This is a genomic window from Pseudomonas sp. A25(2017) (genome assembly GCF_002001065.1).
In the GTDB taxonomy this organism is placed as follows: Bacteria; Pseudomonadota; Gammaproteobacteria; order Pseudomonadales; family Pseudomonadaceae; genus Aquipseudomonas; species Aquipseudomonas kilonensis.
In genome coordinates, this window is sequence record NZ_MUOA01000046.1 from 173015 (window position 1) to 230685 (window position 57671).

A 57671-nucleotide genomic window follows, 5' to 3' on the forward strand; every position below is an offset into this window, starting at 1 on the left:
TTCCCCTGAACACTGACGGCGGCAACATCGGGCGCGGCCACGCCTCCGGTTGCGATGGGATTTTGCACATTACTGAGTTGTTCCGACAGCTTCGCGGCGAGTCCAACAACCAAGTCAAAGGCGCTCGTATTGGCGTCTCGCAAAACCTGGGCGGTTACGCCGCGCACAACAGTGTCATTGTGCTTTCCAACGATTAAGGAGCCGACCATGTCCCTTTACCCTGAACAGATTCACCGCATGACCACTGCCAGCATGTTGCGCGAATGGCGTGAGCACGGCGGCAAATACCGTCTCGAAGGCAGCCGTTGCCAGGATTGCGACGAGATCTTCTTCCCCCGGCGCACAGTGTGTGGCGCGTGCAATTCGTTGAATGTGGAACCGTATCGCTGCGCACGCACCGGCACGATCCAAGTCAGCGCTCATGCCGAGAATCCGATACTGGCGGCCATGGGCTATGGCGAAACCGTGCCCCGTTTCATGGCGATGGTGCGCCTGGATGATGGCCTGGTGATTGCCTCGGAAATCGTTGATGTCATCGATCCCCGGCAAGTCGTCAGCGGTGCGCCCGTGCGCATGGTTATTCGCAAACATGTCCGGGAAAGCAACTTGGCCTGGCAATATGCCTATAAGTTTGTCTTGGTGAAATAACCAACAAGGCGTCCGCTACACCCCGCTCTTTCGATAACAACAGTCAAGTTTTTGGCCTCCCAGCCCGCTGCTTTGATTCTGTCTTTCAGAGTCCTGCTTTGCAGTCATTGCCTTAAATGTGCTTCTAACTTTATTGGCTTCTAGCCGAGGACTTGTCATGTCTACTCTTTGCAAACCCAGTCTGTTGTTTCCGCAATACAAGATCACCCAGCAACAAATGATCGAGCATCTGGAGCAGTTGCATGATGATCATCCACGAATGGCACTTGCCAAACGAATGATTCAAAACACACAGGTAAACGAACGGCACTTGGTCCTGCCTATCGATGAACTGGCGGTGCATACCGGCTTTACCCATCGCAGCATCGTTTATGAGCGCGAAGCCCGCCGCATGTCGTCCATCGCGGCGCGCCAAGCCATTGAGAATGCCGGGCTGACCACCGACGACATTCGCATGGTCGCGGTGACATCGTGCACCGGCTTCATGATGCCTTCGCTGACGGCCCACCTGATCAATGACCTGGGCCTGCGAACGTCGACCGTACAACTGCCCATCGCTCAATTGGGCTGCGTGGCAGGCGCTGCGGCGATCAATCGAGCCAATGATTTTGCCAGCCGGGCGCCGGACAACCATGTCCTCATCGTCTCCCTGGAGTTCTCATCGCTCTGCTATCAACCCCAGGACACCAAGTTGCACGCGTTCATATCGGCGGCGTTATTCGGCGATGCCGTATCGGCCTGCGTCATGCGCGCCGATGACCAGGCACCTGGTTTCAAGATCGCCAAGACCGGGTCTTACTTCCTGCCTGATAGCGAGCACTACATCAAATACGACGTTAAGGACAGTGGCTTTCACTTTACCTTGGACAAAGCCGTCATGAACTCCATTAAAGATGTCGCACCGATGATGGAGGAATTGAACTACGAGACCTTCAATCAACATTGCGCCCAAAATGACTTTTTCATCTTCCATACCGGCGGACGGAAAATTCTTGATGAACTGGTCCTGCAACTGGACCTGCATCCCGGTCGGGTCGCGCAGTCTCGCGACAGCTTGAGCGAAGCCGGGAACATCGCCAGCGTGGTGGTCTTCGATGTGCTCAAGCGCCAGTTTGACAGCGGGCTTGTCGATGGCGCGACGGGCATGCTGGCGGCCTTCGGCCCCGGTTTCACCGCGGAAATGGCCGTGGGCAAGTGGGTCGCCTGACAGCCCCGTAAAACACCGGCACCCAGCCAGGGGCACACCTGCCCCTGGCTGCAGGCGTATCGATCGCAGGCGTTCACCTTGCTCGAGAGGGCTTCGAAAGCACTAGGGAAAGAAGGGGAAGGAACATGGAGATGAAATATCTGGTCGCTCGACCTTGGGGCGGCTATGAAAGACGCATGATCACGCTTCTGTCGCTGAGCTTCGGGCTGGTAGGACTGGACAGGTTCATTATCATGCCGCTGTTCCCGGTGATCATGCGTGACTTGGCCCTGGACTATCAGGACTTGAGCATGTTGTCGGCTATCCTGGCATTTGCATGGGGAGGCTCTGCCCTGTTCATGGGCGCCGCCATCAGGGTACTGGGCCCCAAGAAGTTGCTGGTGCTGTCGATCACCCTGCTATCGCTCCTGGCCGGTGCGTCTGCATTGATCACCAGCCTGATGGGCCTGGTGCTCTTGCGCGCCTTGATGGGCGTCTGCGAAGGTGCCTTCACTCCAGTCAGTATCATTGTCACCGATGAAGTCTCGCAGCCTTCCCGGCGCGGACTCAATCTAGGGATTCAACAGGCCTTGTTCCCCATCATCGGCCTGTGCCTCGGACCGCTGCTGGCGGGCGTCTTGCTGGAAATATTCGGATCCTGGCGCGCCGTGTTCGCCATCATTTCGTTACCCGGCCTGTTAGTGGCCTGGTACCTCTATAGAACCTACCAACCGACCCAGGCGCCCAGCGCGGTGTCGATTGCACGCACCTCCAAAAGTCAGTGGAGGACGGCCCTGTCCAGCGGGAATGTGCGGCTCAATATTGCCTTGATGCTTTGCATACTGACGTGCCAGTTCGTTCTGTGTGCCCTGCTCCCCAGCTACCTGACAGACATTCTGCACCTGAGCAATTTCTCCATGGCCATGATCATTTCTGCAATTGGCCTGGGTGGTTTTTTTGGCCAGTTGGTCATTCCCGGCTTGTCCGACCAACTGGGTCGCAAGCCCGTGGTTTCCATCTGTTTCATGATCAGCGCGCTGTTGGTGGGTTTATTGATCATCAGCCCACCGTTGCCCTGGCTACTGTTCCTTCAATTATTTTTCTTGTCCTTTATCAACTTCAGCCTGATCTGCATGACGGTCGGTCCACTGACCAGCGAATCAGTGCCGCCCAGTCTATTGGCCACCGCGACGGGCCTGGTGGTGGGCTGCGGAGAGATTCTTGGAGGGGGCGTCGCGCCTGTCGTCGCCGGCTACATCGCCATGACGTGGGGGCTCACCGCGATTCTGTTCCTGGCACTGGCCGGAAGTATCACGGGGGGCTTGCTGTCCTTACGGCTCAAAGAGGCAAACCCGGCGTTCAACGGACTCAAGGACTACGCCCCCCTGTCCGCACGCTTGACCCTGGAGGATAAGTGATGACCCATTATGTAATGTTGCTGGACTCTCCAGTGCCGCGAGGAGGCCTTGGCGTATTTGACTTCAAGTCCGGGCAAAGCCGGGAGGTGCGTCCACCCCAGGGAAATCTGTATGAAGCCCTCGCCCATTGCGCGGATCGGAATATGGACTGGGAGTCCTATCTCAAGGACCTACCGTCCAGACCCTACCCGCTTACGCCTGCGGCGGTGAAATACCGACCACCGCTCAAACCCGATAACAACTTATTGGTCCAGATCAGCGAAATCACCCTCTGTACCGCCAAGACAGAACAAGCCTGGTATTACAAAGGTAACGGCCGACTGCTCAAGACCGACGGCGACCCTTTGCAGGTGCCTTATCATTCGCAAAGCATCAGTAGCGAACCGTGCATTGTCTGCCTTTATTGGGTCGACCCGTTTGGTGCGCTGCGCTTCATTGGTTTTACCCTGGGCAACGATATTCACGATCATGTATTGCACAGTCGTGACGCCATTTCTTCAACGCATGCGCACTTGCGTACCTGTGCGATTGCCCCGGCATTAATCGTGGGGGAACTGCAGGCTGACTTGGCCATCAATGTCCAGATAGAACGCGACGGCCAACCCTTGACGGCAAGTCACCACCGGATGAGTTTGCATCGCTGGCAGAGTTTGCGCCGATACTCAGAGGAGTTCCTGGAGAAACATGAGCAGTTTCTCGAGCCTGGGCTGGTTCATTACGTGTTTCACAGCTTGAGCCATCGCACCGCGAATGTGCCGCTCCAGCACGGTGACTGGCTCAGCATTGACTGCCCCGAGCTGGAATTGGCCATGAGCAATCAAATCGTCGAAGAGGAATTGGTTTCGCTGGTGCCCTTGCCTGCGCGACGCGCTGCTGACCGTGACGGTATCGACCGGCCCCTGCCTGTGCCGAAAAAGTTCTGATCGATCGCTATAAACGAGGGGGGTGGCCCTTGGTTTGAGCCACCCTTGCCTGCTTCTTAAAAATCGACCGTGGCCGACAGCTGCAATGTGCGCGGAGAACCGGGAGAGAACGCCCCATACGAGGCGACACCCGACCAGTATTCGCGATCAAAGACGTTTTGAACCGTGGCTCGGAAAGTCGTAGGCCGACCTTCGATCTTGGTGGCGTAGCGAGCCCCCGCATCAAAGCGAGTCCAGGCATCCAGCTCCTGGGTATTGGCCTGGTTCACGTATTGGCTGCCGGTATAAATCGCACCACTGGTGAGAGTAAAGCCCTCCATCCACGGGGTGTCCCATTCCGCCCACAGGTTGGCTTGTACCTCAGGCACGCCCACCGGTTTATTGCCACGGTTGGCCGCGGTGGCGGAATCCGTCAGTTCGCCGTCGAGCAGTGTGACTCCGCCCATCAGGCGTGTGCCGGGGGCCACTTCGCCGAATACGCTCAGTTCCACGCCACGGTTGCGCTGTTCGGCCTGCACCGAGAAGACATTGTTCGCGTCGATCTCGCCACTGGGCTTCTCGATCTGGAACAGTGCCAGGGTGGTCATGAAGGTGCCGTGCTCGTACTTGACGCCCATCTCGTGTTGCTTGGATACATAAGGTGCGAACATTTGCCCGGAATTGGTCGCGTTAGCTGGCGCAGCGTCACCCTTACTCAGACCCTCGACATAGTTGTAGTAGAGCGATACGTCTTCCCAGGGTTTGACGACGATACCGAACATCGGCGTGGTTTTGCTTTTGTCGTAAGACGGAGTGAAAACGGCGGTGTTGTAATTTTCCGACTTGACGTTCTGCCGACGCAACCCCAGGGTCAGTTGGACACGGTCATCCAATGCCGACAAGGTGTCGGTCAATGCGAAGCCGGACAACTGCGACTCGGATACGCGCAGCACCCTGGGCGCATTGATGGCTGGCTTGGGCGCGTCCACCGGGTGATAAATGTTCGAAGAGACATTCGGCCCGTTGTTGATGCCCCGGGACAGCTCATCCTGATAAGTGGTCGCCATCAGCGTGGTCGTGTGGGTGATAGGACCGGTATCAAATATCCCGCGTACCCCCACGTCGGCTGTCGAGCGATCCACGTTGAATTTGTAATATCCCGGCCTGTTGACGATATCGCCGGCACTGTTGAGTATTCGTGGCACCTGGTCTGACATCCGCTTGACGTCCGACCGGCCGCCACCGGCGTGGGCAAACACCGTGACCGCGTCCGTCAGGTCGTATTCACCACCGAGCAAGGCCGACTGCTCCTTGGTATCCGACCAACCCCATTTTTGCGACGCGTTGGTGCGACCGTCAGGGGCTGACGGAATCTCAACATTGGAGTTGAACGGCCGTGAGGCGCCTTCGAAACTTTCTTTCTGGCTGATGAAATCGAGGTTCAAACGCAAACGCTCGCCGCGATAATCGAAGGCGATCGCGCCGATGTTGAGTTCGCGTTCCTGGTCATCGACGGCCGTGTCGCCGCCCTGGAGGCTGCCGTTGAAGCGCACCCCGAACTGGTTTTCCGAGCCGAATCGACGGCTGACGTCCAGGTGTCCGCCCACGTAGGAATCAGACGCATAACTGCCAGTAAAGCGCGTCAGGTCTTCGTCCAACGGCCGCTTGGGAACGATATTGATCACCCCACCCACCCCGCTGTTCGGCGACATGCCATACATCAGCGCGCCCGGTCCCTTGAGCACTTCGACCCGTTCGGCGTAGTCGGTAAACACCCGGTAGTTGGGCGCCACGCCGTATACGCCATCGTAGGCCAGCTCGCCGAGGTTACCCTCGCCGATTGGAAAACCACGAATGAAAAACGAGTCGACGATGCCGCCCACCTGGCCCGTCGAGCGCACCGAAGGGTCTCGCTGCAAGGCATCGGCCACGGTCACGGTTTGCAGGTCGGCCAGGGTCTTGGCGGTGTAGCTGGTCACGCTGAACGGCGTGTCCATCACGTCCTTGTTGCCCATCATCCCCAAGCGTGCGCCGCGCGCCACTTGACCACCGGCCAACACGGGTGGCAGTGCACCTGGGCTGTTGTCGGTACCGGTGATAGTGGTCGCATCGAGGGTCAAGCCTTGCCCGTTGCCGACCACCGCAGCGTTCGAGATTTTATCGGCGGCGGGCTCCTGCTCGGGGGTTGCCGCCCAGGCGGTGGCGCTTCCTGCGACCAGAACGAAACTCAGCGTGGCGGTACGAATCGCGACGGATAACGCAGACTCACCACAAGGTCGACTTGCAACAGACATGGCTTAAGGATCCTTTCCAACGAGAGAAAATGGTAATCACTCCTATTGCCAGTCGACCTGCGGAAAAGTATCACCTCCCAGGGTTTATTTTTTCAGGCTGCGCCAAAGCACTCACGCATACCGACGCTGCAGCGGTATCGACACCTTGCAACCTCTCGTGCAGCCGGGCATCTTGCCGACCCTGTCATCGCCTGCAGCACACGCTGCCCTACCCGCTTGCTGGCGTTTAACCACCGAGGCTGATCATGTTCCACACAGGTGTCGTCCAGGGTTCGAACGTCAGAGTCCTGATTTATCTTCTGTTCGCGATCCAGCTCATCTCCATGGGCGCGATGGAAATGAGCGGACCATTCTGGCCGGTTCACCTGCGCGGGCTGACGTCCTCGGCGTCGGTTTTCAGCTTCGCCAGCATTGCCGTGTATGTCGGGCCGATGCTGGGCATCATGCTGACCAGTGCCTTCTGGGGCCGTATCGGTGATCGCTACGGCCATAAGTGGATGATGATCCGCGCCCTGGCAGGCTTGTCGCTGACCCAGCTCGGGCTGGCGCTGTGCAGCGATATCTGGGTCATTCTGGTCCTGCGCTTCTTGCAGGGCGCCTTTGCCGGGTACATCGCCCCGGCGCAGGCCTACGGCGTCAGTATCGAAGCCCCATCGCGGCGGGCGCGGCTGTTCGCGATTCTGCAAATATCCACCAATGTCGGCTCATTGCTCGGCGCAGTAGTCGGGGGGCTGATCCTCGACTACGCGACGTTCTTCTGGATCAACCTCACCGCCTCGGCGTTATGCGCAGTGTGCACGGTGGTGGCCGCCGTGACCTTGCCGGATGTGCCGCCCGTGAAGAAAGTCCCGGCCAGCCAGGCCCCGGCCGCGACGAGCCGTACCGACAGCCCCTGGCAAGGATCACCGTTGCGGTCATTGTTGTGCGTCATGGGCATTCTGTTGTTGGCGCGGATGCTGCCGCAAACGTCATTCGCCTTGTATGTGAGCGCGGTATTCGACGTCAGCAACTCGCTCGTCGGCCTGTGCTACGGCTTGCTGGCGCTGGGTTTCATTCTGTCGGCCACGGCCTGGTCGCGTTATTTCGAGCACCGTACCCAACAGCAAACCTTGCAGCGCATCCTCTTCATCGTGCTCGGCTGTATCGCCCTGACCGCCCTCGCGGGGGTCACGCGCAACGCCATCGTATTTGTCATGGCCTACTTCATCTGGGGGGTGCTGCTGGGTGCCACCACGCCAGTGCTGATGGCCCTCATTTCGGAATCCGCCGACAGCTCGCGACAAGGCCACGTGCTGGGCATTGCCCAGGGCACCACGCAATTCGCTTCGATCGCGGGCATTTCGATCGGTGGGTTGCTCAGCCAGGTCTACGGGTTGCAATACACCTACCTGTTCGTTTGCCTGGCCTATGTGCTGGCGCTGATCCCCGTCATTGCATTGCGTTACGGGCCCGCGAGCCGTCCGCGTAGCTGAAACAGGGTTGCTGAATGCCGCTTGCGTCGCGGGCAAGTTGTCCATTAGCATTGGGAATACTTCTCAATTGCAAAAAGCTGCAGCCATGAGCGAAACCCTGCCCGCGAACAACGACAATCATCTGCGCGTGATCGAAGCGCTGTACGCTGGTCATCACGGTTGGCTGTACGCCACGCTGAAGAAAAAGCTGGGCAACGCCATGGATGCGGCGGACCTGGCGCAAGACACCTTCACGCGCATTCTGGCCTCGCAAGTCACCGCCATTGACCAACCCCGGGCCTACCTGAGCTGCGTGGCCAAGGGCATCCTCGTCAACTGGTATCAGCGCAAGGCACTGGAACGTGCCTACCTGGAGGCGCTCGCGCATTTGCCAGCCCAGGAAGTGCCGTCCCCCGAATTGCGTTTCCTCGTGCTGGAAACCCTGCACGACATCGACGCCATGCTCGACACCCTCCCTGCGCCGGTCAAACGGGCATTCCTGCTGTCGCAGATCGGCGGCCTGAAATACGACGACATCGCCCAGCAGTTGAACGTCTCGCTGATCACGGTCAAACGCTACATGAAGCAGGCGTTCGTGCAATGCCTGATGCTGGTGGACTGAATGCTCACCCGTCGCCATGAGCCACCGCTCGACCCCAAGGTCCTCGAAGAGGCCGCCGAGTGGCTGATGCGCTTGAGTGAACGCGAGCTCAGCGACAGCGAGCGAGCCGAATGGGAGTGCTGGCGAGTCAGCAGCCCCGAGCGCGGCCGGGCCTGGTCCCGCGCGCAGATGTTGCAAAACAAGCTCGGCGGTTTGCCACGCTCGTTGGCGATGTCGGCGCTGGATCGCCCAAGCAGCCCCGAACGGCGCACGGCCCTCGGCAAACTGGCGTTGCTGCTGGCAGTCGTTCCCGCCGGTTGGGGCAGCTGGAAACTGGCGCAATCGCAGCAATGGTCCGCCGACTACCGCACCGCTGTTGGTGAGCGTCGTGAGTTGACCCTGGCCGACGGTTCTCACATCACCCTCAATACCGGCACGGCCATCGACGTCCTGTTCGACACCCAGCAGCGGCTCATCCAGGTGCGCGAAGGGGAAATCCTGGTCCAGACCGCACCGGATGCTTCGCCACAGGCCCGCCCCTTCCTGGTCAGTACCCGCGAGGGTCGGATGCATGCCTTGGGCACGCGGTTCACCGTTCGCGAACTGCAATCGCGCACCCATCTGGCGGTACTCGAAGGCGCTGTGCGGATTGAATTGGCCGATGCGCGCCAGGCGGCGCCGATCATCGTCAACGCCGGGCAGCGCACTGACTTCTCGTCCCAGGCCTTTGGCCGGTTGACCCCGACAGATCGTAACGTCGGCGCCTGGACCCAGGGCATGCTGATGGCCGACAAGATGCGCCTGGCGGATTTCGTCGCCGAGCTGGCGCGCTATCGCCGAGGCTTCGTGCGCTGTGACCCGGCCATCGCCGAGCTGCGTGTTTCCGGTGCGTTTCCTATCAGCGACACCCAGCGCACGCTCAACATGCTGGTCCAGACCTACCCGGTTCTCGTCACCGGCCACTTGAGCGGTTACTGGCTGACGCTCACCCCAGCCTGACCCCACAGAAAATAGTTGCTGCGCAGGTGATACTTTTTTTGATCTCGACTGGCAAAGAAAGGAATAACCATTTCATCTCGTCCATAGGGTCATCCATCCATGCTCGTTGCACGGCCCCTGCGTCCGGATCGTCCGTCCAAGCCCGTCATTCGCAGTGTGCTGTTGAGCCTTGCCTTGAACACGCTCATCGGATCGTTCGCCTTGGCCGCCGTGCCTGTGCAACTGGAAGCCGTCGCCCCCCGAACCTATGACATCGCCCCCGGGCCGCTCGGCGCCGCCCTGTCGAGCTTTGCGCTGGCCGCCGGCATTGCCTTGTCGTTCCAGCCGTCGATCACCGAAGGCCTGGTCAGCACGGGACTTTCCGGCACCTACACCGCAGCGCAAGCACTCACGCGCCTGCTGGCCGACAGCGGCGTGGAGATGGTTGCGCGTGACGATGGTAGTTACACACTGGTGCTGCGCCAGGTGTCCTTGCCGACGATCAGCGTCGATGCCGCCGGCAGACGCAATACCGGCCTGCCGCCCACCTACTCCGACGGCCAGGTCGCCCGCGGCGCACGCCTTGGCCTGCTGGGCAACACCGATGTGATGGACGCGCCTTTCAGCGTCAGCAGCTACACCTCGACAATGATCAAGGATCAACAGGCGGTCACCGTGGGCGATTTGCTGGAGCGCGATGCTTCGGTGCGCGCCACTGGCCAGGCGGGCGGCATCGTCGACTCGTTCTTCATCCGCGGTTTTCCGCTGGGGGAAGGTAATCTCGGCGAGTTGGCGTTCGACGGCGTGTATGGCGTGGCGTCCAATTACCGGGTGTTCACCGATTACGCCGAGCGCATCGAACTGGTCAAGGGCCCCGCCGCCCTGCTGTATGGCATGTCGCCCAACAGCGCCGTGGGCGGCGTGATCAACGTGGTCCCCAAGCGCGCCCTCGACGAGGACCTGACCCGATTCACCAGCCGCTATGCCATGGACTCGCAACTGGGCGGCCACCTCGACGTCAGCCGGCGTTTTGGTGAGGAGCGCCGGTTCGGGATCAGGATCAACAGCAGCCTCCAACAGGGTGACACGGCCATCGACAAGCAGTCCCGAGAGGTCGGCACCGGCGCCATCTCCCTGGATTACCAAGGGGATCGTCTGCGCACGAGCCTGGACCTGATCAATCAAAAGGAAGCGTTCGACGCCGCATCACGGCCCTTCAGGATCGCCCCCGGCGTGCAGATTCCATCGGCCGCCAACGGCCGGACCAGTGTCAGCCAGGATTGGGGCCGCTCCCAAGCCCGGGACAAGTCGGCGTTGCTGAGTGGCGAATATGACCTCAGCGACCAACTGACGCTGTTTGCCCACGCCGGTGGCGGAAAATCCGAGGTCGAGCGCATGTCCGACCAGACCCCAACCATCATCAACGCAGCCGGCGACACGTCATCAGATCCCGGCTATTACCAATTCAAGGTCCGGCGCTACACCGTCGACGCCGGCGCGCGCCTGGGCTTCGACACCGGGCCGGTCAGCCACCGCGCGGTGCTGCAAGTCAGCCGTTATCGCGACGAGTTGTCCCGGGGCATTATTTCCGGCCCCGTCATCCTCTCGAACATCTATCACCCGATCGACCGGCCCCGGCCCAACCTCGCCGAACCCAACACACCGAAAGTCTCCGAGAGCCAATTGTCAGGCGTCGCCCTGGCCGACACCCTGTCGGTGCTCGATGAGCGCCTGCAAGTCACCCTCGGGCTGCGCAGGCAGAACGTCCAGTCGGAAAACTTCAACACCACCGTTGCCATCCCGTCCTACGACAAAAGCAAAACCACGCCGCTGTTCGGTATCGTTGCCAAGCCCTGGGAACATGTCGCGCTGTACTACAACTACATCGAAGGCCTGAGCAAGGGCGACATTGCGCCGTCCGCTGCAACCAACGCGGATGAGGTTTTCTCACCCTACATCTCCCGCCAGCAGGAGATCGGAATCAAGCTCGACTACGACCGTTTCATGGCCACGCTGGCGCTGTTCCAGATCAAGAAGCCCAGCGGTGAATTGTCGAACAGGGTGTTTTCGGTCCAGGCCCAGCAACGCAATCGTGGCGTGGAACTGAACCTGTCCGGCGAGGTGGCCCGAGGCACGCGCCTGCTCGGTGGCGTGACGCTGCTCGATGGGGAGCTGACCCGCACCGGCGTGGCCGCCAACCGCGGCAACACACCGGTGGGCGTCCCCAAGGTCCAGGCCAACCTCTGGGCCGAGTGGGACACCCCGGGCATTGAAGGGCTGACGCTGACCAGCGGCGCGATCTACACCGCCAGCCAGTACGTCGACCAGGCCAACACCCAGGCACTGGATGCCTGGACCCGCTTCGATGTCGGCGCCCGCTATGCCACGCGCATCGCCGAGCGGCCCACGACTTTTCGCGCCACGGTGCAGAACGTGTTTGACCGCGCCTACTGGTCAGGGGTCGCCTCCTATGGTGCGTTTTCCCAAGGCGCACCGCGCACGCTGCTGTTGTCCGCCACCGTTGATTTCTGAAACCCGCGGGCCGGGCTGGCGGTTTGCGCCGTTGTCCCGGTCGGCTTCTGTAAAGGCCTGAACCATGGTTACCGTTTTGCGTCATCACACGCTCGCCACCCTGCTGTTCGCCGGGTGGCTCGGCTTGTCGTTGCTTTCCCTGGCGCCACGCAACGCTGTCGCCGCCGAGGCGGATCCAGCCCTGGGCAGCGTGACCGACCTGCTCGGGCGCCAGGTCAAGGTCCACCTCCCGGTCCGGCGGGTGATCCTCGGCGAAGGCCGCCAGCTGTACCTGGTCGCGGCGCTGGACACACAAAACCCCATCGAACGCATCGTCGGTTGGCGCAAGGACCTGATCCAGTCCGATCCGGACACCTACAGCGCCTACCTGCGCGCATTTCCCGCCATCGCCAGGATTCCGACCTTCGGCGGGTTCGAGGACGGCACCTTTGACATCGAGCAGGCGATCTCCCAGCGTCCGGATGTGATCATCCTCAATATCGAAGCCCAGCACGCCACCGAGGATGCGCGCTACATCGAGAAGCTCGACGCCTTGGGCATCCCGGTGGTCTACGTCGACTTTCGCAACAACCCGATGCAGAACACCGAGCCGACCATGCGCCTGTTCGGTCAACTGTTCGGCAAGCAAGCCCGTGCCGAAGCCTTCATCGAGTTTCGCAACCAGCAGATTCGACGTGTCACCGACGTCATTGAAGCGCGCCACCCTGCCCGGCCAAAGGTCTTCATCGAGCGCATCGGCGGTTACACCGATGATTGCTGCCTGAGTTTTGGCAACGAGAACTTCGGCCTGTTCGTCGAAATGGCCGGGGGCGACAACATCGCCAAAGGCATCATCCCCACCACGTTCGGCCAGTTGAATGCCGAGCAAGTGGTGGTCGCCAACCCGGCGCAGGTGGTGATCACCAGTGCCAACTGGGAAGCCTTTGCCCCCGGTGGCCATTGGGTCGGCGTCGGCCCGGGCGCGGACATGGCCCAAGCCAGGAAAAAACTGGCGTGGTACACCCAGCGACCGGCCTACGCCGGCATCAAGGCCCAGGACGACCAGGCTTTCCATGCCATTTGGCACCAGTTCTACAACAGCCCCTATCAGTTCGTGGCCATCCAACAATTGGCCAAATGGTTTCACCCGTCGTTGTTTACCGACCTGGATCCGGATGCCGCGTTCCGCCAATTGCATGAGCAGTTCTTGCCGGTCCCTTATGAGCAGGGCTACGCCGTCAGCCTGCGCCCGGCCGAGGGCAAGCCATGACTTCGCTGAACGAAACCCTGGTGATGCAACGCGACACCTACCGGCGCCTGGTGCTGCGCAAGCGCCTCATCCTCGGTGGGCTCGCGCTGCTGCTGATCTGCAGCGTCCTGCTCGACCTGGCCCTCGGGCCGGCGCGCTACAGCCTCGACGAAGTGCTCGGCGCACTGTTTTCGCCAGCCAGCGCATCGCCCCAGGTGCGTGTGGTGATGTGGGACATCCGCTTGCCCGTGGCGCTGATGGCCGTTGCGGTCGGCGCCGCGTTGTCGCTGGCCGGCGCGCAGATGCAGACGATCCTCAACAACCCGCTGGCCAGCCCGTTCACCCTGGGCATTTCCGCCGCCGCCAGTTTCGGTGCAGCCATGGGACTGGCGTTTGGCGTGGCGTTGTTCCCGCTGGTGGCACAGTACATGGTGCCGGTGAACGCGTTCATCATGGCCATGTTGTCGGCCTTGCTGATCCACTTCCTGAGCCTGCGCCGCGGTGTCAGCGCCGAGACCATCGTCCTGCTCGGCATCGCCCTGGTGTTCACCTTCAACGCGCTGTTGGCACTGGTGCAATTCTTCGCCACCGAACAAGCCGTGGCCGCCGTGGTGTTCTGGACGATGGGCAGCCTGACCAAAGCCACCTGGCCCAAGCTCGGGGTGATCTGCCTGGTGATCCTGGTCACCCTGCCGATTTTCGCCCGGCGCGCCTGGGCCTTGACCGCACTGCGCATGGGGGATGACAAGGCCGCGAGTTTCGGCATCAACGTGCGCAGCCTGCGCTTCCAGACGCTGATCATGGTCAGCCTGCTCGCCTCGTTCCCGGTAGCGTTTGTCGGCACCATCGGCTTCATCGGGCTGGTCGGCCCGCACATCGCGCGCATGCTGATCGGTGAAGACCAACGGTTCTTCCTGCCAGCGTCTTTGTTGACCGGTGCATTGATTCTGTCCGCCAGTTCGGTGATCAGCAAAACCCTGATCCCCGGCGCCATTTTCCCCATCGGCGTGGTCACGTCGCTGATCGGCGTGCCCTTCTTCATATCCTTGATCCTCGGCGGGAAGAAAAACTCATGGTGACGATCCAGCTGGAGAACCTCGGTGCCCGCTACGGCCAGCGCACGATCATTCACGGTGTGACCACGGCAGCCTTTGTCGGCGGTCAGGTGGTGGCGGTGATCGGCCCCAACGCGGCGGGCAAATCCACCTTGTTCAAACGCATGGCCGGATTGATCGAAGGCCCCGGACAGGTCCTCTTGCAGGGTTCGAAAAAGGGGCCGCAAGGCATTAGCTACATGCCTCAGGGCTTGAACGCCAGCGCCCGGTTGACGGTGTACGAATCGGTCCTGCTGGCGCGCAAACAACTCACGCCGGGCTGGGCCGTCCATGACGATGAACTGAAGTTGGTGGACGACATTCTCGCCGCGCTGGGCATCACCGAATTGTCGTTCCGCAACCTCGGCGAACTCAGTGGCGGGCAGCAACAACTGGTGTCGATCGCCCAGACCTTGGTGCGCGAACCGGAAATCCTGCTGATGGATGAACCGACCAGCGCCCTGGACATGCACCGGCAGGTCCAGGTGCTGGGCTTCATGCGGGCCCTGGCGCGCAAGCGCGAAGTCATTGTGTTCATCGCCATCCATGACCTGAACCAGGCGCTGCGCTTTGCCGACCAGGTACTGGTGATTGCCGACGGTACCGCCCAGGGCAGCGGCCCGAGCGCGGAGGTGATTACCGAGTCGATGCTGCGCAAGGTCTACAAGGTCGAGGCGCGGATCGAACGATGCAGCCGCGGACAGCACCACATCCTGATCGACGATATCGTTTGAGCACAATCTGCTTTCGCCGTGCACAGCCGTTGCCACGGCATTACTTTCCGTACAGGCCTGGCCCAAGGCCTGAGTGAATGACTGTTTCGGCCTAAGAATGCTAACAAAACGCTATTAAAGGCATTGTGCCTCATCTTTTTGAAAGTAAAAAAATCATTAAATTACAGCAAGTTGGACTGTAAAAAAGCCCCGCTTCGATCGCAAAAATTGACCAAAAAATGCGTCTCATCACGTTCAAGACCTTCCTTTACAGGCGAAGAAGCGCGCCTAGACTCTCACTCGATTCAGCTCCCTGAATCATGACCACCACACGAAAAGGATATTCAAAATGAACGCCTTCACTTCGGTAAATACCGTCACCACCCCTCTGACCATCAACTGCAACTCCGTGGCCACATACAACGGTGATGCCAACGACACCACCAAGGTCACGTTCAGCTACCAGAACAACCTGCTGTGGGCCACCCAGGTCAACAACACCGCCTCAACGCAAACGCTCTCCGCCGACGCCTCTGCCGGGCCGGTAATCCTGCGTGCGGGCGCCAAGGTAACGCTGCAAATCGTCGGTTCGGCGTTCACCATCCTGTTCACTGGCAGCATCGTCGACAGCGGTTCCGAGACGCCTTTCAACGGCACCAACATCGGCACATTCAGCCTTTCCTGACCCGCACGGGCTCTGTCACCAGAACCCATCCTTGAAGCCGGCGGACGCGGACGTCATGCGCCGGCTTCATTTAACGCAGTACGGGACATGGACGGTACCCTCGCGTGACAAAGCATCGGATGCTTTATACCCGGATTTTCTGGGTAACATTGGGCGCGATCCTGGCAACAACACTGTGGGTTCTCACCACCGGCAGACTTGCGCCAAAGGCTTCGCCTGACGGGTACGGGCAAACCTTTTCCAGCGCCGAGGGTGCAGCCCAAAACTCGGGTTGCGCCGACCTTGCGCCCTCTTCCTCCACCTCTTCGGCGATCCCGGCACCCTGCCTGCCCGGGCCGATACTGCTGCCCGGTATGAACGTCAGCCGCCAGGTCGGCCCAGTAGTGTTCCTGCTGATTGTCGATAGCCGCGAGGCCCGGGTGAACGCCGAACTGTCCATGGGCAGCGCAGGCCTGACCGGGTTGAGCATGACGGCCGAAACACCTACCGCCACCTTTGACCTGGCCAGCGATGGCCGGCGGGTACGGGGCAGCCTGGGGGCCTTTTTCTGCGCCCCGCCGAACACGTCGCACGTGCTCGCCGACTTCAATGTCGAGGGCACACACGAGGACAGCGAGGACAGCGCGCAAGCCTATCGCGGCGACCTGATCCGCTGGCAGAGCCCTACCACCAGCGTGATTAGCCGTTATCAACAACCCCTGCTGCCGGACCTGCAAGTGACCGTGGAACTGCTCGATCCCTACAAACCCGACAGCAGCAACGCGTTGACGGCCCAAGTGAGTTTCTACTACGCCACGAACCTGATCGACCGCTACACCGTCATGGCCACCGCCACCCCCGTGACCTTGCGCAAATCCAGCGTCGGGCCGGTGCGTATCCAGGGCGGGGCCTTGGCGTTTCGTCCCGCCACCCAGGAACAACGAGGGCAGCTCAGCCTCGATGGCACTTTCCAGTCCGGCCATAACCCGCCCAACCACTATGCCGGCAGCATCGCCGACTGGTCGTGGATTCGTGGCCGTGCCGACAATTGCAGGGGATAGACATGACCAGCCGCGGCGCCACCCCATCTGACTATCAACAAATCGCCAACAGCGCGGCCTATGCCCTGCCCGATGACAGTGGCTATGGCTGGCGTGGCTACGTCATGCCCAAGGGCACCCCGCCCGCCAGCTTGCCGGCCAGCCTGAGCCCTGCCGATGCGTTCGACAAGAATGCCGGCCATTACCTGTTCGCCCCCAGCGAGCCGGTCAGCCTGCGCAGCGATCCCTCGGGTTTCGTCGCCGCCCTGTACGACTTTCTGTTTGCCGTCGAACAGCGCAACTTCGTTGGTCGGGCGCTGCTCTGGTTGCCTGGCAGCAGCCTGCCGGCGCCCAAGCGCTTCAACGACTATGGGTTGCGCATCAGCCTGGGGGCGCCTTGCCAGGTGCAGAACAACCTCAATCTGCAACTCGGCGATCGCCTGACTTTTTTTATCAACTTCGGCACCTTCGTCAAATACGACGCGGACTTCAATGCGTTGCGCCTGAAGTCTGGCAACATCGGTATCAGCATGGGCTTCAACGACAAACTCCAGACCGACAGCGGCCTGCAACTGACACCCCCGCTGCAGCCATTGGCCTATGTACCGCTGGACGGTAGCCAGGCCGGAAGCCTGGCCTATGCCTTGACCTACAGTTCGGTGCCTGCGCTGCGGTACTTCCAGACCGGCTTCGCCTATGTGGTCAACAACGGGAACAGCAACAACGTGCTCAGCTACCCGGTATTCAACCCGGTCGGCATGCCGGCCCAGTTGAACATGGGCGGTCTCCTCGACCCGCTGGACCCGCTGAACCAAAACATCAGTGCGCCACAACTGGCCGCTGGGCTGATTCGTACCGGCCTGACCTTCGCCGCTCCCGGCAGCACCTTGCTCCCCAGTCAATGGCGCAGCACCGCCGGCAACCCCATCAATCTGGTCCCGCTCAATGGCCTCGACGCCAACGGTTGGCCCCTGCCCCACGCGGCCAGCCTGGTGTTCTGCGATGACGGCGCCAGCTACAGCCTGACCCTGAGCGGCGACTATGGCTTGAGCCTGCCCACCGTGCCCGCAGCCACCGCCGGACAAAATCTGTTGTGTGGCATCTTCGGTACCGAGTGGCTGAGCTTCACCAACTACAATCCCGCGGCCAGCCCCACCGACAATGACCGCATGCGCCTGCTCGCCGCGCAATCGGCGTATGCACCGGTCTTCCCGTTCCAGACCAGCAGCCTGGTCTCACCCACCAGTGGCGCGGTCAAGGCCCGGCTGACCGACGACTACCGGACCTCCTGGAGCAACCTGATTGCCGGTGCCTCCAACCCGGCCTACAGCGCCCAGCCCGACGGTAGCCCGCTTTATGGCCAGGCTGCGACCGATGGCGACACCGTACTGCTGGCGCCGGCCGCTCCCCGTACACCGCTCCCGCAAGACCCCGGCTTCGCCTTCCCCCTGGTGCCTTATGCCGGCATGACCAGTACCACGAGCGTCAACCTGACCCAGTTCGAGAGCGAGATTCTCGCCGCCTCGCGCAAGAGCCTGATCAGCGCCGCCACCCTGCCGGGCAAGCAGGCAGCACGGCTCAAACGCCTGCAACGGGCCCTGACCGCCACGCCAGAAAAACCTGATCGAGCGACGACACCACAAGGCCTGCTGGTCGACTTGGATCCGGACGGTGTCGGCTATCGCAAAGTACTGCTGGCACGCTCGAAATCTGCCGAGAGTTTGCTGGATTTTGCCTTCGAACAGCCCACCAACGAATTGCACGAGGCCCTGCAAACCAATCAGCTGTTCCTCGTCGGCGTTAACCGGCAACCGTTTTTCACCCAGAGCGCGACGTTCAGCAACGAGCTGGAGATCGCCGATTGGCGCTTCATCGCCAATATCGGTGTCGGCGTGCAAACCACCAGCTATCGCAACGTGCTGATCATGAAGTATTGCAGCGGCAGCCTGAAGGAACGCATCAACAACCCCAACCGCTGGACCATGCCCGAGACGTTCTCGAAAACCGCAGACCTGGTGCCAGGCCTGGAAACCCTGGCCTACACCGGCTTGTCCCAATGGCTGCAAGACTTCATCAGCGCCGCCGAGCTCAAGGCCGCCGCCACATCCGACAGCCTCTATGCGGACTTTGTCGCCCAGGTCAACGACCCCGACTGGAACGGCTTCATGGTGCTCAACGCCGACCTGCCCTTGGACAGTCTCCCCGAGCAGTTGGCCGGGATCGCCGCCGGCATCGATTACAGCCGCTTTCTCGCCCACCACTTCGGTGCAAGTGTCAGTCGCATCAGTCATCAGGACGACACCCTGGATATCCAGGGCATTTCCAACCTGTTCGGACTGATCGACTACCAGAATCCGGCTTATGAACAGGCCCAGGCCAACGGCGCGGATGCCGACATGCCGATCGCCCTGGCCACCGCTGAAGGTTATGCCTTCAGCGTTCTCCAGCTCCAGGCACTGTTTCGCCAGTCCAGGCTGGTGACCTTCAACAGCCGTATCCAGTTGAGCCTGGACCGCCTGTTTGGTTCAGCGATCCAGGCCACGTTACGCGCCGACAAACCCAGCGCCGTGAATGCCATGGTGCTCGACGGCAGTGCCCTGCAACAAAACGACACCACCACCTATGTGTTCGAGCAAAGCCAGAGCTACCTGTTCAACCTGGACAGCAACGTGCTACCCGCCGCATCCGTCAATCGCATCCAGTTCAACACCCTGGGCAGCCCGGACGGCGGCGTTACCACCGCCAGTCGTTTCCTGTTGTGGGGCAAGCTGGATTTCGCCCTGCTCAAGACCTCTGCCGGCCCCTTCGATCTGTTGTCCTTTGGAAGCGACGACGGCAGCCCGAGCAATCAGGGCCTGGCTTATACCAACCTGCAAATCGGCATGAGCTTCCCCAGTGCCACACCAAATGCGGTGGGCTTCAACTTCAACCCCGGCAACCTGGGATTCGATCCGGTCACCAGCCAGGTTCGCGGAAAAAGCCTGTACAAGGGCTTCACCCTGCAGCTCAAGCAGTTCATCCAGGCACCGGAACAGAAAAAACCCGCGGACTACGGTTTTCTTCCGGTCCTGCCGCAGAACCTGGCGCTCAAGGCCCTGTCCGGAGCCTGGTCGGGCATTGTCTACAAGGTCACCATGGGATCGCCCGGCGCCCTGGTCTCGGGTACCGGTTTCGAGTCCGACCTGCTGGTCGCCTGGTCGCCCGGCAGCAAAAGCACCGATGCCAACCCCATGCTCTTCGTTGGCTTGAGCCTGCCGGGCGCCGCGCCGTCCGCCAGCGTGTTCTCCCTGCAAGGGATCATCAAAGTCTCCACCGGGCCGATCAAACTGCTCTACCAGACCATCCCCGGGCAGCCCGATCCCCAAGCGAAATTCTTCAACCTGCAACTGACCGACATAGGCATCAAGATTCTCGGCATCGCCAAGTTGCCACCGGGTGCGACCCTGCAGTTTTTCCTGTTTGGCGACCCTCAGTCCTCCGGCAGCCTGGGCTGGTATGCCGCCTACGTCAAAGATCCGGACAGCGAAACCGAGCGCCTGCTGGCCCTGGCGTCGGACACGTCCACGCATCCGGCACTGACCGGGCCATCGGAGATCGCCTCATGACTCGCGTCCTGTACTGGAACATCGAGAGCTTCGGCTATAACAAGATTCGTCCCCTGACCACCAAGCGGGACCACACTGGGGCGCTCATTCCCGACCTGAACGCTGCCGATCGACTGGCGCTGATCCTCGCCCATATCACCGCCTTCAACCCGGACATCTTCGTGGTGGTGGAGACCGCCAGCGGCCCGAGCAACGGCCCAGGCTCGCTGATTTCCCCCACCGGCGGTTGGCAAGGTTGTGTCGAGTTGCTGTTGCGCATCCGTAACCTGACCGGCCTTGCCTGGAATCTGGTACCGCCCTTGGTGGTCGGCCAGGCCGGGCGAGCCGAGGGCGTCGCGGTATTTTACAAACCGGTGATTCCTGCGGGTGGTGGCGTGGCGGCCGGTAGGCGCCTGTTCACTGGCCCCAATGCCTGGTCACCGGCGGGCAATGGCATCAGTTTCAACCCTACCGTATTGCCCGCGCCCGCCGCCGGTAACTACCCGCTGCTGCAGACCAACACTTGTTTTACCGTCGCCGGTCGCGCTATTCCTCCTACCGCCCTGAACCCCGGCAACCTCACTGAGAGCCGGTGCGCGGCGCGGGTCGATTTCGTCGACAACCTCGGCGCGCCAATCAATTATGGTGGCCTGCGCCAACCCTACATGGTGACGTTCTGTGAAACCGTCGACGGCCCGCCCGTGGTGGTGCAGCGCAACCTCACGCTGTTCGCCATCCATTCGCCACCGCAGTATGTGGCAGCCAACGCCTACCTCAACGGTCTGGCTAACGTGCGTGACATCAGTGCCGCCCTGGGAGCGCTGGAAACCCGGGTCATCACCGGTGATTTCAATGTCAACCTGCTGAGCCAGAACGGCAATGATCCACTGCGCTACGCCCCGCTCACCGGCCTGGGCTATGCCCTGCAACTGCAACCACCGGCCGCGGCCCCGCCTCCGGCCCTGGATGCCTACACGGGCTATTTCGCCACCCACCTCAAGAGCAAGAACTCAACGATATTCTGGTCGACCAATGTGGGGGTCGTGCCTTATCCGGGTTACCGCTACATCGGCTCTTCGAGCAGCAGCAACCTGTATTCGATCGACAACATCCTGGTGCGCGGCGGTGTGGCAGGGAACTTCACCATTGCCAACACCGTGGTCGGCATGCCGCTGAATGTGGTCAACCCAGCGCCTGGCGGTGCGCCCATGGGCGTGGTGGCCATCGCCAGCGATTTCCAGGCCCCTCCGCTCGGCTGGCCGCCATCACCGGCACCGGCATTCGCCGCGGGTGACCGACAACGTTTCCGTGGCTGGAGAAACATGGGGCACATCCGCTCCACCAGCGATCACCTGGCCCTGTTTGTGACGGTCTGAATCAAGGAGAAGACAGATGGCCAACAACCCACTGAGCAATCTCGCCGCGGCACTGACTCGCGATGCCGGCGCGCCGATCCTCCTCACTCGTGACTACCTGATCGCAGGCCTGGCGGATGCCAGCGTCAGCGTTTCCGCCAGCCTGGACAGCGACCTCAAGGCGGCCTTCCAATCGACTGTCGCCGGGTTGTCGATAAGCCTGACAGCGCAAAGCGTGCAACCGCTGAACCCCACCAGTCAGACGTTCAAGGTCACCGGAGTCAGTGCACGTTTTCTGCAACAGGACGTCAAGCAGGGACTGGTGCTGACCTTCGGCCTGCGGGGCAGCGTCGGCGCGCAGAGCCTGAGCCTGGAGATCGTCACCACGCCAGCCAGTTGGGGCTGGTCCGATCTGTCGACTTTTGCCACCGGGATCCCCTTCAAGTGGGCCGGGATCAGCAACGCGGTGTTCACCTTCAATGACAGCCTGGGCCCCTGCCAGGGCTTTGCCGCCAACCTGACGCCGCCCGCCCAGCTCAGCAACGCGGTCGCGGTGGTGCAGAACCTGGGGTTTCCGACCCTTGCCCTGCCCTTTACCGGCAGCATGGATTTCGCCAAGGTCGACGGGGTCGACATCTTCATGCCGACCACCACCCTGCAGGCGCCGTTCCTCGGCCCGGACAGCGGCTTGAAGCTGTTGTACCTGAGTGTCGACGCGCCGGTGTTCGGGTTGATCATCGGCCCACCGGAGCTACAGGACGGCGACGATCCTGCGGAGGCCTTCTACGACCAGCAAGTCAGCCTGTACTTCGGCCTCGACCTGAGCCTGACTGACCAACGAGGTCAGTCCATCGACTACCAGATGCGCGCCTTGGCCCAGATCAACAATGGTAGCGCTTTCAATTTCTACCTCGGTCACAGCGACGACGGCAGCGCCCTGCTGACCCCGGCCACGATCATCGGTCTGCTGGACAACAACGGCAGTTTTTTCACCGGGACCCCACCGGTACTGCAGCAGTTTCTGTCAGGGATCGGCCTGCGCAGCCTCAGCCTCAGTGGTGTCACCAGCCCCAGCCTGGCCCTGAGCAGTGCCAGTGTGACCCTGGGCGCCGACCCTACGGTGATCAACATCGAGCACCCTTGGGTTCCCTTGCAGGACCCAACCAACCAGCTGGTTTTCGGCGTCACCGATTTCGAACTGGTGTGGGGCATCAACTTTCTGCCAAAAGGCAGTACCCAGAGCTTTTTGTTCCAGACCCAGTTCCTGTTGCTACCCGAGGTGTTCAAAGGCAAGACCACCGCAGAAAACGGCCTGTTCTTCGTCCAGTTCAACTCCGACCTCCAGTTGCTCGCACGCTTCGACGGCACGGCCAATCTCAACGACCTGATTGCCACGCTCACCCTGGACTTGATCCACATTCCCAAGGGGTTTGTCGATGCCTCGCTGTCCGACGTCGGCCTGAGCCTTGACGTCGGCGCCAAGAGCTACGCCTTCAATGCCGGCTTCGAACTGGACCTGAATCTGTTCACGCTCGGCGGCCAGCCAATACTCTCGGTCACCGACGGCCAGCTCTATATCAGGGCCACCACCCCCACCAGTGCCAGCGGTGTCGCCAATACCCCGCCGGTCACCACTTACCAGGCAGGCATCGGCGGACTGGTCGGCATCGGCCCGTACTTCGCCAACGTCAACGTCGACTATGACGGTACCCAGACCCCGGCCACCTGGAAAGTGGCTGCCCGACTGGCGCAACCGGTGGATGTGCAACAACTGGTCAGCCAGTTCCTCAGCTTCGGTGGTGCCTTCACATTCCCGGATTTCCTGCCCGGCACCCTGCTGGTCAACACCCTTGAGGTCGACGCCAGCCTCGCCACCGGCACCACCCCGATCGACCGCTACACCGTCGCCGGTAGCCTGCGCTGGACCTTCAACCTGGGCCAGGCCTTCAGCGTCGACACCCTGGCCACCCTGAGCCTGAGCTATGACGCCAGCAAACCCGTCCAACAGCAGTACAGTGGCAGCGCCACCACGCTATGGGATTTCAGTTTCCTCAACGACAGCGTGCTGCTGGGATATAGCTTTGCCCCCGACAATCAGGGCAGCAACGCCCAGTTGAGCCTTTCCTGGGAAGGCCTGACGGCGATTTATCAGGTCGACAAGAAAACTCTGACCTTCACGTTGAAAAACTGGAGCCTGGGGCGTCTGATCCAGAAACTCATGCAGTCCCTGGGCGATCCCTACTTCACGCTCGACTCACCCTGGGACGTGCTCAACCAGATTTCCCTCGACGGCCTGTCGCTGATCATCAGCCTGGAAACCAGCAACGGCAACACGCCGACCATCGCCGCCAAATACACCCTGGCGAGCAAGATCGACCTGGGTTTCATGAGCATCGACGGCCTGGTGTTCGAACGCAAGAAGGTCGACGGCGTCGACAAAATCACCCTGGGCATCGACGGCTCCTCGGTGTTCAAAGGCAACAATCCCCAGGAGCAACAGGACTGGAGCAACCTGCTGGATCCACAGAAAGGCCAGCCCGTAGACAAACTGCCATCGGTTCCGGGCCAGGGTACGGACTACTTCAGCCTGCCGTTGCTGGTGCTCGGCCAACGTGTAGCCATCAGTGGCTACGACAGCTTCGCCAACACCAAAGCGGTGATCGACGCCTTGAAGAAGGTGCCTTCGACGACCGGTTCCAGCAACCCGCTGAACCCTGGCGACAGCGGTACCAAGGGCACGCCGTACTACAACCGCAACAGCGACTGGCTGATCGCCGGGCAACTGTTGCTGCTCAAGACCGGCAAGGACTGGACCGTCGATCTGATGCTGGTGTTCAACGACCCCAACCTCTACGGTCTGCGCCTGGCGCTGGCCGGGGAAAAGGCCAAGGCGCTGGGCAATCTGGTACTCGACATCCTCTACAAGAAAATCACCGATGATGTGGGCGTTTACCAGATCGAATGGACCTTTCCCGACAGCATCCGCAACCTGAACTTCGGCGCAGTGTCGATCGTGCTGCCGGAGATCGGGGTCAAGATCTACACCAACGGCGACTTCTTCATCGACATCGGCTTCCCCTACAACCTCGACTTCACTCGCTCGTTCTCGATTTCCGCGATCGTCTATGGAGTACCCGTGTTGGGCGCCGGTGGTTTCTACCTGGGCAAGCTGTCGTCGGTCACCGCAACTCAAGTACCGAAGACCACCCAGGGCACCTTCGACCCGGTGATCGTCTTCGGCCTGGGCCTACAACTGGGGCTGGGCTACAACTTCGTCAAGGGGCCGCTCAAGGCCGGCTTCGCCCTGACGGTGTTCGGCATCCTGGAAGGCACCATCGCCGCCTTCCACGCCTATCGTCCGTCCACCGCACTGGTCCCGGCCAACAGCAGCGTCCAGGACGACTACTACTTCAAGATCCAGGGCACGGTCGGGGTCATCGGCCTGCTCTACGGCAGCATCGATTTCGCCATTATCTCGGCGGCGGTCAATGTGCGCATCACACTGTCGCTCTCCCTGACCTACGAGAGCTACAAGCCAATACCTATTGCCGCCCGCGCCACGGTGGAAGTCAGCGTCAAGGTCAAGATCGACCTGGGGCTGTTCAGTTTCAGCATCAGCTTTTCATTCCATGCCGACGTCTCGGCACGTTTCGAGATCAATGCCCTCAACAGCGGCCCGGCCCCCTGGGCCGAGCCGACCCTGCAGCTGGCACGCCAGGCCCGGCATCTGCAACTCGCCAGCCAACGACGGGCCACCACGCCCAAGGCAATGTCGGTGTCGCGCAGTGCAACCAAACCGGTATTGAACCTGTACGCGACACCGCAATTCACCGTGATATGCAACGAGGGCGTGATCAGCTACAGCGGCCAGCAAGGTGCTTTTGTGTTCCTGTTGACCATGGACGCACCGTCCCCGACTCAACAGACACGGCAGGCGGATGGCTCCAGCAGTTTCGAGCGCCTGTGCGCCGATTACCTGCCGTGGCTGATCGGCACCCTGGGTTCAGCCAGCAGCGACCGGGACACCCTGGCCGACATCCTCGGCACCCTGGTGGACAAGGCCCTGTTGGAAGTGGACATCGAACGCCTCGCCGACTTGGCCAATCCGCCGTTCGGCATCAGCGAGTTATTGACGTTCCTGTCGTCCTTCGACGTCAGCATCACGTTGCCCGACGCCACCAACCAGGCGCAGATCAAGCAGGTGCTGGAAGCCGGTTCGGTGCTGTTCCCGGTCTTCGACGGCCTGTCCCTGGAGGTGCCCCTCGCGAACGCTGGTAGTGCGACCTTGGACTTTCTCCAGTACGTGGGCACTAACAGCACCTACCGCAGCAACGTCGCGCAGTTGTTCAAGGAACTGGCGGCCGTTGTCACGTCCAAGGACGACAGCCGTCCGCCGGCACTGCGGGCCACGGGCGATGACAACGAATCCATGGCCGCCGTGATTTTTACCGATGCCTTCATGGTCATCGGCCGACAGCTGTTGCAGGTCGCCCTCAATGCCTTTGACGATTACGCCTATGCCACGGCGAACGGCAACTCCATCGAACAGATCCTGCAATGGACCAATGACGCTCGTGGCAACAGCCTGACCCTGGACGATATTGTCCGGCCCAACGCCGAAGTCGCCTTGACCCTTGGGCTGACCCTGAATATCCCGCTGCCCGCCTATACCCTGCAAAGCAGCGACACCCTGGCAACCGTCGCACGGGCCTGGTCCGACAGCGCCGTGCCAGCACGTTGGACGACCACCGCCCCGGGATTGATCCTGGCCAATGGCAACTCGACGGTGATCGCCGCCAATCAACTCATCAGCCTGTTGGTGGGCAACGACATTCACCAATACACCACCGGCCCCGGGGAAACCTTCAACAGCCTGGCCAGGGCCCTGGGTGTCGACCTGCCAGTGCTGGCCCAGGACAGCGCGCTCTACGACATGGCCGGCCTGCTGTTGCCCGGCCAACCGTTGCTGCTGCCGACCCTGGCGTACCAGACCGCCGCCGGCGACAGCCTGAACAGCAGTGGCGCACGCTTTGGCGTGAGTGCCATGACGCTGTTCAGCGACCCGCTGTCCGGCAATTTCAGTGTCGGGCCACTCTTCGCCACGCCGCAGATCACCCTGACCACGCTCAATAGCCTCTTTACCGAGGACCTGTGGACCGTGGTCGTGGGCACCGATCAACTGGCCCAATTGGCAGGCATGCTGTCGCGTTTCCTAGCCTATGGCCTGCGCCTGCCGTCGAACCCGGCGGGCATGGGTGGCCTGAGCCTGAGTGCGCAGTTCCTCTACCCAAACAACCAGAGCGCCTATGGTCTCTATCAACTGACCGGCCAGCAGTTCCCCACGCCAACCGACCAGGTGCCCGGCACCGACTTCCCCATCAGCTTGAGCCGGGCCGCCAGCAGTCATGGCGTCGACTTGTCGTTCGTGCAGATCGCCGGCGGCAGCAGCGGTTCGATGAACCTGAACCAGGCCTACAGCAACCTGTCCGTGGTGCTGGCCTACGCACAACAAGGCAAGTTCCAGCCGGCACCGAGCATCAGCCTGCTGCCGACGGTGGCCCGCAGCCCGAAAGACTATGCAGTGAAAAGCGTGTCCCTGTGGTCGACCGCCGACCTCCAGCAGTTGCGTGACCTCTGCCAGCCGGGTCTGCGTGCCTCAACCGAAGAGGCCCCCAGCGTCCAACCCATGCTCTGGTCCCTGCCGGATGGCCTGGTTCGCCTGATCAATCAGCGGGTGGGCAGTCTCGCCACGCAACTGCCCGATCTCTCGCAGCAACTGCCCTACTTGCCGGCCTTCACCCCTTGCGAAGTTTCAACCGACCCCGCGACCCTGGAAACCACCCACCGCGAAATAGCCTCCTACAGCTATGCGACCCGGGTCGACTTCACCATCAAGCGGCTGCCCCAGGCCGAGCCCGACGTCATCGCCAGCAGTGGTAGCAGCGTGTCCTATACCTACCAACTGCTGGGTCCTTCGGCCACCGATGCACAGTTGCTGGAACGCCTGTTGAGCGCAGTCGACGAGTTGGGTACGTCAATCATCAGCGGCCAGTTTCTGCTCATGCCCCAAGGCAACGCCAAGGCCAGCAACCTGCTGAGTCAGGCCCAGAGCGACTTCCTCGCGTTCCTGACCCAGACCAACCTGTCGACCGAGACCAACCCGCCACCCGACTTGATGGCCCCGCGCATGGCCGACGACGCCGGGCCGCGCGGCATCCTCAATCCACCCCAGGAAGTGGTAAAACTGCTCTGGGAACTGTCCACCGTCCGTTCGGGCGGCTACTACCTGAGCTATTACGACGTGATCGCCAGCAGCGGGTTGCCCGACGGGATTTTCGACGACAGTGGCACCGCGACCCTGACCCTGGTGGCGACCTATCCGAGGGAGGCCCTGCAAGGCCGCCTGTGCAACTTCATCAACGCCTTTGTCACGACCGATACGGTGATCCAGCAAGGCAGCCACATGACCCTGCGCTCGGCGAGCACCGTCAACCCCAGCCAGCCGACCCGCGCCAGCGACAGCCTGGAAAGCCTGGCGACGTTCTACGGTATCGGCTCCGGGCGCATTGCCGAACTCAATCCGGGCGCGACACTGACCACCCACGCACAGGTGCCGATCGACGGCATCATTCACTTGGTGACACCGGCGGACTCCACCGCTGGCAATGGCCAGCCCGCGGCCATCCTCGACAACCTGGCCCGCTACTACTCGGTGGGGGCGTTGCAACCGGTCACCGCCGCGCAGATCGCGGCCCTCAACCCCGGCGTCAGCGCCGCCAGCAGCGTGGCACTGTTCATCCCGGCACTGGTCTATCTCGTCGACGGCAGCCTTGCACCGGGCAACAGTCTGCAATCCCTGGCCGACTATTACGACCTCGATCTCGATGCACTGGCGGTCGGCGCCGAGCGGGTACCCGGGTTGCTGGTCAGCGGCAGTACATTGGCCCTCGACACCCGGACCTTCGATTTGCAAGCGGTATTCAACCAAGGCAATGCCGCTTTCAGTGTCCTACGCGACAACCCGCCACCGGTGGACTCACCGAGCGTGGACCCGGACGGCTATGCCAATGCCTACCTGTACAACCTTTACTCGGTGCTGTCCGCCGGCATCGACGGCTCGCCCTGGTTCAGCGCCAGCGACCTGGCCCTACCCTTCGGTCCGCAGCGGCCGGACAGCGGCACGGATGAACTCGAGGCGCAAATCCATCGCCGGGCCATGCGCAACCCGCAGAGCCGGCGCGAGGCCCTCAATGCCCTGGCCGACGACAGCCAGTACAACTATCAGCAAACCCTTGGCCTGGCCCGGCGCGCCACCAGCAACGCCGCCCCGCAGCCCACAAACCCAGGACTGCCGGCCGCCTCCGACAATCCCTATCGAGGCGTGGGCAGCTTCGCCCAGGTCAACCTCTCCTGGCTGGACATCTTCGGCAACATCACCGTGACGCCTTTCCAGCAACCGCCGGCCGGCTACAGTGGCAGCCTCAACCATCCACCGCTGCCGTTACGCTACAACGATCGCCTGATTGCCCTGTCGGCCTGGCCCAATACCCGCAGCTTCTACACCTATGAAGCCGCTGCCGGTGGCGCGCAACTGGTCATCAGCCTGAGCCTGGACACCTCCAGCTACGACCCGGCCAGCGGCGGCGACATCAAGGTCCAGGCCGGCAAGGACCTGGAAATGTTCAGCCTGATCTACTACCAGTTGAACCAGTCCTACCAAGGCTTGAGCCTGCCTTGGTGCCAGGGCCGCGCCGTCAGCGTGGAACTGGTCAACAGCCTGTTCGCCCAGCCACTGAGCCGGCTCGACGACAGTCAATCGCAACCGTTGCTGGACTACATCAACGGGGTGATCCTGTACCTCGGGCAAGTGGTCCTGGGCGCCACTGCAACACCACCGGCCACCGTGCGCTTGTGCCTGGCGGTGGATATCGATAGCCTCGCGCCCGGCTCGATCCTGCCCCTGAGCCTGACCCTCAGCCTGCGTCGGGTCTCGACCCTGGTCGCGCCGGATGTCGCCGGCCTGGAGGGTGGCGTGGCGGTGACCAGCACACTGCTGCCAGTCCCCGATCCACTGACAGCCAGCACCAGTGGCTACAGCTTGTTCGCCGCGGCCTTCGAGGCGCTTTTCCAGCGCTCAGGCGCCTGGCTGACACGGCTCGGCAGCGGCACCGCAGACCCCGGCAGCACACCGGACGGACGCAGCCAGACCCTGTGGGCCACCCGTTTCGCCTTGCAGGATGGCGCGGTCGGCATTCGCTACCGCCTCGATCCGGCGCCGGGCTACTTCGCGGCCCGACCAATCGCCAACAGCCTGACTTCGGACAGCGTGCAGATCGCCCCCACCTACCGGCCGGACCAGCCGTTCCCTGGCAATGACCTGGCGACACTCAACCTCACCGGCGTCGATCAGAACCTCTGGTTCGAGACGGCGCTCAAGGCCATCGATGGCTTCCTGTCACCGACCTATGCCCCCTCGGTGTTCCTGCTCGACACCCTGCTCGGCAGCAAGGACCCGCTCAAGGACGGTAATCTCGGCAAGATCCTCAGTGCCAAGCAGACCCTGGCTGACGATATCGCGTCCACCATAGAACCGGTGCTGTCGGCAGGTCCGCAAGACGGAGAGACCCGGGCCGCGGCGGGTGAAAAACTGCGCCAGACCCTGCTCAACCAGCTGTACTCGGCCTATAGCACCACCGCCATCGTCGGCTTTTCCGTGCAAGGCAGCGCGACCGACCAAACGTTGTCGTTGTACGGCCAGCCGACCGTTTCAGGTTCCAGTCAGTCCACGGCCGGCACCGGGAACGACAACTACGCCTTTGGCAGCGGTCGCATCGGCTTGCAGGCATCGGCCGGCGAAAGCGCTCTGGCGTTTGTCTTCAATTCCCGCAACGAGGCAGCAAGGAGCTATGTGCCGCTGGAGCTGGAATTGCAGATCAGTCACCTGGAACACGACATGGGCAGTGTCCCTGGGATCAGCGGCTACACCCAATCGAACTGGATTTCCCTGATCTCCGGGCCGTTGCGAATCCCCTTGGCTGGAGGGCAGACCATGAACCTGCCGGTGCTGCTGCGGGCCTTGCCTGAACCGCCGACGATCCAGGGCCAGACAGCGACAGCCTGGGCACAGCCGCTGCAAAGTGCCTCGGACCTGAGTAAGTGGACCTACGCTTTCGAATCGCTGTTTCGCGGTACCGCCCAGGACAGCCTCAACGTCGCCATAGCCCTGAACACTCCAACGCTCAACAGTCCGCTGCGCAGCACCGGCAAAAGCCTGGTCACCGCATTGGCCCAGTTCGTCACCGTTTATCCGAGCATTGAAGTGGCCATGCAGCAGAGCCTTACCGGGATCGATGTCGGCCAGCCGACCGATCTGCAAATCGCTGAGGCCCAGCATGCAGTGGAGGCCTTCGTGTACATCGTCCAGGAGGTCACCGATGCCTACCATGCCTGGGCCAGTCCGATCCTGAGCAAAACTGCGTTTGTGCCACCCCAAGCCCTGACCTGCGCGTTCAGCCAGGTGCTCGCCCCGGTGACGATCGATGGGCAAGAGGTGGCCGAAACCCTGCTGCTGGACGTGACCATCAACGATGTGACAGCCAGCTACGATCCACGCACCGGCCGAATCAGCGCCACCCTGGCGCAATTGGACGAGGTCAGCCTGCCGGCCCCACGGGTGGAAATAGATCCGACGCAATACGAGGCGGTGAGCGTCGTCGATCCGGACAACCCCGGGTTGATCGCCTACCGCTATCAGCTCAAGGGCGTCCTGCCAGTCCAGTGGCTCGATTACGAGCAAGCGCTGCTGGTCAACGAGCGTCGCACCAGCCTGCCGGCCCTCAATGTGTTCGATCATCAGGACGCCTGGGCTTCGCTGTCGGTGGAGCGCAATCGCATCCTGTTCCCCGCCGCGGACATCGGTACCCTGCGGACCAACCCGCTGTTCCGCTTTTCCACCCCGATCGTGCGCTTTGTCGACAGCATCAGCCCCCATATCACCCAAGGCAGTTTCTCCCTGGACACCCTGACAGTGGCGAATGCCAGCCTCGTCGATTACCTGGAAGTGTTTTTTGCAGCCCTGGGTTCGGGCAGCAACGGCACCACGGTGCAGGTGGGCATGGAGGGGCGCTACAGCTACGACATCGCCGGCCAGGGGGTCGTCGCACGTACAGTGCTGCCAGCCGCGCTGATGTTGCCGGTGGCCACGTCGCTGAACAGCCCGCCCGCCTTCACCAGCACGTTCAGCCAGGCCATAGATCGCTGGCGCCTGGCCGAACAGGTCACGGTCCAAGGCAACGCCCGGGTCGACCTGACCCTGCGCGCTTTCAGCGCCGACGACCCCGCCCAACTGGCACAGGGTGCATTGGCCTCGGACAACCAGCCGCCGTTGCTGAGCATCGAAAATCTTTGGGTATCGGCCAGCAAGGTTCCCCCGGGACAAGGAGGTCTATGAGACGAAAACGCACCGCGCACGGTTGATGACATTGACAGGCCTTAACTCAAACATATTGGAGTACACCTTATGAACGGACACACCAATCCCTCCTTTGCCGAAGCGACGCCGTTGGGGGCGTCTGACGTGCAATTCATCAATGACCTGCATGAGCTACTGGAGCGCCATGGCAACCTTGATCGCTTCGGACTCTGCCTGCTGCATGATCACTTCGCGGTTGCCGACGACGAGATTCTCCTTGAGTGCAACGATCACGATGCCCGCACCTTGCACCTGGATGTGGTCAAGCGTGCGACCCTGCCAGAAAGCAAGTTCACCAGTTGGCGCATTGGCGGGTCCCGGGCCGAGGCGTTGACCGCGTGCGCCATGGACAAGTGCAAGGTCGAAGCCTTGACTGCTTGCGCCATGGACAAGTGCAAAGTCGAAGCCTTGACCGCGTGCGCCATGGACAAGTGCAAAGTCGAAGCCTTGACTGCTTGCGCCATGGACCACTGCAAAGTCGAAGCCTTGACTGCTTGTGCCATGGACAAGTGCAAGGTCGAAGCCCTGACTGCCTGCGCCGATGACCACTGCAAAGTCCAGGCGCTGACCGCCTGCGCCATGGACAAATGCAAGTAACGCCAGCCCCTGCTGATGGCCAGTGGCGGGCACGGGAAGCCGACAGGCTCCCGTGCTCGTCCTGGCTCGCACAGTTTTACGCGCGCCGTCACGGTGCCTTGGTAGGCAGTGGCACCGCCGCGCTGGAACTGGCGCTACGGCAATTGGGCGCCACGGACGATTGGCGGGTGGCAGTTCCGGCGGCGACCTGCCATCAGGTGGTGGCGGCGGTCCTCAATACCGGCGCGGTGCCGGTCATTATTGAAAACGGTGCCGAGTTACTGCTCAGCAGCGCCGCCCTGGAAGGCCATCAGAGCAGCCTGGATGCGGTAATCGCCGTTCATCAATACGGTTTACCTTGTGATATCCCGGCCCTGCGTCGACAGTTAGGGCACCGGATGCCAATCATCGAAGACAGCGCCGGCGCCTGGGATCTCAATCGCCCTGGCGCTTCACGGGTGGTGACCTCCCTGGGAAGCGGGAAACCGCTGGATATTGGTGGCGGCGGAGCACTGTTCGGTGACATCCCGGTGGATGTCGATATCGACGTGTGGTCGCCAGGCCAACGTTCGCGGCCACGCCCGGCGTCTAGCCCGCCCCTGTCGATCCATGCCCTGCCCGCCCTGATGCAGGCCGTCGCAACGGCCCAGGCACGAACCCAACGGCTGCGGCAGCAGGTGCCCGAGTTATTGGTACGGCTGCGTCAGTATGGCTTGGACCCTTGGGTCAGCCAAGACGGGTTGGCGCCGAGCTGGCAGTTCATCCCGATCCGCACCCGCGATGCCCGTGTGTTCGAGCACCTGCGCTACAGCCCTCATGCCGATCTCCTTGGCGTCTGTGCCCCAGCCGCCCGTGCATTGCGGGAATTACCCATGCTTGGCACTCGTACAGAGGTGGCCCATGGACCGAAGCCCACCTTGGACCTGCACCGCAACTGGATATTGCTCGATCCCCAGGCCGCCCTCGATCATCCGCAGCATCTGGCGGCCTGGGCCGGAGACCTTCGATGAACTCACCCGTCCATGACCTGGCCCAGCCCTTCACTATCGGCCCGAGAGTGCAGCACCTTGGCGACTATGCCGACAGTGGCCAGGCCTTGCTCGAAGAACAACTGCTTGGGGTGGCCAACGCCCGGGTCCTGTTCGCCAACTATGCAGTGATTCGGGCCGATTTTGGCGCTCTCTGGGGATCGTGCGCAGACACGTCCGGGCACGCCGAGATCGACCGTTGGCTGCTGCACAATGCGGCCTTTATCTCCAGCAGCCAAGCCGCAGCGCAAGGCATCAACACCCCGATTGCCCTCGACGACCGCCACGTGCCAGCCTGGCGTCCGCCCCGTTACGGCAGGGCCGCGGTGCTTTGCTTGCCCTTCAGCGACCAGGTGCTCTTCGACGTCAAGGGCATCGGTGTTCCACCGGATGAAGCCCCTGTGCTACCTCACTCCAACGGTTTGCTGACCCTGGCCGAAGCCATGCATGAAGTGCTGATGGAACACCTGGTATTGGCGGCCATGACGCATGCAAAAGAAGCAATCACTCCGCTGCCGACCTATGCCGTTATTGACCTGGGCTTCGATGCTCTGTGGCATGACGGTCGGCCACCTGAACCCGCAGTGTTGTTATTACGCCGACCTTGCACCCGTCCGCGCTGCCAGTGGCAACGTTACTGGCAAGGGGCCGAACTGGCAGGTGCCCTGATGCAGACCGAACTGCTGCTCAGGCGTTATGGCCTGACGGCCAGCAGCTGTGGCGCGGTTCGCTTTCAGGTCAGGCATGAAAACGGGAAACTGCAGGTGCAACGCGACGGCGCAGCACTCAAGGTCAGCAACCCGGTGACCAAGACGCTGGCACAGATACTGGCGAACAACCAAGGCAAGCCGCTGGTGATCGACGGCGTCAATGTGCAACTGGCCGGGCAGTCCAGCGCCAACCCACTGCAATTGCAGATCATGGACTTCGGCCGCTATCGTTTTGCCGAGCACTTCGACCATCACCTATACGCCTGGATCGACGCCGACTACCAGAATCTCAATGGCCTCCACCTGGCGCCTGACCACCCGCATTACATCCAGCCAGACCCGCTGCTCAGCTTGGCAAAAGTCGTCGAAGGGACGGCTTTCGCCGCCCTCCAGCAACACGTCCGAAACTTTCGCCAAACACCTGGGGCCGATGATCTGTGCCAGGCTTTACGCGCCGTCCTGGAGGACGCCTGCCGGACCTTGCATTCAGTTCCCTGACGCCGATATCACGCCAGCACCGCCGCGCTCTAAGCCACCTTGAAGCGATTGACCAACTGTTGCTGATACTCGGCCAGGCGCGCCAGTTCCTGGCTGGTGATTGCTGTCTGTTCGGCACCGGCGCTCACCTGGATCACCAGATCATTGATCTCATTCACGTTGCGATTGATGTCCTCGGACACCGCGCTCTGCTCTTCTGCAGCGGAGGCGATCTGAATGTTGCGGTCGCTGATCGTCGCCACGCCTTCGGCGATCTCCACCAACAACTCGCCCGCTCGCTCGACTTTGCTCGCGCCATCCTGGGCCTTGCCCAAAGTCTGCTGCATGGACAGGGCCGCACGATCGGAGCCGGCCTGCAGATTGCTGATCATCTGTTGAATGTTGCCCGTGGACTCTTGGGTCTTTTGCGCCAGCGTACGCACCTCGGACGCGACCACCGCAAACCCGCGACCATGGTCACCGGCCCGCGCCGCTTCGATGGCCGCATTGAGCGCCAGCAGATTGGTCTGTTCGGCAATGCCGCGAATCACGTCGAGCACCGAGGAAATGGCATCGCTTTCAAGCTTGAGATCACCAATGATCCCCGCGGTCTCTTCGGCCTGCCCGGACAATTGGCGAATCAAGCCGATGGTGCTTTCGATCTCCACCCGACCTTGTGCCGTACTGATATTGACCTGCTGCGACATGTGCGCCGCATCGTTGGTACTTTGCGCCACCTCGCGCACCGTGGCGCTCATCTGATTGATCGCAGTGGCCACCAGCTCAGTGCCTTGGCGCTGCTGCTCGACACTCTCACTGGTCTGGACTGTCACCGTGGAAGACTCTTGCGCTGCGGTAGCCACTTGCGCCGTGGCATTGCCGATTTCCTGCACGACCCCGCTGATCTCTTGCGCCATGCGGTTGAGGTTGCGCGAGATCTGGCCGAACTCATCCCGGCCGTCATAGGTGGCCCTGGCGGTGAGATCACGCTGGGCCAGATCATTCAGGACGCGGTTCACATCGCGCACCGCCAAATCGATCATGCGGATGATCACATACGACAGCACCGTCACCGCAAGCAATGCCACGACGACCGCGCCGATGGTCAGCCACAATGCACGGTTTGCTTCATCGCGCTCGTGGATCGCCAGGCGGCTAACGCTTTCACCCAGGGCTTGTTCCACCTGGCTCATCATGTCGATGCGCTGAGTGGAGAGTTCAAACCAGGCCTCCGGCTTGATGCCCAGCGGCTGCCCCAATGGCACCTCGAATGCCAGGTGTTGCAACTTGTCGACTTCAACCGCAGCGGGTTTCAGCATTTGATCAGTAAATTGTTGAAGTAATCCTGGCTGGGCCTTGCGACGGAACCCGTCGGAATAAGCGGAGAACTCGCCGAGATTGCGGCTAAAGCGTGACAATAACGCCTCATCGAAATGGTCCTGGCTGAACACCAGACCGAGCACGACCCGTTCACGTCCGGCCCGCTCTTTCATCTCGATAAACTGATTAAGGGCACCGAGCGCATGGACAATGCTTGCGTTGTTGATCGTCGCTTCCAAAGAGTGGGTGTAACCGATGAGCGCTTGAATGATCTCGGTATAACGAACACCCGACTCGGTGCTGCTGATACCCAACTTATCAACTTGCCCGCGAATGGCGGGCAACGCGTCCAATGCCCGCAGGACATTGTCCAATTGCGTGCTGCCCGACGCAGACAACCGGCGCACCACCTCGACCGAGGTATTGGCATCCTGGCGCGCCTGGGACATCCGTTCGCCCATGGACTTGCCGCCACTGCCCAGGAAGACCCCACTGGCCCCGCGCTCGCGCTGCAATACCGTGATCAGTTGACTCAACTTCTGCGCCGTGGCGCTGGCAGTCACAGTGGTGTTCATATCGCGTAGTGTCTTGTAGTTATCCACTACAAAGACCCCGGCCAACGTAAGGAACCCCAACAAGGGAAGTAACAGTATCAATAAAAGTTTCAGACGCAGCGGTGCATTCCTGAGCATTTCCGTTCAAGCCTCATTTCATACTGAATTAGTGATGCGTGAACTTATTGTAAAACCGCTGTTATACACGCTGATCCTGAACGATCTTAACGCAATACCAAATAGCCATCACCCCTGATCTTGCACCGCTTGGCACTTATATCGGCCCCGAGGCTGGAATTTGTATTTGCCTTGATCAAGATCAAGCACTCGACAGATAACGGTAAGTATTCGGTAAGAGAAAGTTCTCGACGATGGGCGTGCATTCATCCTGTCCTGTTGGAGAACTCAATGCCTTTGCGCTTAGCCGTTTCGACAATCCCGAGTGTGTTCCTGCTCGCCGTGGCCACTTCAGCGCTGGCCGCACAGGCGACCGAGTCTGATAAGGCCGAACCGTCTTCGTCCTGGGGACTGGGGGTCGGCGCAATCAGCAGCCAGCAGCCCTATACCGGCATCGATCGTGACAACAAGGCGATACCGCTGATCTACTTCGAGAACGAATACCTGCGGGTGTTCGGTCCAAACGCCGAGGTCAAGCTGTCCCAACTCGAGATCGGCGACACCCAGCAAATCGATTTCAGCCTCATGGGCCAGTACGACTTCAGTGGCTACGACGCTGACGACGCGCGGGTCTTCGATGGCATGAGCGACCGCAAAAGTGGCTTCTGGGCGGGGGCCAAAGTGGAGTGGCACACCGGTCTGGTGGACGTGCGCGCCGAGTGGCTCTCGGACCTGTCGGGCAACAGCAAGGGGCAGCGCTTCAACCTGGGCCTGGAGCGAACCTGGCGGCTCGACGACCACATCACCCTCACGCCCCATGTGACGGCGATGTGGCAGGACAAAAAATACGTCGATTATTATTTTGGCGTGCGCAACAGTGAGGCCCGCATCGATCGTGCGGCCTATGATGGCAAGTCCGCCCTCAATACCGAATTTGGCGTCCGGGGAAACTACATGTTCGATAAACACCACTCTCTGTTCCTCGATATCAAAGCGACGAGCCTCGCCAGTGAGATCAAGGACAGCCCACTGGTAGACAGCTCTACCGAAAACAGCGCGCTGTTCGGCTACCTGTACCGCTTCTGATGAGCCGCATTCTGCTGGTCGAGGACCACGAACGATTGGCGCACCTGGTCTGCACGGGCCTGGCGAATGCAGGGATCGCCGTCGATGTGATCAACCGCATGGATGGCGCGTGGGCGGCCATCCAGCGTGTGCCCTACCAGGCGCTGATCCTCGATCGCGGCTTGCCGGACGGCGACGGGCTCGTCTTGTTGAAGCGTCTGCGCAGCGCCGGGCTTGGCATCCCTTGCCTGGTGCTCACGGCGCGGGATGCCCTGCATGATCGGGTACAGGGGCTCGATGCCGGCGCGGATGACTATCTGCCCAAGCCGTTCGCCATGGATGAAATGGTCGCGCGCGTGCGAGCGTTGCTGCGACGCCCCGTGGACTGTCGCCCACTGGCGCCCAGCCATGGCGACCTGAGCCTGCAACCCGACACCGGCAGCATGTGCTGTGCCAATGAAAGCATTGCCCTGGCACCGGCGGAAATGCAGATCATGTTGCTGCTGTTGCGCAAACCTGGAGAGATCGTCCGCCGTCAGACGATAGAGGCAGCAGGCTGGGGCTTGAGCGAGGCGGTCACGCCGAACGCCCTGGACGTGGCCCTTCACCGTATCCGCCGCAAGCTGCTTGCCATCGGCTCCCGCCAACGCATTGTCAACTTGCGAGGTCTTGGTTATGCGCTGCGCCAGGTCGACGTGGCTGAGTAGCCTCAGATTCAAGGTGCTGCTGGCTTATATTGCCGGCGTGGCGCTGAGCATCCTGCTGATCGTATTGACGGCGCTGGCCCTGGTCACCTCCCAGAGCGACATCCTGCTGGTCATGAACATGACCGAGCGCACCCAGGAGCTGGCGGAAAAACTCCAGTTCGATCCTGCTGGACGCCCGGTCGGATTCGATCGCAGCGAGGCCGATCGAATCTGGACCTATGAAAGCATGCAGCAAGACATCGGATACCGCGTGCTGGACGCCTCGGCAAACGTGGTCCTGGCGTCTACCGAAGCAAACTTCTGGCCGGCAAGCACCGCGCTGCATCCTTCAGATCACGAACCGTTCAAGTTCGAGCGCCAGGGCATCCTGATGTATGGCGCCACCGCGCCGGTCGAACACGACGGCAAGACCTGGTTCCTGCAACTTGCCGTCAGCGAACGGCTGATGGACCTCTTCCACGGTGCATTCGCGTTGCCATTCATGGGTGCCGGTATCGTCCTGTTCAGCCTGGTGCTGCTCTTCGTCTTTGCCGCCTGTGCCTATATCACCCTGGGCTATACGCTCAAACCCTTGCGCGAGGTGTCCGAGTCGGCCGCGGCGATCTCGCCTCGCTCCCTGCATTCACGCTTGCAGGTCAGCAGCGTACCGTCCGAAGTCGTGCCACTGGTGGACAGTTTCAATCGGGTCCTCCAGCGCCTGGAAAATGGCTACCGGATCCAGCAGGAATTTCTCGCGACCGCGGCGCACGAGCTCAAGACACCGCTGGCGCTGATACGCGCGCAAATCGAATTGATGGAGGACTGCCACGATCGCAACGCGCTGCTCAACGACGTGGCCCACATGACCCGTCAAGTCCAGCAACTGCTGCTCCTGACCGAAGCCAGTGAGGCCCAGAACTACCTGTTTGCCGAGGTCGAACTGACCGATGTAGCGAGGGAAGCCAGCGACTATCTGCAGCGCATGGCCGAAGCCGCCGAGGTACGCCTGGTGCTGGCGCAGGCGCCTATCTCTACTGACCCATGGCAGGCGGATCGCAGCGCCCTCTTCACCTTGTTGAAGAACCTGCTGGAAAACGCCATCCAACACGCCCCTCGAGGCACCGAGGTTCGAGTGGACATCGGCGCGGATCACCTGAGCGTACGAGACTGGGGCCCCGGGGTGGATCGGGAACAACTGCCGCACCTGTTCGTTCGCTTCTGGCGCGGGGCCCATCGCCGCGACCATGGCGCCGGCCTGGGCTTGACGATCTGTCAGGAAATCGCCCAGGCCCATGGCTGGACACTTTCTGCCAGGAGAGCCGAGCCTGGTTTGTTGCTACAGCTCTCGCGGCGGGAACATTGATCTACCAGCCGAGCTGCTTGTTGAAACCCAGGGCGTCATAGTAGTCGTGCTGCGTGATGATCTTGCCCTCCTTGAGCCGGATGAAACTCACCCCCTTGAAGCTGAGGGGGCGCTGGGTGGCCGGCGTCTCGGTGCTCCAAGGCCCGGTATTGTGTCCCTTGAATTCCCATTCGAAGGCAATGCTTTCACCGTTGACGATCGGCTCGCCCAGCATCGTCCATTGCAGATCCGGCACTGCGTGCATGAACACTTCGATCACCTGGGTCTTGGCATTTTCCCGGCCGACCTGCGGTGTCCCCACCGAGGCGTCGAGGAACTCGCCGTCCTCGGTGAAGTACTTCGCCGCAGCCTCCGCATCGCGAGCGTTCCAAGCTTTCATATAGTCATGGATCACACCCAGGGTATCGTTTTGACTGGCTGCCAGAACCCCATGGCTGGCCAGAATCAGGAGCAACCCAAACAGCATCGAATGGATTCGAGACATCATAGCGTTCACCCTTTTCTCATCAGAGGATTTGCCTGCCGCGCCCGGCGGCAGGCCGTCATGTCGCTTAGTTTTTTTTCCAGGCATCGGAAGCCGGGGCGGTACCTTTCTCGTAGGGGCGAAACAGGACCATGTAGACGAGGCCGACGAAGATCACGATGGCGCCAACCAACACGATGCCGTAGTTCACATACCACGGCGCGTCTGGCATACGCGGCCAGGACATATTGACGATGGCGAACAAGCCATAGCAGAGCGCAGCGATGTTCACCGGCCAGCCCCAACGTCCCAAGGTGAACTGGCCATTGGGTGTCCAGCCCCGGAGACGGGCGTACATCACACCCCCGACGATCATCTGGAATGCCAGGTAGATACCGATGGCGGCAAAACTCACCACCAGCGCGATGGCGTTCTGAAGATAGAAACCGACACACACGATGATCGCCGGCAGCACCCCGCAGACCATCAGGGCGGCGGTCGGCACATGGGTGGCCGGGGAGATTTTCTTCAGCACGCCACTGCCCATGAGCATCTCGTCTCGGGCGTAGGCATACAACAAGCGGCTGGCGGATGCCTGCAAGCTCAGCACACAGGAAACGAACGAAACCGTGATCACCGCCATGACCACCCGCGACATGACCGGACCGAACGCCGCGCCGAATATCGTGGCCATGGGGTCCTTGTCCTGGCCGGAAACAACGGCGGCAATATCAGGCACGGCCAGGATCAAGGCCAGGGCGGCAAAGATCGACGCGGCACCGCCGATCCAGATCGTCATTCGCATGGCCTTGGGGACTTGGCGGCTGGGATTGGGCGTTTCCTCGGCCACATCGCCGCACGCTTCAAAACCGTAGTAAAGGAACATCCCGGCCAGTGATGCGGCCAGGAAGGCCGGCCAGTACTCCCCATCGATGGAGATATCGAACGTGTCGAACAACACGCTCAAGGACTGGTGACGCTCAAAAATCAGCAAATAGCCGCCGATCAACAACGCCCCGACCAGCTCACACAGAAAGCCGAACATAGCCACCCGCGCCAGCAGCTTGGTGCCGCTCAGGTTCAACACCGTCGCAGTAGCGGTCAGGACCAGCGCGACCAAGGTATTGGTGACCGGCGACGGCTCGAAACCCAACAGGTTGGCAATGTAGGGACCGGCGCCCAGGGCTACGGCAGCAATGGTCACGCACAGGGAGATAGCGTAGATCCAGCCGACCATCCAGGCCCATTTTTTCCCCACCAGGCGACGGGCCCACGGATAGACACCGCCGGAGATGGGATATTGGGACACCACTTCGCAAAAAATCAGGCACACCAGCATTTGCCCGAACCCCACCAGCAGGTAGGACCAGAACATGGGCGGCCCGCCCGTTGCCAGGCACAGGCCGAACAATGTGTAGACGCCGACTACCGGCGATAGGTAGGTGAACCCGAGGGCAAAGTTCTGCCACAGGCTCATGCTACGTTCGAAACTCGAGGTGTACCCGAGGGCACGGAGTTGCTCCGCGTCCTGGTCCACGGCTGCCGTGGAGCTTATTGAGCTGTTCATTGCGCCATCCTTCAAAAAGGAATTCGTTGAGTAAGCGTCAAGCAGGCAGAACCATTCCACCCGTAACGTGGTTCACCAGAAATGCCTCAGAGCTGTATCCAGGTGGCCTTGATCTCGGTGTATTTATCGAAGGCATGCAGGGATTTGTCGCGGCCATTACCGGACTGCTTGTAGCCACCGAACGGCGCCATCATGTCGCCGCCGTCATACAGGTTGACCCAGACACTTCCGGCGCGAAGTGCGCGGGCCATGGTGTGGGCGCGCGACAGGTTGGCCGTCCAGACGGCTGCAGCCAGCCCGTAAGGCGTGTCGTTGGCGATGCGCACCGCATCCTCGGCTTCGTCGAATTCGATCACCGACAGCACCGGGCCGAAAATCTCTTCCCGGGCAATTGTCATTGAGTTGCTGACATTGTCGAACAGTGTCGGCTCCACGTAGCTGCCGCCGGTTTGCTCCAATGCCACGCGCCCTCCCAGCAACAACTGGGCGCCTTGATCCTGTCCTTGCCGAATGTGTTGCAACACCCCTTCCAGGTGGCGCGCGTCCACCAGCGCACCGACATTGGTGTCGGGATCCAGCGGATGGCCTGGCTTCCAGCCTTTTAAAGCCTCGACCACCATCGGCACGAAGTGCGCCTTGATGGAAGCCTGGACGAGCAAACGTGAACCGGCGGTGCACACCTCGCCCTGGTTGAAAGCAATGGCGGCCGCTGCCGCTTCGGCGGCTGCCTGTAGATCTGGGGCATCTGCGAAGACAATGTTCGGACTCTTCCCCCCCGCCTCCAGCCAAACCCGCTTCATGTTCGACTCGCCCGCATACACGAGAAGTTGCTTGGCCACTCGGGTGGAACCGGTAAACGCCAGCGCATCAACGTCACCGTGCAAGGCCAGGGCCTTGCCCACCGTGTGTCCATAGCCTGGCAGCACATTGAGCACACCGACCGGCAACCCTGCTTCCAGGGCAATCTGTGCGATACGAATAGCCGTCAGCGGCGAACGCTCTGAAGGCTTGAGAATCACCGAGTTGCCGGTCGCCAATGCCGGCCCCAATTTCCACGAAGCCATCATCAACGGGAAATTCCACGGCACGATGGCAGCGACCACCCCGACCGGCTCCCGCGTCACCAGCCCGAGCTGATCTACCGCCGTCGCGGCCACCTCATCGTAGATCTTGTCGATGGCCTCCCCGCACCAGCGAATGCTATCGATGGCGCCGGGCAGGTCGACCGCCAGCGAGTCGGCGATCGGTTTGCCCATGTCCAGCGTTTCCAGCAGTGCCAGCTCTTCGGCGTGAGACTGCAAGAGGTCGGAAAAACGCAGCATGACCGCCTTGCGCACTGCCGGTGCCTGACGCGACCAAACGCCGGAGTCGAATGCCGCCCGGGCGCTGGTCACGGCCAGCTCGGCGTCCGCGGCATCGCAACTTGCAACCAGGCCCAACAATCGCCCGTCCACAGGACTCACGCATTCAAAGGTAGCGCCTGAACTGGCAGGCCTGTATCGCCCGTCGATAAAGGCACGGCCCTCGATGTCCAGCGCCTTGGCTCTGGCTTCCCATTCTGCTCGGGTCAAGTGACTCATGATTGAAGTGCTCCTGGGTTCGGATGAATGCGATCTCGGCTTGCTTAAACATATGGAACCATATCTTTTAATCCATGAGAACCCCAGGAAAACCAAATTCAGCCAGGTTTTTTTGACTTTAACGCCTTTTCGCCCCTAGAATTCCGCGCCAATGGCCCCTGAAAATGCCTTTGAACTATGAAATAGAATTTTTTGAGTCCAGGCGTCGACGACGCCGCCAATGAATGAAACGACCATGAGCCCTACATCAAGTCTCATACGCCTCAGTCAGGAAGGGAAAACGGAATCCGTCACCCGCCGCCTGGTTGAAATGATTGACCTGGGGTTGCTGGTCGAAGGTGAACAGCTCCCCAGCGAAAGCACCCTGGCCACCCAACTCGGCGTCGCCACGGTCACCCTGCGCGATGCGTTGGCTGCCTTGCGAGAGCGCGGGGTCATCGAAACCCGGCGTGGACGCAACGGCGGCAGCTTTATCTGCGCCGCCCCACAAACCACCGATCAGGCGTTGTTCGATCAATTGCGTGAAATGAGCACGCTTGAATTGCGTGACCTGGCCGACGAGCACGCAGCCATTTCAGGCGCCGCCGCCCGCTTGGCAGCCCAACGCTCCGGCCCTGAGCAACATGCGCGGCTGGGTGGCTACATCGATGCGCTGGCCAAGGCACAAGAACGTCTGGAGCGCCGACGTGCCGACGCCAGGTTCCACATCGAAATTGCCGTGGCGTCGCAGTCGGTACGGCTGACCCACAGCGAGGCCCGCTTGCAGGCGGAACTGGGGGAGTTGTTATGGTTGCCATTTGATGAGCAACCGGATCCCCAAGTGATCGAGCGGGAACACCGGGCGATTCTGGAGGCCATCATTGCGAACGATGCCAATCTGGCGGGGGCACTGGCCGAAGCCCATGTTGCTCGCGGCGTCCGGCGTTTGACCGCCATACGCTTGCAGCAGATGGCGCAAGATGCCTGATGACTGGAACAGATCTTGCTCGACAACTGACTCCAAACACCGCCCGACAGCCTGTCCGTGTCGCCAGCAAACACCGCACTGTCCCTTCCGAGGCATGAGTTAGAGCCATGGATAACGAAATGTCAGCAAATGGGTTATCCCAATGCGCAACGTTGATCAACGCTTCCATTGGTAACGTCTTCAAGGGTCTCAACGACCTGGGCGCCCAGGTATCGAGCATTTGGGAACGGCAACGGTGCAAGACCAGGCGCCCCAATCAACGCGACCTCAAGCCATTGTTGGCTGGCGTCCGGCAGATCCTTGACTCCGAGAGTCTCAAGTTTCATGGCGCTGGCGTGGTTTTCGCCCCTGGTGAGCTGGAAGATTGCGAGATGCACCTGCAGTGGTGGTGCCGGACCCAGAACGAACAAGTCCAGCCTTTGCAGCTGAATCTCGATAGCCGCAGCGATCGTTTCTACGATTACCTGCACATGCCTTGGTACACCCGTCCGCAGCAGACTCGCCAGCCCTCCATAGACGGGCCTTTTGTCGACTTGTATGGCACCGAGCAGTACATCGTTGCCTTCTCCGTGCCGATTTTTTTCGATGATCGCTTCATTGGCGTTGCCGCCGCCGACATCTCCCTGCACTCGTTGGAACCCTTGCTCGTGCGCAGCCTGATGAGAGTCAGCAATGAAGCGCTGTTGCTCAATGCCGAAGGTCGAGTATTGGCAGCTAATACGGCGAGCTGGTTGGCCGGTGATTTGATACGAGGCGTGCTGAACCAGGACATGGACCAAGGGCGCGTTTTGAGCCTCATCGACACCTCGTCCTATTGGAGTGTCGTGGAACGGCCGGTACCCAGGCTCTGATTGCCGGTCGCCATCGCGAGCAAGCTCGCTCACACATAGGTGATACGCAGGCTCAGGCGACCCCGCCGTCAGCGACCGTAAGCGTGCCGGGCTGTGGGGCGCGGCTGGGCATGAAAGTCTCGGGCATCGCCAGCAACAGACCAAATGCCAACGCAGCAATCGCTGCCAGGGTCAGGAACGCCGCGCTGTAGCCAGCCCCTTGCACCACAAAGCCGGCCAAGCTGTTACTCAACGCCGCGCCGAACCCGAACACCGTCGACAGCACCCCGAGGCTGACGTTGAAACGCCCGGTGCCCTGGGTCAGGTCCTTGACCACCAAGGGGAACAGCGCGCCAAACAGCCCGGCACCGATCCCATCGAGCAACTGCACCGCTACCAACCAATAGGGGTCGTCCGAGAGCACGTACAACACACCTCGAATGGGCAGGATCAGGAAGCCGGCCAGCAACAACGGCTTGCGTCCCCAGGCATCGGCCTTGACGCCGACCAGCCACGCCATGGGCACCATGACCAATTGCGCCGCGACGATACAGGCCGACGTCAGCGGCGTGGCCAGGTGTGCATTGGCCTGGGCGAGTTTCTGGCTGACCAGCGGGAGCATCGCCGCGTTCGCCAGGTGAAACAGCCCGCAGCAGATGGCGAACAGCAGCAGCGTGCGGTTATCCAGCAACACGCGCAGCGCCGAGGGCGTCGGGCCCTGCACCGACTGGCCGGCCTCCAGGCCCCGGGCCACGTCATGGTCGATGGCCTCGGCGGACACGCAACTGACCGCCACGATGCTGGCCAATGCCATCGCGGCCATCAGGTAGAACACCGCAATGGGACCGAACAGCCAGGCGAACCCACCCGCCAGCAGCGCTGCGCAGGCATTGCCCGCGTGGTTGAATGTCTCGTTGCGCCCAGTGCGCCGCGTAAAGGCCTTGGCGCCAGTAATGCCTAGGGAAATCGCCGCGATCGCCGGCGCGAAGACCGACGCCGCCACGGCGCCGAGCGCCTGGGTCAGCGCCACCAGGCCGAAGGAAGACGTGAACGGTAGCACCAGGCAACCCAGCGTCAACATCAAGGCGGCCACAGCCACCACGGCACGTTTGCTGCGCACCCGGTCGATCAGCGCTCCGGCGGGCGCCTGGGCAACGAGCCCGACCATCGCCGCCACTGTCATCACCACGCCAATGCTGGCCGGGTCCCAGCGATGCACCGCCAGCAGGTAGATCGCCAGGTAAGGACCCAGCCCATCGCGTACATCCGCGAGGAAAAAATTCAGGCCATCCAGGGAAAGGTTGTTACGTCGGTCTCGGTTGCGATCCATAGCGGCCTCGACGGGCATTGCCCCAAAGAAAATTGACGCCATGATGTCGCAAAGCATCGAACCGAGCCACTGAGAAGACCGTCGCCAGAGATTGCTCCCGCTGGGTCGCGCCTGTAGGAGCTGTCGAGCGAAGCGAGGCTGCGATCTTTCCAGAAGCACTTGAATCTCAAGCGAAAGATCAAAAGATCGCAGGCTTCGCCAACTCCTACAGAGCCGAGCGGGAGCAATCTCTGGCCACAGGTCCATCGTTGTTTCTTAGGTGAACCGCATGCCCTACCAAAGGGCGACATCGTAGGTAAAGTAGACCCGGTTGCTGTCACGGCCACGGGAAAAGTCCGAGCGATAGACATAGTTACGCAGCTTCACCCCTAGCCCCTTGAACGTGCCCTGCTGCACCACATAAGCGATCTCTGCGTCTCGCTCCCACTCTTTGACCGTGGTGTCGGACTTGCCGTCGTTGCCGCTCAGGTAGCGGGTGGAAAATGTCAGGCCGGGCACACCGAGGCGAGCGAAGTCGTAGCCGTACCCGAGCATCCAGGTCTTCTCGTCTTCCTCGATGAACTTGCCGATCCCGACGTTGCTGAAGGAGTACACCGTGGCGCCGCTGACATAAGGCAGGCCCGCCTCGCCACTGAGGGTTTGGTAGCCGGCGCTCAGTGTGTGGCCGACCACGGCGTAGGACAGTGATCCGCTGAGCATGTCGTTGTCGATCTTGCCGCCATAGGCCGAACCCGAATCGACGCTGTTGAAGTAGCGCAGGTCGCTGGTCAATACCCCAGCGCCCAAGGGCAGATCATGCTGGATGCCGGCAAAATTCTGTCGATAGAAATTCTCCAGCTCACCATAGAAGTAGCTCAGACGGATGTTTTTACCCAACTTGTAGTCGGCACCGGCATAGCTGAAGTCACCGGACTTATCGCCGCCGTAGCCATCGGGCACGATGGGCATGCTGTCGCTCGAATCGCGCAGCTTGAAACGCTCCAGATGTCCGCCGGTGACGGTGAGGTTGTCGATGTCAGTGCTGCTGATCTGGGTGCCCTGGTAAGTCTGGGGCAACAGCCGCGCATCGTTGTAGACCAGCACCGGGGTCTTGGGCAGCAAGGTGCCGTACTTGAGCGTGGTCTTGGCCACTTTGGCCTTGGCGGTCATGCCCGCGCTGGCGAACTCGTCGGCGGCGCGACCGTCGTCATGCACCGGCAGCAGGCCGGTGCCGCTGCGACCACGCCCGGAATCGAGCTTGACCCCGAGCAGGCCCAGGGCATCGACCCCAAAGCCAATGGTGCCCGGCGTAAAGCCCGATTGGTAATCCAGCAGGAAGCCTTGGGCCCATTCGGTGCGCTCACTCTTGGCGGTCCTCGCCGCCCGTGCGCTCATACCGTGCTCATCGCGAAAATTTTCGTTGAAGTAAACGTTGCGCAATTGCAGCTTGAGCTTGCTGTCGTCGATGAAACCTTCGGCGCTGGCCGAGGCCAGGGGCAGCAGCCCAAGGATTGGAAACAAAGCCCCGCGGGTAAGCAAAGTGGTCATGTCGAGCTACTCGTTGTTGTTATTGGGCGTGCAAGCCAGCGCACACCCGCTTGCGAGGGCATGTCTGGCAGGGAAGCTAAAGTGTGTCGGGTGAATCAGGAAAACAGCGTCAGCGCCCCGGTCAGCAGGGCCAGCGCGGTAATCACCAGGGACGTGAGCACCGCCCATTTGACGGTGGCTTTCTGGAAGTCGCCCAGGTCGCGGTCGACCATGCCCACCAGCAACAAGGTCGAGGCCACCAGCGGGCTCATCAGGTGCACCGGCTGGCCGAGAATGGACGCCCGGGCAATTTCGACCGGATCAATGCCATAGGCCGCCGCGGCGTTGGCAAGGATCGGCACGACACCGAAGTAGTAGGCATCGTTGGACAATACGAAGGTCAACGGCATGCTGGTAATCGCCACCACCAGCGGGAACAGATGGCCCCAGGAAGGCGGAATCCAGTCGACCAGGGTTTGTGCCAACGCATCGACCATTTTCGTCCCGGAGAAAATCCCGGCGAAGATGCCCGCGGCAAACACCAGCAGGACCACGGTCATGGCGTTGCCCGAGTGGGCGAGAATGCGCTCCTTCTGAATATCCAGCTGCGGATAGTTGATCATCAGCGCCAGGACGAAACCGATCAGGAACAGGATCGCCGAATGCATGAGCCCCATCACCAGCGCGACCATCACCGCGACCACCAACAGCAGGTTGACGTAGGCCAGTTTCGGACGCTTGTGTGGCGTGTCCTCCATGATCGCGTTGATATAGCAGTTGCCGCCGCCGCTTTGCAGTTGGACGTTGCCGATGCGCTTGCGCTCGGCACGGCCCAACAGGAACGCCGTGAACACCACCCATGCGGCCCCACCGATCATGGTCGGCAGCAACGGCACGAAGTACTCACCGGCATCCAGGCCCAGCGCTGCGATCGCCCGGGTCGCCGGGCCGCCCCAAGGGGTCATGCCACTCATGATGCTCAAGGAGAGCATGGAAACGGTCGCCAGGATCATCGGGTTCATGCCGATGCGCTTATACAGCGGAAGCATCGCGGCACAGGTGATCATGTACGTCGTCGTGCCGTCACCGTCCAGCGCCACCAACAGCGACAGCAGCGCCGTGCCCACGGCGATCTTCATCGGGTCGCCATTGACCCGCTTGAGGATCTTGCGGATCAGCGGGTCGAACAGACCGGCGTCGATCATCAGGCCGAAAAACAGGATCGCGAACAACAGCAGTGCCGCTGACGGCGCGACCATCTTCAGGCCATCCAGCATCATCTTGCCGGTGGTCCCGCCAAAGCCGCCGAGCACGGCAAAGACGATGGGCACCACCGTCAGGGCGACGATCGGCGACAGCCGTTTGGTCATTATCAGGAAGGTGAAGACCACCACCATGGCCAAGCCAAGTAAAGCGAGCATATGTCAGATCTCTTGTTGTTATTGAGTCGCTGATGCAATGACGAGGTCTGCCTGGCTATCCGGCCAGGCGCCGGGAAACCGTGGCGTAGACGAAACCAGAGAAAAGTCGGCGGGCGGTGCGTACCACCGAGGCTCGAATGGTCTCACCCTTTTCGCCGGTGTAGGACAACACCACATCGATACCGCCGCTGGGGTGCTCGATGCGAACCTGCTGCAAACGTGGCTCGCTGCCGCCACCGATCAGGTTGGCCGCGACACTGCCGTTGGTCACGCAAGCCGTCGCCAGGCCGATAGAGCCGGTGATTGCCAAGGCGCGGTGACAGTTGTGCGGCATGAAGTAGCGCACCTGGAGGGTCCCGCCAGACTTGGCCGGCGACACCAGGACCGGCTTGGGGATCACCATGTCGCTGACGTCACCCAGGCCCATCGCCAGGCCGGCTTTGAGCCGCAAGGACTCCAGGCGCTGCATGAACGCCTTGTCGGCGTCCAATTCAGCGGGGCTTTCGTCACCGCGCTTGCCCAGTTGGCTGGCCTCGACGATCAGCATCGGCATCGCCATGTCGATGCACGTCACCGCAATGCCGTCGATCATGTCCAGGGGTTGCCCGGTCGGGAAGAGCTTTCCCGTCTTGCTGCCCGCGGCATCGAGGAAGGTCAGTTGCACCGGAGCGGCCGTGCCGGGCACGCCGTCGATGGCGGTGTCGCCTTCATAGCTGACCTTGCCTTCCGGGGTTTGCACCTCGGAATTCACGAAAGTCCCGGTATTGAGGTTGCGAATGCGCACTCGGGTCAGATCGCCGGTAGCCTTGACCAGCCCCTGCTCGATGGCGAACGGGCCGACGGCGCAGAGCATGTTGCCGCAGTTGGGCGCGGTGTCGACCCGACGCTGGGAAACCATGACTTGGACGAACAGATAATCGACGTCGGCTTCCGGGTGCAACGATGGACTGACGATTGCCACTTTGCTGGTCTGTGGGCTGCCGCCGCCGATACCGTCGATTTCCAGTTCGTGGCCGGAACCCATCAGGTTGATCAGCAATTCGTCACGTTCGGCGATGGCGACCGGCAGATCCCAGGCGAGAAACACCGGGCCTTTTGACGTACCGCCGCGCATCAGCACACAAGGAATTCGCTTCATGAACATTAACTCTTGTTGATCAATCTGGATAATTGATGTTCTAGGCACAAGAGTGGCAGGGTTTAAAAAGTGTTTCCAATGCAAAGATCGGAGTGATTATTGCGTTTCACAAATGAATTAAATTACGATGATTGTGCGGCGCCGTGCCCCTTCTTGGTGAGATAAAACATGGAATATGAGCTCCAGGACATACGATCTTTCGTGAAAATCGCCGAACTCGGCAGCTTCCATGAAGCCGCCGACGCGCTGCATCTGTCGCAACCGGCCTTGAGTCGACGGATGAAAAAACTCGAGGAAGGCTTGGGAACCGCTTTGCTCGATCGCACCACCCGAAAGGTCAGCCTGACGAGTGTCGGCCGTGACTTCCTGCCCAAGGCGCGGCGCCTGCTGGATGATTTCGACGACTCGATTCTCAACATCCGCGAGCTCGCGGAGCGACAGATCGGCCGGGTGACCTTGGCGTGCATTCCCACGGCAGCGTTCTATTTCCTGCCTTCGGTGATTCGCCTCTATAACGAGCGCTACCCGAAAATCCGCATCCGCCTGCTCGACCTCAGCGCCAACGAAGGGCTCGAAGCGGTACTGCGCGGCGAAGCCGACTTCGGCATCAACATGATGAGCGGCCAGCACCCGGACATCGAGTTCGTACCCCTGGTCAACGAACCCTTTGTGCTGGCCTGCCGGCGCGATCATGAACTGGCTGAACGCAGTGCGGTTACCTGGTCGGAACTCAGTGATTATCGGCTGATCGGCGTCGGTCGCCTGAGCGGCAACCGCATGCTGCTGGATCACGCGCTGTCGGGCCTGAGCTGGCGCCCGCAATGGTTTTACGAAGTGCAGCACTTGTCGACGTCGCTGGGATTGGTCGAGGCCGGCCTCGGTGTGTCGGCGATGCCCAGCCTGGCGATGCCGGCCGGGGATCATCCAACGCTGGTCAGCGTGCCGCTGATCGAGCCTGTGGTAAACCGCTCGCTGGGCCTGGTCTACCGCCGGGGCGCATCGCTCTCCCCGGCTGCGGAGAAGTTTGTCTCGATCCTGCTTGAGCAGTGGCCGCAATGAAGCGAGAGCCTCCACACCGCCAACGCGGCGAAGCTGATCAAGGCGCCTAGCAAGCTGACCGCCATCCATCCCCACAGCGCATAGACCTGGGTCGCGGCCACCGCGCCCAGTGCGCTGCCCACCGAGTAGAAGCACATATAAGCGCCGACCATGCGACTTTGCGCGTCGGGCCGTGCCGCGAAGATCAAGCTCTGGCTGGTGACATGCACGGCTTGCACCGCGAAGTCGAGCAACACCACGCCGCACACCAGTGCGATCAGGGAGGTCTCGGCAAACGTGATGGGCAGCCAGGAGAGCGTCAGGAGCCCCAGCGACCAGCCCGTGACACGCTGCCCAAAACCTTGATCGGCCCAACGACCGGCCCTTCTGGCTGCCAGGGCCCCGGCGACGCCGGCCAGGCCAAACAGGCCGATGGCCGTGTGTGAAAGCGACAGCGGCGCGGCGCTCAACGGCAGCACCATGGCGGTCCATAACACCGAAAACGCGGCAAAGATCAGCAAGGCCAGCAGCCCCCTGATCCGTAGCACTGGCTCGCTCATGAACAGTTTGAACAGCGACCGGATGAGCGCCCGGTAAGGCTGCCGGTCAGGTGGCGACACGGCAGCAGGCACCACTGCCCAGAACACCGCCGCGATGGTCAGCATCAATCCCGCGGAAACGAAATAAACCCCGCGCCAGCCCGCCAGATCGGCAATCACTCCAGAGGTAAACCGGGCCAGGAGAATACCCAGGACAACGCCACTGGTGACGGTTCCCACGGCCTGTCCACGCTGGGAGGGCGAGGACAGCACGGCGGCATAGGCCACCAGCACCTGGACAACCACCGCCAGCAAGCCCATCACGATCATCGCACCCAACAAAGCCAACCAGTGCCGGGCTGCGCCGACGGCCGCCAGCACAAGCGCGGACAACACCAATTGCGCGAAAACCAGCCGTTTACGGTTGACCTTGTCCCCCAACGGGACGATGAACAGCAACCCCAGCGCGTACCCCACCTGAGTGGCCGTGACCACCACCCCGATCAATCCTGAAGCAACGCCCAGGCTTTCGGCCATTGAGGCGAGCAAGGGCTGGGCAAAGTAGACATTGGCGACGGCCAATGCACAGGTCACGGAAAACAGTAGTGTGAGCGCCGGCGAAAGCCCTGGGTAATGCTGTTCATTCAAAGAACCCGTTGCCCCCCTGCAGGAGCTGCCGAAGGCTGCGATCTTTTGATCTTTCCCTTGGGATTCATGTGCCTGGGGAAAGATCGCAGCCTCGCTTCGCTCGACAGCTCCTACGCGGGAGCACGTGCCCCCACCAGGGTGATTTCCCGAAGGCTGCTGGGTGAAACAGTCGGCATCTGCTGTCATGCACGCCTCCTTGGCGCTAAACTGGTTTCAATTAAAAACCTGACTGGATTGTCACCCGATCAGGTTTCAATTTGCAACCACAGACATCGACCGGACTTGCGATCCTTTTTCAGAAGGTCAATAAAATGGAAAACGCTTCACCGCAAAACAGCGAATGCCCGGTAGCCAGGACACTGGACGTGATTGGCGATCGCTGGTCGCTCATGATCATCCGCGACGCATTCGACGACATTCGCCGCTTCAGCGAATTTCAGAAGAGCCTGGGCGTGGCCAAGAACATTCTGGCTTCGCGACTCAAAGCGTTGGTCGAGGTCGGTGTGTTCGACGTTCGACCCGCGTCCGATGGAAGCGCCTACAAGGAGTACGTCCTGACGGACAAAGGCCGGGAAATCTTTCCGGTCGTGGTCAGCCTGCGACAGTGGGGCGAACGCTTCCTGTTCGAGCCGGGAGAAACGCGTTCCGTGCTGTTGGACAACACATCCGGGCAGGCCCTCATGCCGATGGAGGTACGTTCGGCGAGTGGCGAAATACTTGGACCGTTTGACTGCCACAAGTTGAGACTTGTTGCCGGCGAATCGTAAAGCGACAGCAGGATCGCCTCATGCCTGAACGCTTCCGACGTCATCACCTCGCGGCCTTTTGACTCAATCCGGTCAGGTTTTCCAGCAGTTCCAGCGCCTGGTCGAAATCGAAGCGCTCGGCATGCTGGACGACCCGACGCAACTGCTCGGCCACCCTGGGATCTGACGCCAGTCCCGGTAAAGGGTGCAGGACAGTCAACGCTTGCGTGTCACTCTCGGCCAACAAGTCCCTGACTTGGGCCAACTGCGCCTGCAACTCTGCGTCTGAATGCGACACGGGCAGCGACTCGCTGAATGGCTGCGGGTCCGCTAGCCCCGCCAGCCCTTCCAATACCTGATTCAGGCAATGCTCCACCGCCAACAACCCGGCAGCCACGACCTGCTCCTGGGCGCCGGCCAGGCAAGCCTGCTCCAGGGCGATGGCAGCATCCGCAACGGCCCTGGCACCGATGTTACCCGCAGTGCCACGCAGGGTATGGGCCAGTCGTGTTGCCGCCGAAGGATCTTCGCCGCCTCGTGCGGCCAAGAACTCGGTTCGGAAAGCACCTTGGCTGGAGCCGAACTTGCGCAGCAGGCGCAGGTAGAGTTCGACCTTGCCCATACAGGTGGCCAGGCCAGCCGCCAGATCAATACCGGCAAGTTCGACGGGCAGCCCCATGGGGACCACTTTGGAGAGCGGTGAGACTTCGGTCACATGGGCAGTACGACCAGGCCTGGGGTGAATCCACTTGGCCAGGGTGACGAACATGCCCTCGACGTTCAGCGGTTTGGAGATATGGTCGTTCATGCCGCAGGCCAAGGCCCGCTCGCGGTCGCCCGCCATGGCGTCGGCGGTCATGGCGATCACTGGCAGCCCAGCCCAACGCGACTGCTCGCGAATCCTGCGGGTTGCGGTATAACCATCCATGACCGGCATCTGACAGTCCATCAGTACGCCGTCGAAATCATCATCGCGCGCCAACAGGTCGAGTGCGTCTTCACCATGGATGGCCACGCACAGCTCGATGCCAGCGCTCTCCAGCAGCTCGCAGGCCAGCTCGCGGTTCAGCTCATTATCCTCGACAAGCAGCAGCCGGGCGCCATGCAGGCTGGCCATGGCACTGGCGCTCTGTCCAGATCGTTCGCCGGCCCGGGTATCGGCCTGGGGGGGCTTGCCGAGCACCGTACCGATCGCCTCAAGCAGTGTGGACGGCGTCACCGGTTTGGTCAGCACCACCGGTAACTGGATACCGTGCCGGCTAGCCTCCTCACGTGCCTCTTCGCGCCCGAATGCGGTGACCATGATGACAGACGGTGTTTGCGCCAGATTGGCAGCGTGCATCTGACGCACCGTCTCCACGCCGTCCATGCCGGGCATGCGCCAGTCCATCAACACCAGGTCATAGGGCAGTGTCTTGCGTTCCGCCTCCACCAGCATCCCCAACGCCACGCGTCCACTCTGCGCCACGTCCACCTCAACGCCAAAACTGCGCGCCATGCTGGAGAGAATCTCGCGCGCGCTGGCGTTGTCGTCGACCACCAACACGCGAACGCCGAGTAGCTCATCGGCAGTGAACATGCGCCGCGGCTGAGCGTCGCGCTGCACGCCGAGGCTCACCTCGAAATGGAAGATAGAGCCTTGACCGAGTTCGCTCTCCACCCAGATACGTCCGCCCATCAGCTCCACCAAGTGCTTGGAGATGGCCAGGCCCAGACCGGTGCCACCGTACTTGCGAGTGGTGGAACTATCGGCCTGGCTAAAGGGTTGGAACAGCCGACTGCACTGCTCGGGGCTCATGCCAATACCGCTGTCGCGCACCCAGAAATGCAACTGTGCCTGCTCCTCGCCGGTACCCAGTCGCTCCACGCCAACCACGACCTCGCCCTGCTCCGTGAACTTTGCCGCATTGTTGCCCAGGTTGATCAACACCTGGCCCAGGCGCAACGGATCGCCGATCAACGCCGTCGGCAGCCCCGCCGGGGTGCTGAACAGCAGCTCCAGGCCTTTGTCCTCGACCTTCAGGCCAATCATGCTGACGAAGCCGTCGAGCACGTCTTCCAAGTGGAAAGGAATGTACTCGAGGTGCATCCTGCCGGCCTCGATCTTGGAGAAATCCAGGATGTCGTTGATGATCCCCAGCAGATTTTCCGCCGAGCGGTGTACCTTCTCGATGTAGTTGCGCTGCCGATGGTCCAGCTCGGTGCGCAGGGCCAGGTGGCTCATGCCAATGATGGCGTTCATCGGGGTGCGGATCTCGTGGCTCATGGTGGCCAGGAAGTCGCTCTTGGCCCGCGTCGCTTCCTCGGCGATCTCTCTCGCCAGGTGCACCTCAGCCTCGGCAGCCTTGCGATCGGTAATGTCGAAGTACCAGTTGGCGCGAATCACTCGCTCGCGCTGCTCCAGCGTCACCGCCGAAACCAGCACATCGAAGCGCTCCCCCTCGCTACGCTGGAAAGTAGCCTCGAAGTTAATCACCGCACCCTGCTCCGCCGCCTCGACGAAGCGCTGGTGTGCCTGATGATCGACCCAGAAGCGCCTCGGATCGATCCCTTCGAGTTGAACGATATCGACGCCGAACAGGTGTTCAAACTGCGGATTGCAGTAGGTCGGACGGCCTTCAATGTCCCTGATCAGCATGGCTACCGGGCTGCTGTCGAGTACCGCGCGCAATTGTGCTTCGCTGACCTTGAGCGCTGCCTGCAACTGGCGACGCTCGCTGACGTCGCGCACCGAGGCGCACACGCATACCCCCCGGCCTTCCAGGCTCGGCAGGCGCGACAGGCCGATCTCCACCGAAAACAGACTGCCGTCCTTGCGCACACCCTGCAGGTCGTCCAGGCCGGCGCCCATCTGCCGAGTATCACCATGGGCCATGAAGCCATTGCGCAGCTCAACGTGGCGACCGCGACTCGCGACCGGCACCAGACGCTCGATAGCCTCGCCCACCAACTCGCCGGCGCTGTAGCCGAACAACCGATCCAATTGCTGGTTGGTCCGCAGGATGCGTCCGTCAGCGCCCACCACCAGCATGCCGTCCGGTGCTGCCTCGATGATCCCGCGGTACCAGGCCTCGGTGGCGCGCAGTGCCGATTGCTGGGCTTCGAGCTCCTGAGCCTGATGCTCCAACAGCAGCGTTTGCCCGGCCATTTCATCGGCTTGACGACGGGTCTCCTCCAGCAATGCCTGGACGGCCTGATTACGTTCCAGGATCGCCATCGCCGCTGCCAGGCGAGGGACGGCTTCCTGGAGCAGCAGTGACTGTTCATCATCCAAGACTTTTAATCCGGCGAGTTCGAGCACGCCCAGCAGCCGCTCGCCACGCAGGATCGGTTGTAGCAACAGACAAGTGGCTGGAATCTCGCCGAGCTGCGAGTGCAGGTGCCAGTATTGTTCCGGCAGCGCCTGCATCTGGCGGGCTTGGCGATCGACTGCGCATTGGCCTAGCAGGCCATCGCCGAACATGACTTGCGCCTGCGGTGGCCGCTCCGAATCAGTGGCATAGCCGCCCATCAGCACCAGTCTGGTGAAGTCCGGGTGGACGCTGTAAAGAACCCCCTGGCAAATACCGAGCTGGTTCGCCATATGTTGCAGGAACACCTGCGCCAGTTCGCCAGGCGCCCCTGTCTGCTGCAGGTCGATCTGCAACTCGGCGATTTGTGCCTTGACCGACCGCTGGCGCTCCAATTGTTGAGACTCGATCTGCAATTTGGCGATGGCCCGCGCCAGGTCGCCGGTCTCGTTGTTCAAGTCCGTGTGCGGAATCGGTTGGTCGAGCTTCCCTGCAGCCAACTGGTCCACGGCCGCCCTCACTCGATTGAGCGGGTTGCGAATCGACTGGCTGA

At 61.5% G+C, this 57671-nt stretch carries 38 protein-coding genes (2 of these 38 running past the window's edge); 27 read left to right on the forward strand and 11 right to left on the reverse strand.

Translation table 11 applies throughout. The annotated features are described in order from the left end of the window. From B0E42_RS07825 to B0E42_RS07845, 5 genes are all read left to right on the forward strand, one after another. Positions 1–197 carry the 3' portion of a thiolase family protein gene (locus B0E42_RS07825; protein WP_024618313.1) on the forward strand. Its footprint begins 1000 nt before the window's first position, so the window shows 197 of its 1197 coding nt (coding positions 1001–1197); its start codon lies beyond the left edge, outside the window; its stop codon occupies positions 195–197. Between the two features lie 10 nt (positions 198–207). Continuing rightward, a complete protein-coding gene (locus B0E42_RS07830) occupies positions 208–648 on the forward strand; it encodes a Zn-ribbon domain-containing OB-fold protein (RefSeq protein WP_018600485.1) in 441 nt (146 codons plus the stop codon). Between the two features lie 157 nt (positions 649–805). Further along, on the forward strand, positions 806–1855 hold the full coding sequence (locus tag B0E42_RS07835) for a type III polyketide synthase (RefSeq protein WP_077506153.1): 1050 nt from the start codon (positions 806–808) through the stop codon (positions 1853–1855). A 131-nt stretch (positions 1856–1986) separates the two neighbouring features. Beyond that, a complete protein-coding gene (locus B0E42_RS07840) occupies positions 1987–3252 on the forward strand; it encodes an MFS transporter (protein ID WP_018600481.1) in 1266 nt (421 codons plus the stop codon). Continuing rightward, on the forward strand, positions 3252–4175 hold the full coding sequence (locus B0E42_RS07845) for a fumarylacetoacetate hydrolase (protein ID WP_077506154.1): 924 nt from the start codon (positions 3252–3254) through the stop codon (positions 4173–4175). Before B0E42_RS07840 ends, B0E42_RS07845 begins: the two co-directional genes overlap by 1 nt. Positions 4176–4231: 56 nt before the next feature. Here B0E42_RS07845 and B0E42_RS07850 read toward each other — a convergent pair whose 3' ends face one another. After that, positions 4232–6448 carry a TonB-dependent siderophore receptor gene (locus tag B0E42_RS07850; protein WP_077506155.1) on the reverse strand — a complete coding sequence of 739 codons (2217 nt, stop codon included), beginning with the start codon at positions 6446–6448 and terminating at the stop codon, positions 4232–4234. A 245-nt stretch (positions 6449–6693) separates the two neighbouring features. Here B0E42_RS07850 and B0E42_RS07855 point away from each other — a divergent pair, with 245 nt between their 5' ends. The 15 genes from B0E42_RS07855 to B0E42_RS07925 all read left to right on the forward strand — a co-directional run bounded on the left by B0E42_RS07855 (position 6694) and on the right by B0E42_RS07925 (position 34971). Further along, a complete protein-coding gene (locus B0E42_RS07855; protein ID WP_077506156.1) occupies positions 6694–7920 on the forward strand; it encodes an MFS transporter in 1227 nt (408 codons plus the stop codon). A gap of 85 nt (positions 7921–8005) precedes the next feature. Next, complete coding sequence (locus tag B0E42_RS07860; RefSeq protein WP_018600473.1) at positions 8006–8521, forward strand: sigma-70 family RNA polymerase sigma factor; 516 nt, start codon at positions 8006–8008, stop codon at positions 8519–8521. Further along, positions 8522–9499, forward strand: coding sequence for a FecR domain-containing protein (locus B0E42_RS07865; RefSeq protein ID WP_077506157.1), 978 nt, complete (start codon positions 8522–8524; stop codon positions 9497–9499). Between the two features lie 99 nt (positions 9500–9598). After that, the gene (locus tag B0E42_RS07870; RefSeq protein ID WP_077506158.1) at positions 9599–12010 is read left to right on the forward strand and encodes a TonB-dependent receptor; all 2412 of its coding nucleotides are present in this window, start codon (positions 9599–9601) and stop codon (positions 12008–12010) included. Between the two features lie 64 nt (positions 12011–12074). Then, on the forward strand, positions 12075–13259 hold the full coding sequence (locus B0E42_RS07875; RefSeq protein WP_077506159.1) for an ABC transporter substrate-binding protein: 1185 nt from the start codon (positions 12075–12077) through the stop codon (positions 13257–13259). Next, positions 13256–14317 (forward strand): iron ABC transporter permease, encoded by a 1062-nt coding sequence (locus B0E42_RS07880; RefSeq protein WP_077506160.1) that lies wholly within the window; start codon positions 13256–13258, stop codon positions 14315–14317. Before B0E42_RS07875 ends, B0E42_RS07880 begins: the two co-directional genes overlap by 4 nt. Beyond that, positions 14311–15066: an ABC transporter ATP-binding protein gene (locus B0E42_RS07885; protein WP_053179025.1), complete on the forward strand. Its 756-nt coding sequence runs from the start codon at positions 14311–14313 to the stop codon at positions 15064–15066. The genes B0E42_RS07880 and B0E42_RS07885 overlap by 7 nt, the downstream gene beginning before the upstream one ends. Before the next feature lie 328 nt (positions 15067–15394). Continuing rightward, positions 15395–15730, forward strand: coding sequence for a hypothetical protein (locus B0E42_RS07890; protein ID WP_053179023.1), 336 nt, complete (start codon positions 15395–15397; stop codon positions 15728–15730). Between the two features lie 353 nt (positions 15731–16083). Next, complete coding sequence (locus tag B0E42_RS07895) at positions 16084–16770, forward strand: hypothetical protein (protein WP_077506161.1); 687 nt, start codon at positions 16084–16086, stop codon at positions 16768–16770. Positions 16771–16772: 2 nt separating this feature from the next. Beyond that, the gene (locus B0E42_RS07900) at positions 16773–20354 is read left to right on the forward strand and encodes a hypothetical protein (protein ID WP_077506162.1); all 3582 of its coding nucleotides are present in this window, start codon (positions 16773–16775) and stop codon (positions 20352–20354) included. Further along, positions 20351–21709 (forward strand): hypothetical protein, encoded by a 1359-nt coding sequence (locus tag B0E42_RS07905; protein WP_077506163.1) that lies wholly within the window; start codon positions 20351–20353, stop codon positions 21707–21709. The genes B0E42_RS07900 and B0E42_RS07905 overlap by 4 nt, the downstream gene beginning before the upstream one ends. A gap of 16 nt (positions 21710–21725) precedes the next feature. Continuing rightward, the gene (locus B0E42_RS07910; protein ID WP_077506164.1) at positions 21726–32138 is read left to right on the forward strand and encodes a hypothetical protein; all 10413 of its coding nucleotides are present in this window, start codon (positions 21726–21728) and stop codon (positions 32136–32138) included. Between the two features lie 69 nt (positions 32139–32207). Then, entirely contained in the window at positions 32208–32756 is a 549-nt protein-coding gene (locus B0E42_RS07915) for a hypothetical protein (protein WP_053179012.1), read from the forward strand. Then, on the forward strand, positions 32747–33745 hold the full coding sequence (locus B0E42_RS07920; RefSeq protein WP_053179010.1) for a DegT/DnrJ/EryC1/StrS family aminotransferase: 999 nt from the start codon (positions 32747–32749) through the stop codon (positions 33743–33745). The genes B0E42_RS07915 and B0E42_RS07920 overlap by 10 nt, the downstream gene beginning before the upstream one ends. Then, positions 33742–34971 (forward strand): hypothetical protein, encoded by a 1230-nt coding sequence (locus tag B0E42_RS07925; RefSeq protein WP_077506165.1) that lies wholly within the window; start codon positions 33742–33744, stop codon positions 34969–34971. The genes B0E42_RS07920 and B0E42_RS07925 overlap by 4 nt, the downstream gene beginning before the upstream one ends. A gap of 29 nt (positions 34972–35000) precedes the next feature. Here the strand turns inward: B0E42_RS07925 and B0E42_RS07930 are convergent, their stop codons facing one another. Beyond that, positions 35001–36962: a methyl-accepting chemotaxis protein gene (locus B0E42_RS07930; RefSeq protein ID WP_053179005.1), complete on the reverse strand. Its 1962-nt coding sequence runs from the start codon at positions 36960–36962 to the stop codon at positions 35001–35003. 270 nt (positions 36963–37232) lie between these two features. On the opposite strand from B0E42_RS07930, the gene B0E42_RS07935 reads away from it, so the two are divergent. The 3 genes from B0E42_RS07935 to B0E42_RS07945 are packed head-to-tail and all read left to right on the forward strand — an operon-like array spanning position 37233 to position 40055. Next, entirely contained in the window at positions 37233–38027 is a 795-nt protein-coding gene (locus tag B0E42_RS07935; protein WP_077506166.1) for a MipA/OmpV family protein, read from the forward strand. Continuing rightward, positions 38027–38713, forward strand: a complete 687-nt coding sequence (locus B0E42_RS07940) for a response regulator transcription factor (RefSeq protein WP_053179001.1) — start codon at positions 38027–38029, stop codon at positions 38711–38713. Before B0E42_RS07935 ends, B0E42_RS07940 begins: the two co-directional genes overlap by 1 nt. A gap of 13 nt (positions 38714–38726) precedes the next feature. Continuing rightward, positions 38727–40055 carry a HAMP domain-containing sensor histidine kinase gene (locus B0E42_RS07945; protein ID WP_256578279.1) on the forward strand — a complete coding sequence of 443 codons (1329 nt, stop codon included), beginning with the start codon at positions 38727–38729 and terminating at the stop codon, positions 40053–40055. 1 nt (position 40056) lies between these two features. Here B0E42_RS07945 and B0E42_RS07950 read toward each other — a convergent pair whose 3' ends face one another. The 3 genes from B0E42_RS07950 to B0E42_RS07960 all read right to left on the reverse strand — a co-directional run bounded on the left by B0E42_RS07950 (position 40057) and on the right by B0E42_RS07960 (position 43665). After that, entirely contained in the window at positions 40057–40542 is a 486-nt protein-coding gene (locus tag B0E42_RS07950) for an ester cyclase (RefSeq protein WP_053187510.1), read from the reverse strand. A 64-nt stretch (positions 40543–40606) separates the two neighbouring features. Continuing rightward, on the reverse strand, positions 40607–42085 hold the full coding sequence (locus B0E42_RS07955; RefSeq protein WP_053187507.1) for an APC family permease: 1479 nt from the start codon (positions 42083–42085) through the stop codon (positions 40607–40609). An 86-nt stretch (positions 42086–42171) separates the two neighbouring features. Then, the gene (locus B0E42_RS07960; protein WP_053187504.1) at positions 42172–43665 is read right to left on the reverse strand and encodes an aldehyde dehydrogenase; all 1494 of its coding nucleotides are present in this window, start codon (positions 43663–43665) and stop codon (positions 42172–42174) included. 235 nt (positions 43666–43900) lie between these two features. On the opposite strand from B0E42_RS07960, the gene B0E42_RS07965 reads away from it, so the two are divergent. Continuing rightward, positions 43901–44632, forward strand: a complete 732-nt coding sequence (locus tag B0E42_RS07965) for a FadR/GntR family transcriptional regulator (RefSeq protein ID WP_053187502.1) — start codon at positions 43901–43903, stop codon at positions 44630–44632. A 107-nt stretch (positions 44633–44739) separates the two neighbouring features. Continuing rightward, a complete protein-coding gene (locus tag B0E42_RS07975) occupies positions 44740–45483 on the forward strand; it encodes a cache domain-containing protein (protein WP_013693025.1) in 744 nt (247 codons plus the stop codon). 52 nt (positions 45484–45535) lie between these two features. On the opposite strand, the gene B0E42_RS07980 is transcribed toward B0E42_RS07975, so the two are convergent. The 4 genes from B0E42_RS07980 to B0E42_RS07995 form a co-directional block, all read right to left on the reverse strand. Next, entirely contained in the window at positions 45536–46792 is a 1257-nt protein-coding gene (locus tag B0E42_RS07980; protein ID WP_077506170.1) for an MFS transporter, read from the reverse strand. Positions 46793–47065: 273 nt separating this feature from the next. Next, complete coding sequence (locus B0E42_RS07985; RefSeq protein WP_077506171.1) at positions 47066–48319, reverse strand: OprD family porin; 1254 nt, start codon at positions 48317–48319, stop codon at positions 47066–47068. A 95-nt stretch (positions 48320–48414) separates the two neighbouring features. Continuing rightward, complete coding sequence (locus tag B0E42_RS07990; RefSeq protein ID WP_018600453.1) at positions 48415–49719, reverse strand: CitMHS family transporter; 1305 nt, start codon at positions 49717–49719, stop codon at positions 48415–48417. Between the two features lie 55 nt (positions 49720–49774). After that, on the reverse strand, positions 49775–50857 hold the full coding sequence (locus B0E42_RS07995) for a 4-oxalomesaconate tautomerase (RefSeq protein WP_053187492.1): 1083 nt from the start codon (positions 50855–50857) through the stop codon (positions 49775–49777). A gap of 168 nt (positions 50858–51025) precedes the next feature. On the opposite strand from B0E42_RS07995, the gene B0E42_RS08000 reads away from it, so the two are divergent. Then, positions 51026–51916, forward strand: coding sequence for a LysR family transcriptional regulator (locus B0E42_RS08000; protein ID WP_003200706.1), 891 nt, complete (start codon positions 51026–51028; stop codon positions 51914–51916). On the opposite strand, the gene B0E42_RS08005 is transcribed toward B0E42_RS08000, so the two are convergent. Further along, positions 51841–53082: an MFS transporter gene (locus B0E42_RS08005; protein WP_139353113.1), complete on the reverse strand. Its 1242-nt coding sequence runs from the start codon at positions 53080–53082 to the stop codon at positions 51841–51843. The genes B0E42_RS08000 and B0E42_RS08005 overlap by 76 nt on opposite strands. Positions 53083–53393: 311 nt before the next feature. Between B0E42_RS08005 and B0E42_RS08010 the strand changes: the two genes are divergently transcribed. Further along, a complete protein-coding gene (locus B0E42_RS08010) occupies positions 53394–53849 on the forward strand; it encodes a helix-turn-helix domain-containing protein (protein WP_018600437.1) in 456 nt (151 codons plus the stop codon). A 43-nt stretch (positions 53850–53892) separates the two neighbouring features. Here B0E42_RS08010 and B0E42_RS08015 read toward each other — a convergent pair whose 3' ends face one another. Further along, a protein-coding gene (locus B0E42_RS08015; protein WP_077506172.1) for a response regulator crosses the window boundary here: on the reverse strand, positions 53893–57671 show its 3' portion. It continues 646 nt past the right edge of the window; the window shows 3779 of its 4425 coding nt (coding positions 647–4425); its start codon lies off the right edge, out of view — the gene reads right to left on this strand; it ends in the stop codon at positions 53893–53895.

Excerpts from the sequence above, each read along its gene's own strand:
- B0E42_RS07980 (WP_077506170.1), bottom strand. The coding sequence starts at position 46,792 with ATGGATCGCAACCGAGACCGACGTAACAACCTTTCCCTGGATGGCCTG.
- B0E42_RS07950 (WP_053187510.1), bottom strand. The coding sequence starts at position 40,542 with ATGATGTCTCGAATCCATTCGATGCTGTTTGGGTTGCTCCTGATTCTG.
- B0E42_RS07910 (WP_077506164.1), top strand. The coding sequence starts at position 21,726 with ATGGCCAACAACCCACTGAGCAATCTCGCCGCGGCACTGACTCGCGAT.
- B0E42_RS07955 (WP_053187507.1), bottom strand. The coding sequence starts at position 42,085 with ATGAACAGCTCAATAAGCTCCACGGCAGCCGTGGACCAGGACGCGGAG.
- B0E42_RS07895 (WP_077506161.1), top strand. The coding sequence starts at position 16,084 with ATGAACGTCAGCCGCCAGGTCGGCCCAGTAGTGTTCCTGCTGATTGTC.
- B0E42_RS07905 (WP_077506163.1), top strand. The coding sequence starts at position 20,351 with ATGACTCGCGTCCTGTACTGGAACATCGAGAGCTTCGGCTATAACAAG.
- B0E42_RS07875 (WP_077506159.1), top strand. The coding sequence starts at position 12,075 with ATGGTTACCGTTTTGCGTCATCACACGCTCGCCACCCTGCTGTTCGCC.
- B0E42_RS07940 (WP_053179001.1), top strand. The coding sequence starts at position 38,027 with ATGAGCCGCATTCTGCTGGTCGAGGACCACGAACGATTGGCGCACCTG.
- B0E42_RS07975 (WP_013693025.1), top strand. The coding sequence starts at position 44,740 with ATGGATAACGAAATGTCAGCAAATGGGTTATCCCAATGCGCAACGTTG.
- B0E42_RS07850 (WP_077506155.1), bottom strand. The coding sequence starts at position 6,448 with ATGTCTGTTGCAAGTCGACCTTGTGGTGAGTCTGCGTTATCCGTCGCG.
- B0E42_RS07925 (WP_077506165.1), top strand. The coding sequence starts at position 33,742 with ATGAACTCACCCGTCCATGACCTGGCCCAGCCCTTCACTATCGGCCCG.
- B0E42_RS07960 (WP_053187504.1), bottom strand. The coding sequence starts at position 43,665 with ATGAGTCACTTGACCCGAGCAGAATGGGAAGCCAGAGCCAAGGCGCTG.
- B0E42_RS07920 (WP_053179010.1), top strand. The coding sequence starts at position 32,747 with ATGCAAGTAACGCCAGCCCCTGCTGATGGCCAGTGGCGGGCACGGGAA.
- B0E42_RS07995 (WP_053187492.1), bottom strand. The coding sequence starts at position 50,857 with ATGAAGCGAATTCCTTGTGTGCTGATGCGCGGCGGTACGTCAAAAGGC.
- B0E42_RS07860 (WP_018600473.1), top strand. The coding sequence starts at position 8,006 with ATGAGCGAAACCCTGCCCGCGAACAACGACAATCATCTGCGCGTGATC.
- B0E42_RS08010 (WP_018600437.1), top strand. The coding sequence starts at position 53,394 with ATGGAAAACGCTTCACCGCAAAACAGCGAATGCCCGGTAGCCAGGACA.
- B0E42_RS07840 (WP_018600481.1), top strand. The coding sequence starts at position 1,987 with ATGAAATATCTGGTCGCTCGACCTTGGGGCGGCTATGAAAGACGCATG.
- B0E42_RS07935 (WP_077506166.1), top strand. The coding sequence starts at position 37,233 with ATGCCTTTGCGCTTAGCCGTTTCGACAATCCCGAGTGTGTTCCTGCTC.
- B0E42_RS07900 (WP_077506162.1), top strand. The coding sequence starts at position 16,773 with ATGACCAGCCGCGGCGCCACCCCATCTGACTATCAACAAATCGCCAAC.
- B0E42_RS07885 (WP_053179025.1), top strand. The coding sequence starts at position 14,311 with ATGGTGACGATCCAGCTGGAGAACCTCGGTGCCCGCTACGGCCAGCGC.
- B0E42_RS08000 (WP_003200706.1), top strand. The coding sequence starts at position 51,026 with ATGGAATATGAGCTCCAGGACATACGATCTTTCGTGAAAATCGCCGAA.
- B0E42_RS07915 (WP_053179012.1), top strand. The coding sequence starts at position 32,208 with ATGAACGGACACACCAATCCCTCCTTTGCCGAAGCGACGCCGTTGGGG.
- B0E42_RS07830 (WP_018600485.1), top strand. The coding sequence starts at position 208 with ATGTCCCTTTACCCTGAACAGATTCACCGCATGACCACTGCCAGCATG.
- B0E42_RS07855 (WP_077506156.1), top strand. The coding sequence starts at position 6,694 with ATGTTCCACACAGGTGTCGTCCAGGGTTCGAACGTCAGAGTCCTGATT.
- B0E42_RS07990 (WP_018600453.1), bottom strand. The coding sequence starts at position 49,719 with ATGCTCGCTTTACTTGGCTTGGCCATGGTGGTGGTCTTCACCTTCCTG.
- B0E42_RS07880 (WP_077506160.1), top strand. The coding sequence starts at position 13,256 with ATGACTTCGCTGAACGAAACCCTGGTGATGCAACGCGACACCTACCGG.
- B0E42_RS07965 (WP_053187502.1), top strand. The coding sequence starts at position 43,901 with ATGAGCCCTACATCAAGTCTCATACGCCTCAGTCAGGAAGGGAAAACG.
- B0E42_RS07870 (WP_077506158.1), top strand. The coding sequence starts at position 9,599 with ATGCTCGTTGCACGGCCCCTGCGTCCGGATCGTCCGTCCAAGCCCGTC.
- B0E42_RS07845 (WP_077506154.1), top strand. The coding sequence starts at position 3,252 with ATGACCCATTATGTAATGTTGCTGGACTCTCCAGTGCCGCGAGGAGGC.
- B0E42_RS07865 (WP_077506157.1), top strand. The coding sequence starts at position 8,522 with ATGCTCACCCGTCGCCATGAGCCACCGCTCGACCCCAAGGTCCTCGAA.
- B0E42_RS07890 (WP_053179023.1), top strand. The coding sequence starts at position 15,395 with ATGAACGCCTTCACTTCGGTAAATACCGTCACCACCCCTCTGACCATC.
- B0E42_RS07985 (WP_077506171.1), bottom strand. The coding sequence starts at position 48,319 with ATGACCACTTTGCTTACCCGCGGGGCTTTGTTTCCAATCCTTGGGCTG.
- B0E42_RS07835 (WP_077506153.1), top strand. The coding sequence starts at position 806 with ATGTCTACTCTTTGCAAACCCAGTCTGTTGTTTCCGCAATACAAGATC.
- B0E42_RS07930 (WP_053179005.1), bottom strand. The coding sequence starts at position 36,962 with ATGCTCAGGAATGCACCGCTGCGTCTGAAACTTTTATTGATACTGTTA.